At 58.9% G+C, this 57,671-nt stretch carries 43 protein-coding genes, 2 pseudogenes and 1 riboswitch; of the genes and pseudogenes, 24 read left to right on the top strand and 21 right to left on the bottom strand.

Features of this window, described 5'->3' with window-relative positions; genetic code table 11:
* Positions 1-68: 68 nt before the first annotated feature.
* The gene (locus ABLV04_RS17400) at positions 69-983 is read left to right on the top strand and encodes a LysR family transcriptional regulator (protein ID WP_023290413.1); all 915 of its coding nucleotides are present in this window, start codon (positions 69-71) and stop codon (positions 981-983) included.
* Here ABLV04_RS17400 and ABLV04_RS17395 read toward each other — a convergent pair.
* On the bottom strand, positions 980-1,402 hold the full coding sequence (locus ABLV04_RS17395) for a universal stress protein (protein ID WP_023290412.1): 423 nt from the start codon (positions 1,400-1,402) through the stop codon (positions 980-982). The two genes, ABLV04_RS17400 and ABLV04_RS17395, sit on opposite strands and share 4 nt — an antisense overlap.
* A gap of 140 nt (positions 1,403-1,542) precedes the next feature.
* Complete coding sequence (locus ABLV04_RS17390; protein ID WP_348815985.1) at positions 1,543-3,519, bottom strand: alkyl sulfatase dimerization domain-containing protein; 1,977 nt, start codon at positions 3,517-3,519, stop codon at positions 1,543-1,545.
* A 201-nt stretch (positions 3,520-3,720) separates the two neighbouring features.
* Here ABLV04_RS17390 and ABLV04_RS17385 point away from each other — a divergent pair, with 201 nt between their 5' ends.
* On the top strand, positions 3,721-4,356 hold the full coding sequence (locus tag ABLV04_RS17385) for a helix-turn-helix domain-containing protein (protein ID WP_087827396.1): 636 nt from the start codon (positions 3,721-3,723) through the stop codon (positions 4,354-4,356).
* A gap of 65 nt (positions 4,357-4,421) precedes the next feature.
* On the opposite strand, the gene ABLV04_RS17380 is transcribed toward ABLV04_RS17385, so the two are convergent.
* Positions 4,422-6,398, bottom strand: coding sequence for an alkyl sulfatase dimerization domain-containing protein (locus tag ABLV04_RS17380; protein WP_348815976.1), 1,977 nt, complete (start codon positions 6,396-6,398; stop codon positions 4,422-4,424).
* Between the two features lie 166 nt (positions 6,399-6,564).
* Here ABLV04_RS17380 and ABLV04_RS17375 point away from each other — a divergent pair.
* A pseudogene (locus ABLV04_RS17375) lies at positions 6,565-7,328 on the top strand (IS3 family transposase); the annotation flags it as partial.
* 208 nt (positions 7,329-7,536) lie between these two features.
* On the opposite strand, the gene ABLV04_RS17370 reads toward ABLV04_RS17375, so the two are convergent.
* A complete protein-coding gene (locus ABLV04_RS17370; protein WP_348815974.1) occupies positions 7,537-8,472 on the bottom strand; it encodes an alginate lyase family protein in 936 nt (311 codons plus the stop codon).
* A gap of 1,021 nt (positions 8,473-9,493) precedes the next feature.
* Positions 9,494-9,591, top strand: a riboswitch (TPP riboswitch).
* 34 nt (positions 9,592-9,625) lie between these two features.
* Between ABLV04_RS17370 and thiM the strand changes: the two genes are divergently transcribed.
* The 3 genes from thiM to fbaB all read left to right on the top strand — a co-directional run bounded on the left by thiM (position 9,626) and on the right by fbaB (position 12,396).
* A complete protein-coding gene (gene thiM, locus ABLV04_RS17365) occupies positions 9,626-10,399 on the top strand; it encodes a hydroxyethylthiazole kinase (protein WP_023290408.1) in 774 nt (257 codons plus the stop codon).
* The gene (thiD, locus tag ABLV04_RS17360) at positions 10,396-11,196 is read left to right on the top strand and encodes a bifunctional hydroxymethylpyrimidine kinase/phosphomethylpyrimidine kinase (protein WP_009307429.1); all 801 of its coding nucleotides are present in this window, start codon (positions 10,396-10,398) and stop codon (positions 11,194-11,196) included. Before thiM ends, thiD begins: the two co-directional genes overlap by 4 nt.
* Positions 11,197-11,343: 147 nt before the next feature.
* On the top strand, positions 11,344-12,396 hold the full coding sequence (gene fbaB, locus ABLV04_RS17355; RefSeq protein WP_004201578.1) for a class I fructose-bisphosphate aldolase: 1,053 nt from the start codon (positions 11,344-11,346) through the stop codon (positions 12,394-12,396).
* Between the two features lie 60 nt (positions 12,397-12,456).
* Here the strand turns inward: fbaB and ABLV04_RS17350 are convergent, their stop codons facing one another.
* The 3 genes from ABLV04_RS17350 to ABLV04_RS17340 all read right to left on the bottom strand — a co-directional run bounded on the left by ABLV04_RS17350 (position 12,457) and on the right by ABLV04_RS17340 (position 16,206).
* On the bottom strand, positions 12,457-13,740 hold the full coding sequence (locus tag ABLV04_RS17350) for an RbtT/DalT/CsbX family MFS transporter (protein WP_147733353.1): 1,284 nt from the start codon (positions 13,738-13,740) through the stop codon (positions 12,457-12,459).
* Between the two features lie 81 nt (positions 13,741-13,821).
* Positions 13,822-15,429: an FGGY-family carbohydrate kinase gene (locus ABLV04_RS17345; RefSeq protein ID WP_348815972.1), complete on the bottom strand. Its 1,608-nt coding sequence runs from the start codon at positions 15,427-15,429 to the stop codon at positions 13,822-13,824.
* 27 nt (positions 15,430-15,456) lie between these two features.
* Entirely contained in the window at positions 15,457-16,206 is a 750-nt protein-coding gene (locus ABLV04_RS17340; protein WP_004180592.1) for an SDR family oxidoreductase, read from the bottom strand.
* Between the two features lie 255 nt (positions 16,207-16,461).
* On the opposite strand from ABLV04_RS17340, the gene ABLV04_RS17335 reads away from it, so the two are divergent.
* Complete coding sequence (locus ABLV04_RS17335) at positions 16,462-17,463, top strand: LacI family DNA-binding transcriptional regulator (protein ID WP_032453485.1); 1,002 nt, start codon at positions 16,462-16,464, stop codon at positions 17,461-17,463.
* A gap of 21 nt (positions 17,464-17,484) precedes the next feature.
* Here the strand turns inward: ABLV04_RS17335 and ABLV04_RS17330 are convergent, their stop codons facing one another.
* Entirely contained in the window at positions 17,485-18,426 is a 942-nt protein-coding gene (locus ABLV04_RS17330; protein ID WP_032453484.1) for a sugar-binding domain-containing protein, read from the bottom strand.
* A gap of 206 nt (positions 18,427-18,632) precedes the next feature.
* Between ABLV04_RS17330 and dalD the strand changes: the two genes are divergently transcribed.
* The 12 genes and pseudogenes from dalD to ABLV04_RS17270 all read left to right on the top strand — a co-directional run bounded on the left by dalD (position 18,633) and on the right by ABLV04_RS17270 (position 31,968).
* Positions 18,633-20,000 carry a D-arabinitol 4-dehydrogenase gene (gene dalD / locus ABLV04_RS17325; protein ID WP_348815971.1) on the top strand — a complete coding sequence of 456 codons (1,368 nt, stop codon included), beginning with the start codon at positions 18,633-18,635 and terminating at the stop codon, positions 19,998-20,000.
* Between the two features lie 9 nt (positions 20,001-20,009).
* A complete protein-coding gene (xylB, locus tag ABLV04_RS17320) occupies positions 20,010-21,473 on the top strand; it encodes a xylulokinase (RefSeq protein WP_348815969.1) in 1,464 nt (487 codons plus the stop codon).
* Between the two features lie 69 nt (positions 21,474-21,542).
* Positions 21,543-22,820, top strand: coding sequence for a D-arabinitol transporter (gene dalT / locus ABLV04_RS17315; RefSeq protein ID WP_348815967.1), 1,278 nt, complete (start codon positions 21,543-21,545; stop codon positions 22,818-22,820).
* 48 nt (positions 22,821-22,868) lie between these two features.
* Entirely contained in the window at positions 22,869-23,531 is a 663-nt protein-coding gene (locus ABLV04_RS17310) for an HAD-IA family hydrolase (protein WP_348815983.1), read from the top strand.
* Positions 23,532-23,828: 297 nt separating this feature from the next.
* The gene (locus tag ABLV04_RS17305; RefSeq protein WP_004175129.1) at positions 23,829-24,983 is read left to right on the top strand and encodes a mandelate racemase family protein; all 1,155 of its coding nucleotides are present in this window, start codon (positions 23,829-23,831) and stop codon (positions 24,981-24,983) included.
* Positions 24,984-25,102: 119 nt separating this feature from the next.
* Positions 25,103-26,725: an ABC transporter substrate-binding protein gene (locus tag ABLV04_RS17300; RefSeq protein ID WP_348815965.1), complete on the top strand. Its 1,623-nt coding sequence runs from the start codon at positions 25,103-25,105 to the stop codon at positions 26,723-26,725.
* On the top strand, positions 26,722-27,759 hold the full coding sequence (locus ABLV04_RS17295; RefSeq protein ID WP_049592941.1) for an ABC transporter permease: 1,038 nt from the start codon (positions 26,722-26,724) through the stop codon (positions 27,757-27,759). The genes ABLV04_RS17300 and ABLV04_RS17295 overlap by 4 nt, the downstream gene beginning before the upstream one ends.
* Positions 27,756-28,661, top strand: coding sequence for an ABC transporter permease (locus tag ABLV04_RS17290; RefSeq protein WP_004103766.1), 906 nt, complete (start codon positions 27,756-27,758; stop codon positions 28,659-28,661). The genes ABLV04_RS17295 and ABLV04_RS17290 overlap by 4 nt, the downstream gene beginning before the upstream one ends.
* Complete coding sequence (locus ABLV04_RS17285) at positions 28,633-29,496, top strand: ABC transporter ATP-binding protein (protein ID WP_214632608.1); 864 nt, start codon at positions 28,633-28,635, stop codon at positions 29,494-29,496. The genes ABLV04_RS17290 and ABLV04_RS17285 overlap by 29 nt, the downstream gene beginning before the upstream one ends.
* 10 nt (positions 29,497-29,506) lie before the next feature.
* Complete coding sequence (locus ABLV04_RS17280; protein ID WP_348815963.1) at positions 29,507-30,280, top strand: ABC transporter ATP-binding protein; 774 nt, start codon at positions 29,507-29,509, stop codon at positions 30,278-30,280.
* A gap of 421 nt (positions 30,281-30,701) precedes the next feature.
* A pseudogene (locus ABLV04_RS17275) lies at positions 30,702-31,511 on the top strand (winged helix-turn-helix domain-containing protein).
* Complete coding sequence (locus tag ABLV04_RS17270) at positions 31,498-31,968, top strand: hypothetical protein (protein ID WP_004103758.1); 471 nt, start codon at positions 31,498-31,500, stop codon at positions 31,966-31,968. The pseudogene ABLV04_RS17275 and the gene ABLV04_RS17270 overlap by 14 nt, the downstream one beginning before the upstream one ends.
* On the opposite strand, the gene yegS is transcribed toward ABLV04_RS17270, so the two are convergent.
* The 8 genes from yegS to ABLV04_RS17230 all read right to left on the bottom strand — a co-directional run bounded on the left by yegS (position 31,969) and on the right by ABLV04_RS17230 (position 45,857).
* Entirely contained in the window at positions 31,969-32,865 is an 897-nt protein-coding gene (yegS, locus tag ABLV04_RS17265; RefSeq protein ID WP_023290399.1) for a lipid kinase YegS, read from the bottom strand.
* Between the two features lie 242 nt (positions 32,866-33,107).
* A complete protein-coding gene (gene yegQ, locus ABLV04_RS17260; RefSeq protein ID WP_130952845.1) occupies positions 33,108-34,469 on the bottom strand; it encodes a tRNA 5-hydroxyuridine modification protein YegQ in 1,362 nt (453 codons plus the stop codon).
* A 320-nt stretch (positions 34,470-34,789) separates the two neighbouring features.
* Positions 34,790-35,512: a two-component system response regulator BaeR gene (gene baeR, locus ABLV04_RS17255; protein ID WP_023290397.1), complete on the bottom strand. Its 723-nt coding sequence runs from the start codon at positions 35,510-35,512 to the stop codon at positions 34,790-34,792.
* On the bottom strand, positions 35,509-37,005 hold the full coding sequence (gene baeS / locus ABLV04_RS17250) for a two-component system sensor histidine kinase BaeS (protein ID WP_348815961.1): 1,497 nt from the start codon (positions 37,003-37,005) through the stop codon (positions 35,509-35,511). The genes baeR and baeS overlap by 4 nt, the downstream gene beginning before the upstream one ends.
* On the bottom strand, positions 37,002-38,417 hold the full coding sequence (locus ABLV04_RS17245; protein WP_023290395.1) for an MFS transporter: 1,416 nt from the start codon (positions 38,415-38,417) through the stop codon (positions 37,002-37,004). The genes baeS and ABLV04_RS17245 overlap by 4 nt, the downstream gene beginning before the upstream one ends.
* Position 38,418: 1 nt before the next feature.
* Positions 38,419-41,496: a multidrug efflux RND transporter permease subunit MdtC gene (mdtC, locus tag ABLV04_RS17240; protein ID WP_032453476.1), complete on the bottom strand. Its 3,078-nt coding sequence runs from the start codon at positions 41,494-41,496 to the stop codon at positions 38,419-38,421.
* Positions 41,497-44,619, bottom strand: coding sequence for an MdtB/MuxB family multidrug efflux RND transporter permease subunit (locus tag ABLV04_RS17235; protein WP_348815958.1), 3,123 nt, complete (start codon positions 44,617-44,619; stop codon positions 41,497-41,499). It abuts the gene before it with no gap.
* Entirely contained in the window at positions 44,619-45,857 is a 1,239-nt protein-coding gene (locus tag ABLV04_RS17230; RefSeq protein WP_023290392.1) for an MdtA/MuxA family multidrug efflux RND transporter periplasmic adaptor subunit, read from the bottom strand. The genes ABLV04_RS17235 and ABLV04_RS17230 overlap by 1 nt, the downstream gene beginning before the upstream one ends.
* Positions 45,858-46,157: 300 nt before the next feature.
* Between ABLV04_RS17230 and ABLV04_RS17225 the strand changes: the two genes are divergently transcribed.
* A complete protein-coding gene (locus ABLV04_RS17225; RefSeq protein ID WP_080820419.1) occupies positions 46,158-47,432 on the top strand; it encodes a dicarboxylate/amino acid:cation symporter in 1,275 nt (424 codons plus the stop codon).
* A 274-nt stretch (positions 47,433-47,706) separates the two neighbouring features.
* On the opposite strand, the gene ABLV04_RS17220 is transcribed toward ABLV04_RS17225, so the two are convergent.
* From ABLV04_RS17220 to yegD, 5 genes are all read right to left on the bottom strand, one after another.
* Positions 47,707-48,318, bottom strand: a complete 612-nt coding sequence (locus tag ABLV04_RS17220) for a transcriptional regulator (RefSeq protein WP_023290390.1) — start codon at positions 48,316-48,318, stop codon at positions 47,707-47,709.
* A 116-nt stretch (positions 48,319-48,434) separates the two neighbouring features.
* On the bottom strand, positions 48,435-48,575 hold the full coding sequence (locus ABLV04_RS17215) for a small membrane protein (protein ID WP_004146563.1): 141 nt from the start codon (positions 48,573-48,575) through the stop codon (positions 48,435-48,437).
* A 237-nt stretch (positions 48,576-48,812) separates the two neighbouring features.
* Positions 48,813-49,517 carry a response regulator transcription factor gene (locus ABLV04_RS17210; protein WP_109547121.1) on the bottom strand — a complete coding sequence of 235 codons (705 nt, stop codon included), beginning with the start codon at positions 49,515-49,517 and terminating at the stop codon, positions 48,813-48,815.
* Between the two features lie 14 nt (positions 49,518-49,531).
* On the bottom strand, positions 49,532-51,388 hold the full coding sequence (locus ABLV04_RS17205; RefSeq protein ID WP_032453473.1) for a sensor histidine kinase: 1,857 nt from the start codon (positions 51,386-51,388) through the stop codon (positions 49,532-49,534).
* A gap of 289 nt (positions 51,389-51,677) precedes the next feature.
* Positions 51,678-53,030, bottom strand: coding sequence for a molecular chaperone (gene yegD / locus ABLV04_RS17200; RefSeq protein ID WP_023290387.1), 1,353 nt, complete (start codon positions 53,028-53,030; stop codon positions 51,678-51,680).
* A 137-nt stretch (positions 53,031-53,167) separates the two neighbouring features.
* On the opposite strand from yegD, the gene alkA reads away from it, so the two are divergent.
* The 4 genes from alkA to asmA all read left to right on the top strand — a co-directional run bounded on the left by alkA (position 53,168) and on the right by asmA (position 57,322).
* Entirely contained in the window at positions 53,168-54,016 is an 849-nt protein-coding gene (gene alkA, locus ABLV04_RS17195; protein WP_101862010.1) for a DNA-3-methyladenine glycosylase 2, read from the top strand.
* A 114-nt stretch (positions 54,017-54,130) separates the two neighbouring features.
* Complete coding sequence (udk, locus tag ABLV04_RS17190; RefSeq protein WP_002912442.1) at positions 54,131-54,772, top strand: uridine kinase; 642 nt, start codon at positions 54,131-54,133, stop codon at positions 54,770-54,772.
* Between the two features lie 90 nt (positions 54,773-54,862).
* Positions 54,863-55,444, top strand: a complete 582-nt coding sequence (gene dcd, locus ABLV04_RS17185) for a dCTP deaminase (RefSeq protein WP_004151145.1) — start codon at positions 54,863-54,865, stop codon at positions 55,442-55,444.
* Between the two features lie 30 nt (positions 55,445-55,474).
* Positions 55,475-57,322 carry an outer membrane assembly protein AsmA gene (gene asmA / locus ABLV04_RS17180; RefSeq protein ID WP_348815956.1) on the top strand — a complete coding sequence of 616 codons (1,848 nt, stop codon included), beginning with the start codon at positions 55,475-55,477 and terminating at the stop codon, positions 57,320-57,322.
* The last annotated feature ends 349 nt before the right edge of the window (positions 57,323-57,671 follow it).

Below are 57,671 nucleotides of genomic sequence, written 5' to 3'. Positions count from 1 at the left end.
TGCCCAGATGAATAAATTTATCACCCGATAAGCTCGGGTTATTGTGCAGGACCACCGTAGCGAACCCGATGATGAACGAACCCTGGCAGCGGCTGCCCGCGCTCTCTCTTAAACAGCTTCAGTATTTCGTCACCCTGGCCCAGCTGCGCCATTTTACCGATACCGCCAGTCGGCTGGCGATTAGCCAGCCGGCGCTGAGCAGCGCTCTGCGGCAGATTGAAACGGTGCTCGGCGGCAAGCTGGTCAACCGCACCGCTTCGGCGGTCACCCTGACTGAACTGGGGGCGGCGATTTTACCCCACGCCCAGCGGATCCTCAGCGTGGCGCAGGCGGCCTTTTTCGATATGCAGCAGATCGTCGAGGCGGGCGGCGACGGGACGGTGCGCATCGGCCTGGTGCCGTCGGTCAGTTCGCTGCTGTTTCCGCTGCTGCCGCAGACCCTGGCCCAGGCCTTTCCCCGCCTGCGTATTGAATTTCACGATCAGACCAACGATGCGCTCATCCAGGCGCTGCTGCGCGGCGAGATTGATTTCGGCATCGGGGCGATCGACAGCTCACTGCCCGCAGAACTGCTGGTCTATCCGCTGCGCGACGATCCCTTCGTGGCGGTGCTGCACCGCGACGATCCGCTGGCCGCGCAGGCGCATCTGCCGTGGAAACAGCTGGTGGGGCGGGACATTGCCGTCTTCTCGAAGGGCAATATTCAGCGGCTGGTGGCGGCATTAGTGGAGAGCCATCGCCTGACGCTGACCACCCGCTACCAGGTGGACTATATCGAAACCCTGTATGGCCTGGTGCGCTCGCGCTTAGCGGTGGCGATACTGCCGGAGCTGTACACCACCCATCTGCAGGACCCGGCGCTCAAGGTCGCCCAGCTGCAGCAGCCGGCGTTGACCCGCACGGTGGCCCTGATGCGCGGGCCGCAGGCGCTGCCGCCGCTTATCGAAGCCTGTTTTTCCCTGCTGCAGGCCGCCTTGCGCTAGGGCAGGTGCTTGATCAGCACGTCTATGGTCAAGTGGTTGATGTACTCCAGCGAGTGTGAGGAGAGGACGCCCAGCAGCCGGTTATGGTGCCCGGCAATAATTAAATCGATCTGCCGCTGTCGAACGCAGGTTTCGACATCTTCAAAGCGGCGGGTGGTCACCAGCGAGAGGGTATCCACCGGCAGGGAGACGGTGCAGGCCAGCTCGTTGAGCAGGGCTTTGGCCTGGATCACCTCCTGCGAGACCTGATCGTCGCGCAGGCTGTCGGAAACATAGTTCAGCGCCCGGTAGTCGGTGCTGATGTGGGCGATAGTGATGCGCATGCCGTTCTCTTCCGCCATTCTGGCGGCATGCTCGAGCAGCGGGACGCCGTCCTGACTGCTGTTAATCAGTACCAGCGCATGGTGATAAAGCGCCATAAATACCTCCGCGCAAAAAAGTTGTCCTCAGCGTATTTTGAGCCGCGGGCGGGGGGATGGCAAACCCTCGGCGCGTTTGCCTGAAGATAAAGTTCCCCCGCGGCCTGACGGGCGGCGGGGGAGCGTGGGGCGCGTGGCGCTTATGGGGTGACGATGTTGAACCAGAAGGCAAAGGTGTCCATATAGCTCAGCATTTCGTCGAGCTTAGCGCCATTGCCGCGAATGTTAACCTCGCCGTTAGCCTGAGCTTGCTTCAGCGTCTCCTGTTTCAGGATGATCTTATTCAGGGTATCGCGGCTGAGCGAGATGCTGGCGTCTGCGTTGTCGGCTACCGCATTGGCGGTATGGTTAAGCACGCCGTTTTCCAGCTCCAGTTTGTACTTGCCGCCGTCTTTACCGAGGTCGATGTTAAAGACCGCTTTAGCCGCCCCGGCTTTTTCGCCGTTGATATGCACCCCGAGATAATCGAAGAACATTTCCGGCGTCATCGCCCGCACGGTATCCGGGCTGGCGGTGTTCGGCGTCGGCAGTTTCTGCACGCCGTTACGCAGTTCCTGAGCGCCGGTGAGGTAGAAGTTGCGCCAGGTCCCGGCTTCCGCCTGATACCCGAGCTGCTCCAGGGCGTCGGCTTCCAGATGACGCGCCTGCTGATTGTTCGGATCGGCGAAGACGATTTTGCTGGTCACCTGCGCCACCCAGCGGTAGTTCCCCTGCTGGTAGTCGGCTTTGGCTTTCTGCATGATGGCATCGGCGCCGCCCATATATTCCACGAACTTCTTCGCCGCCTGATCTGGCGGCAGCTCGTCGAGGGTGGCCGGGTTGCCGTCGAACCAGCCGAGGTAAAAGACGTAGGTCGCTTTCACATCGTGGCTGACGGAACCGTAGTAGCCGCGGCTGGACCACTGTTTCTCAAGGGACTCCGGCAGCTTGAAGTTGGCGGCGATCTCATCGCGGGTCATGCCCAAATTCGCCATCCGCAGAGTCTGGTCGTTGATATAGCGATACATATCGCGCTGACCTTTCATCAGCTTAACGATATTGTCGTTGCCCCAGGTCGGCCAGTGGTGCTGCGCGATAATCACTTCCGCATCGTTGCCCCAGCGGTCGATGGCGGCGTTGATGTATTTCGACCACGCCAGCGGATCGCGGATTTTGGCGCCGCGCAGCGAGTAGGTGTTGTGCAGGGTATGGGTGACATCCTCTGCCGCCTCGATCATTTTCTTCTCTTTGACATACCACAGCATCTCAGACGGCGCTTCCGAGCCCGGCGCCATCATAAAGTCATAGGTCAGGCCGTCAATCACTTCCTGCTGACCGGTATGGGTAATGTAGTTGGTCGGCGGGATCAGCGTGACGGTACCCGCCGAGGTGGTGGTGCCGAGACCGGCGCCAACCTGACCTTTGGCGTCCGGCTTCAGCAGATTGCCATACATATAGCTGGCGCGGCGGCTCATCGCGGTACCGGCCATGATATTTTCGGAAACCGCTTCTTTCATAAAGCCGTCCGGGGCGTAAATCTTCACTTTTCCGGCTTTGACATCGGCTTCATCCACCACCCCGCGGATACCGCCGTAGTGGTCCACATGGCTGTGGGTAAACAGCACCGCCACCACCGGTTTTTTCGGCCGGTGGGCAAAATAGAGCGCCAGAGCCTCTTTAGCCGGTTCGGCGCTTAGCAGCGGGTCGATGATGGTGATCCCGGTTTTGCCTTCAATAATGGTCATATTGGAAAGATCGAGATTACGGATCTGGTAAACGCCGTCGGTGACTTTGAACAGACCGCCGATATTAAGCAGCTGCGACTGTCGCCACAGGCTGGGATTGACGGTGTCCGGCGCCTTTTCGCCCTCTTTGACGAAATTATATTTGGCCGGATCCCAGATAATATTTCCCTGGTCACCTTTGAGCATCGCCGGCGGCAGGGGCGCGATAAATCCCTGATGGGCGTTGTTAAAGTCGGTTTTATCCGCAAACGGCAGTTTACGGTATAGCGCCTGGTTCGCCTCCCGCGTGGCCGGTGTGGCATCCTGTTGTTGCGCGGCGGCAAAGGCGGTTACCGACAAAGACGATAACATTCCGGCCAGCGCCAGATTTTTGGCTATCTGATTTAATTTCATCACTACCTCTCAGGTAATTTATTATGCGGAAATAAAAAATATCTCCCGCTTAAAAAGTGAATGGCTTGTCGTTTATTCTAAAGACTAATATTCCGCTGAATAGTCCCATATGGGACTGGCGCGGCGCCGCTAAAGGATCTCCTCGTCTTTAGCCGGCGAGGACTGCTATACTGTCGCTAACGGCGCAGGCGAGGGCAGAGAATGAATTTCCAGGAAATACATAGTTATTATAAGACGTTAGCCATAGCCGACTTTTTTGCCGATATCCTCGTGGAAGGTGAAGAGGTTATTCTCGCCGCCAATAAAAAATGGTGCCCGCAACCGGGGTATATTTATTTTTGCACCGAGGGTTCGCTATCCATATTAATGCCGGATGATGGGTTGAATATCGGTAATACTATTGAGCATATGCCGATTGGCCTGATGGAGCGGTATTGCCCGCTGGCGAAATTTGAATATACCGGAAGCGCAACCGTGACGCTGCGTAAAATTTCCTACGCCACTTTTGATCGCCTTTTTATTGCTACCCACCCGCAGCGCGTTGAGGCGCTGGCGAAGGTGTTGGTGTTCATGAGTATCTTTACCATCGACCTGCACAATGAACGTCGCCAGGTCACCAGCTACCAGACGATTCGTCCGATGCTGTATCGCTATTTGTATCGGCAGCATACGCATGAGGGTGAAAACGAGGGGCTGGCGTTATTTATCATCCGGCGTACGAATCTTTCGCGCACTCATGTGTTTCGCGTGCTGGCGGACTTAAAGGCGGGGGGATATATCACGATGAAACGTGGCAAACTGATCTCTATCGATCGACCGCTGCCTGCGGAGTACTGACCGGGCAGGAGAGGGTAACAAGGCGGGATCACCGCCTTGATACCAGGATAGCCGTCAGCGAATCATTACGGCGTCACGATGTTAAACCAGAAGTCAAACGGGTCCATATAGCCCAACATTTCATCGAGTTTAGCCCCGTTACCGCTGATTTTAACTTCCCCCTTATCTTCCGCCTGCTTCAGGGTCTCTTCTTTGAGAATGATTTTATTCAGGGTAGCGCGATCCAGCGTCAGGGTGGCATCCGCCTCATTGGCTTGCGCATTGGCGGTGTGGTTCAGCACGCCGTTTTCCAGTTCCAGTTTATATTTACCGCCGTCATTGCCCAGATCGATATTGAAGACCGACTTCGCATTGCCCGCTTTTTCGCCATTGATATGGACCGCCAGATAATCAAAGAACATTTCCGGGGTCATGGCGCGGACGGTGTCCGGGCTGGCGGTGTTCGGGGTCGGACCTTTCACCACGCCGTTGCGCAGTTCCTGGGCGCCGGTAAGGTAGAAATTACGCCACGGGCCGGACTCCGCCTGATAGCCTAATTGCTCCAGGGCATCGGCTTCCAGATGACGCGCCTGCTGGTTGTTAGGGTCGGCGAAGACGACTTTGCTCACCACCTGGGCAACCCAGCGGTAGTTACCCTGGTCGTAATCCTCTTTCGCTTTCTTCAGGATGGCATCCGCGCCGCCCATGTACTCGACGAACTTCTTCGCCGCTTCTTCCGGCGGCAGTTCGTCAAGGGTGGCCGGGTTGCCGTCGAACCAGCCGAGATACAGCACGTAGGTGGCCTTCACATCGTGGCTGACCGAGCCGTAGTAGCCGCGGTTAGCCCAGGTATTGGCGAGGCCGTCCGGCAGCTTAAAGTTAGCGGCGATTTCATCGCGGGTCAGGCCTTCGTTAGCCATCCGCAGGGTCTGGTCGTTGATGTAACGATACAGGTCACGCTGACTCTTCAGCAGGTTAACCACGTTCTCGTTGCCCCAGGTCGGCCAGTGGTGCTGGGCCATTATGATCTCAGCCTTATCGCCCCAGCGAACGATCGCCTGGTTGATATATTTCGACCACGGCAGCGGCTCACGGATCTTCGCCCCGCGCAGCGAGTAGGTGTTATGCAGGGTGTGGGTGACATCCTCTGCGGATTCGATCAATTTCTTCTCTTCGATATACCACAGCATTTCTGACGGCGCTTCGGAGCCTGGCGCCAGCATGAAGTCATAGGTCAGGCCGTCGATCACCTCTTTCTGGCCATCCTTATCAATGATGTTGGTTGGCGCAATCAGGGTGACGGTGCCTGCCGAGGTGGTAGTCCCGAGGCCCGCGCCCACCTGGCCTTTAGCGTCCGGCTTCAGCAGGTTGCCGTACATATAGCTGGCGCGGCGGCTCATGACGTTCCCGGCCATGATATTTTCCGCCACCGCCGCTTCCATAAAGCCGGACGGCGCGTAGATTTTTACTTTACCCGCTTTGACGTCGGCTTCATCCACCACGCCGCGCACGCCGCCGTAGTGGTCAACGTGGCTGTGGGTGTAGATCACCGCGACGACCGGTTTTTTACCCCGGTTTTTATAGTAGAGATCCATGCCGACTTTGGCGGTTTCAGCTGAGACCAGCGGGTCTACGACGGTGACCCCCTCTTTGCCCTCAATGATTGTCATATTGGAGAGATCGAGGTTGCGGATCTGGTAGACCCCGTCGGTGACTTCAAACAGGCCGCTGATGTTGATCAGCTGCGACTGACGCCACAGGCTCGGGTTTACGGTTTCTGGCGCTTTTTCCCCTTCTTTAATGAAGGCGTACTGGCCCGGATCCCAGATGACATTGCCCTGTTCGCCTTTGATGACCTCTGGCGGCAGGGCGGCAATAAAGCCTTTATGCGCATTGGTGAAATCGGTGTTATCGGAGAAGGGGAGTTGGTTGTAGAGGGCATCGTTCGCTTTTTTGGTCGCTTCGGTTGCCTCTTTGGCTGACGTATCTGCCCAGGCGGCGAAAGCGAGACTACTTAACATGCCCGCTAACGCTAACCCTTTCACTATCGGGGTTAATTTCATTGCAATCCTCATTTATTGCATGGTTCGTTCGGTTTTACCGATTTAACGCAGGTGACTGTTTGTTACAGATTTTTTAAATATAACCACACATTTACATTCATCCAGTTTTGCTTGCAAAAAACACATTTTTAATCAGAAATTACGCCTTTTGTATTAGCTGGCGAACGGGGGAAAGCTGAGGCAGAGCAGAATGGTCGAGCACTGGCAGAGCCGGCCGGATGATCGGGCGATAACCCTGCGTATCAGGGAAATAGCGGAAAGCCGGATCCGCTACGGTTGCCCGCGTATTCATATTCAGCTGCGGCGGGAAGGCTGGCCTGTTCACCACAAGAAAACACACCGGATTTACTGTCTGGAAGGCCTCAACCTGCGCAAAAAGCGCCCCCGCAGGCATGTCAGTGCAGCACATCGTCAGCAACGTCCGGTCCTGACCGGTGTCGATCAGTGCTGGAGTGTGGATTTCGTGTCGGATAACCTGTTTAACGGACGATGTTTCCGGGCACTGACTGTAGTGGATAATTTTAGTCGGGAGTGTGTGGCGTTCCATGCCGGAAAGTCGCTGAAAGGTGAGGATGTGGTCGGTGTGATGGAAAGGTTGCGGGGGTTGGGCAAGCGCCTGCCTGTACGTATTCAGACAGATAACGGCAGCGAGTTTATTTCGAAAAGTCTGGATAATGGGTGTATGAGCACGGTGTCACAATGGACTTCTCCCGCCCCGGAAAACCAACGGATAACCCGTTTATTGAATCATTTAACGGCAGTCTGCGGGATGAATGCCTGAACATTCACTGGTTCCTGTCGCTGGAAGATGCGCAGGACAAACTCGACAACTGGCGCAGGGAATATAATCATGAGAGAACGCATTCATCATTAAATGACATGACTCCGGCTGAATTCATCCGAAGTCTCCGGAAAGACGAAGCTCTCTGATTTAGCACTGCACTGAATTTTGGACAGGATTACAGGGAAAGACGAGAAACTTTGATTTCCCACTGCATTGCTTTTGGGCCATTGCCACGGGTTATCAAATGTTGATGTGACAATCTATTTAACTAAATGAGACTTAGTCCTGTGAAAAGATGCATTCTTAACCAGAATGCATCATATTATAAATTAGATGACTATGAATGAAATGAAATTAATTGCACCAATCCATAATTAAAGGAGGTTTAGCGAGGAGCTTCAAAGCTAGTGGTTCATATGATGCATTGAATGCAGATGCTAACCAGTAAACTGATTTAGCTTCCTCAGGCCGAAATATACCATTGAAATTTTTTAGACCGCGCTGTTTTCTTATGGCGTCAAGTTTTATTTTTGAATTTATAAATTCATTATGTGTTTTTTCTCCTGTGACATAGGGGGTCAGCCAATTTACTCCTTTTTCAAGTGATGCATTATTTGGGGCAATCCAATGATACCAATCTTCACCGCGTGACATTGCGGCAAGTGCAGCCTGTAGTAGTGGTTGGAGGTCGTATACAACATAGTGAATAGCATCTCGTTGTTTGAAGTCAACAACTTCCCCCTCACTATTCATGTTTTCTTCAATTTGCTTTTGAAATAATCTTCTTGATTCGTTAAAAAGGTGATCGTTATCTGTTGCAACAGCTATTAATGTAATGAGTTTAATTCTGTGGCTTTGCCAGTTACTATACCAAGATATTCCTTTTGGTGCATTATTAATTCGAGTTATGTATCCATTTGCCCAATTATATAAATATTTGTTTATATCGCTGCGCTCTTGGGGGGATAGATTTGACTTAATAATTGCGTACGTTTGAATTAATTGATCGAAAACAGTTTCATTAATGGGGTGATATTCCGGCTCATAAGTTTTAATCCAAGCTAGAAGATATTCTTTTGATGCTTCAAGCCACACATTTCCCATTCCATTTTTCCATGCGATAGCACTTACTAACATTAGGCGCAGATCTTTTTCCGACTTAATGCTTTGAATATAAATATCTTGCCCAGCTAACATGCTTTCCGTATGAACCTGCTGCATCGGTGATGGGGGACGAAGATTGCCTGTATCATCTTTAATTCTTGACATTGGAGGCTTGACGTATTTCATGTCTACATTGATGGCACATGTCATCCGTGCTGATACGGATGATTGGCATACTGCTAGGATTGAGGCAATGGCTAGGAGAGTAGTAGCTATTTTTCGCATAATTCTGATTGACCTATTGATAGTTAGTTTAATTCCCGTTGGATCCTGGAGGAAGCAATGTCATGCCATTACTCACAATTGATCCAAATTATAAGCCATTTGATATAGGATCGAGAAAATTATGAATTCATAACTCCCTTGAGCTAGCTTTAAGTTAAAGTATAGAAAATGTAAATAACTAACATTGTAACGAAAAGAATCAAAACATAACACATTGATTTTATTGTTTTTTAATATTCATCCTGTGTAGTATAAACCGTTAGTTGAGAAATGTCGCTTTTTAGTACCTATGGACTCAAAACAAGAGGTGTTCCTAATCCTTGGTCACGAGTTGAATCATTTATATGAACCATTAGTAAACAAGAAACAGACTGGATGAGGTTTAGAAGAGTTTGGAGGACCATCGCACAACTTGTATGCTGGTACTATGTATTTCTGCTATCTGGCCTTTTGTCGTTGCTATAACTTCCGCTTTTGGACCTTTGAGCATGCTTTTAACACAGAACTGCTTACGTTAACCTTACAGAGAACATGGTTTATAAAAATTTACTAAAGTAATTGCCTTTTTCGCTCCAAAAAATAAATAACCTTTCAAATTTAGTCACTTAGGAACCGAAAGCTCCTTATATCAACAGCAGAGAATAACATCGCAAATCAGCAACTTATAGTGTGGTCCCTTGTCATAAGCCCGCCTTCCCCTTCATTAGGGATGCTGACTTTTTTCTAGTTGGTTAAAATCTTTATGTCGATATATTTCTCTTGCTGTTAGTTGTTACATAACTAAATTTGTGGCGTATACCTAACGAAAGACTAGTGCTCGCTGATCAGGTTCACTTTCATTGTAAGGACTCTATAGCCTGTAAGGCAGGCTTGCCTCAATGGGCAACTTCCCCTAAGCTGCCAAAAAGTAAGTTAATTCTTACTAAATGACTCGGGGTGCCCTTCTTCGTTGAAGGCTGAGAAATACCCGTACCACCTGATCTGGATAATGCCAGCGTAGGGAAGTCAGAGACCGCAGGGTCATTGCTTCTACCTCGTCTGGCGGGAGCAAACCATGCCTGAGCTGTTGAATCCCGCGCCTGTCGCGCACCTGCGCCATCTGCTGCGCGCCCATTCCCCCCTTGTGCACTGCATGACCAATGACGTGGTGCAGACCTTTACCGCCAATGTTCTGCTGGCCGTCGGCGCCTCGCCGGCGATGGTGATCGATCCCCGCGAAGCGGCGCAGTTCGCCGCCATCGCCGATGCGCTGTTAATCAACGTCGGCACCCTGACCGAAGATCGCGCAGTGGCCATGCGTGCCGCAGTGGAGCAGGCCCGCCAGGCCGGCAAGCCCTGGACGCTGGATCCGGTGGCGGTCGGCGCCCTGACCGTGCGCACGGCCTTTTGTCACGCGCTGCTGGCCTTCCAGCCGGCGGCCATTCGCGGGAATGCCTCCGAAATTCTGGCGCTGGCCGGGATGAGCGCCGGCGGGCGCGGGGTGGATACCACCGATACGGCCGCCGCGGCGCTGCCGGCGGCCCAGGCGCTGGCTCGTCAGTTGACCACCGTCGTGGCGGTCACCGGTGAGGTGGATTACGTCACCGACGGCGAGCGGGTGCTCAGCGTGGCGGGCGGCAGTGCGCTGATGACCCGGGTGGTGGGCACCGGCTGCGCGCTGTCGGCGGTGGTGGCGGCGAGCGCGGCGCTGCCGGGAGACCGGCTGGAAAACGTGGCCGCCGCCTGCGGGCTCATGAAGCAGGCCGGGGAAATCGCTGCCCGTCACGGGGGGCCCGGGAGCTTTGTTCCGGCGTTTCTTGACGCGCTGTATCAGGAGGTGCGCGCATGAAACGCATCAATGCTCTGACCATCGCCGGCACCGATCCCAGCGGCGGGGCCGGTATCCAGGCCGATCTGAAAACCTTCTCCGCGCTGGGGGCCTACGGCTGCTCGGCGATCACCGCCCTGGTGGCGCAGAACACCCGCGGCGTGCAGTCGGTCTATCGTATTGAACCGGACTTTGTGGCGGCGCAGCTCGATTCGGTGTTCAGCGATGTGCGCATCGATACCACCAAAATCGGCATGCTGGCGGAAACCGATATTGTGGAAGCCGTGGCCGAGCGGCTGGCGCGCTACCGGGTGGCCAACGTGGTGCTGGATACCGTCATGCTGGCGAAAAGCGGCGATCCGCTGCTGTCGGCCTCGGCGGTGGAGACCCTGCGTCAACGATTGTTGCCGCAGGTGTCGCTGATCACCCCGAACCTGCCGGAAGCGGCCGCCCTGCTTGATGCACCCCATGCGCGCAACGAGCGCGAAATGCTGGAGCAGGGGCGGGCGCTGCTGGCGCTGGGCTGCGGCGCGGTATTGATGAAGGGCGGCCATCTCGACGATGCCGAGAGCCCGGACTGGCTCTTTACCCGCGAAGGGGAACAGCGATTTACCGCGCCGCGAGTACAGACCAAAAACACGCACGGCACCGGCTGCACGCTCTCGGCGGCGCTGGCGGCGCTGCGTCCGCGTCACGCCGACTGGGCGGCCACCGTTACCGAGGCCAAGGCCTGGCTGTCGGCGGCCCTGGCGCAGGCCGACTCCCTGGAGGTGGGCCACGGCATCGGGCCGGTGCACCATTTCCATGCCTGGTGGTAAATGGCAGCGTAACGGGACAGCAGAATCTCCTGAAAAAATGCCCTCCCGGCTGGAAAATAGGCTAAGTCGGTACCAGGCTTAACCTGCCCAAAATAATTGGGTTGGGATAATGCATGCCGGCTCCGGCCGGCCTTACGGGAGATTGCTATGACTGATATTACGCAGTTGCTGGGCAAAGATGCCGAGAGCCTTTTGCAGCACCGTTGTATAACCATTCCGGCCGACCAGCTGTATCTGCCTGGCGCAGATTATGTTGATCGGGTGATGGTGGATAACAACCGGCCGCCGGCGGTGCTACGCAATATGCAAACCCTGTACAACACCGGACGACTGGGGGGGACCGGCTACCTGTCCATTCTGCCGGTCGACCAGGGCGTGGAGCACTCGGCGGGGGCCTCCTTCGCCGCCAACCCGCTGTACTTTGACCCGAAGAATATCGTCGAGCTGGCGATCGAAGCCGGCTGTAACTGTGTGGCGTCGACCTACGGCGTGCTGGCCTCGGTGTCGCGCCGTTACGCGCATCGCATTCCTTTCCTGGTGAAGCTCAACCATAACGAAACGCTGAGCTACCCCACCGAGTACGACCAGACCCTCTACGCCAGCGTTGAGCAGGCGTTCAATATGGGGGCGGTGGCCGTGGGCGCGACGATCTATTTCGGCTCGGAACAATCGCGTCGTCAGATAGAAGAGATCTCTGCGGCCTTTGAGCGGGCCCATGAGCTGGGCCTGGTCACCGTGCTGTGGGCCTATCTGCGCAATTCGGCATTCAAGAAAGACGGTGTCGACTACCATGTTTCCGCTGACCTGACCGGTCAGGCCAACCACCTGGCGGCCACCATCGGCGCCGATATCGTCAAGCAAAAGATGGCGGAGAATAACGGCGGCTACAAAGCGGTTAACTTCGGCTATACCGATGACCGGGTGTACAGCAAACTGACCAGCGATAACCCCATCGATCTGGTGCGCTACCAGCTGGCCAACTGCTACATGGGCCGCGCCGGGCTGATTAACTCCGGCGGCGCGGCGGGCGGGGAGACCGACCTTGCCGACGCGGTGCGCACGGCGGTGATCAATAAACGCGCCGGCGGCATGGGGCTGATCCTTGGCCGCAAAGCGTTTAAGAAATCGATGGCCGACGGCGTGAAGCTGATCAATGCCGTGCAGGATGTCTATCTGGACGGCAAAGTGACTATCGCCTAAGGCGAAAATCCGGGCGTCACCGCCCGGATTGCTCGTTGTTCATAGCAGATGTCGGGTTTATTAAGACTCCGCCGCGTTGGCGGTAAATGGTTTCGTACTCTGAGCGCGGGTAATGCCAGGCTGTTCAACGCGGATTAACGGGCACAGGAAGAAGGCCAGAATATATAAGGCGGTATAGGCAATCACCACCCCGATGGTGCTGAAATAGGGCAGCAGCACCACCGCGATCGCCGGCGCCAGAAAGTTCGACAGCCCGGCAGACAGGTTATAGACCGAAATCGCCGCGCCTTTATGGTTCGGCTCCAGCGCCGGGAACACCGCCGCCATCGGCACGAACGCGGCGACGAAAATACCCAGGGCAATAGCCGGCACCAGCGCCATCGCAAAGCTGTGGCCAAAGTGCTGAGGGATGTAGTAAAACGCCAGGCTGGAAAGCGCCATCCCGATGCAGCCGAACCAGCGAATCACCTTCATCCAGCCCATTTTCTCCGCCACGATCCCCCAGAAAACGTTCGAAAAGATGGTGGTAAAGAAGAAGGCCGCCCACACCTGGAGCCACTCCGAGGTGGTAAAGCCCAGCTCATCAACGAACATCATCGGCATAATCACCGCAAAACCAAACAGCGACAGGGTGTTAATAATGCGCACGATGCTGGAGAACAGGATGCTGCGGTTGGTATAGATCAGCGTCGCGGCGCGCCCCAGTTCGCCGAGTTTTTCGCGAGTGGTCAGGTTCTGCATATGGCGCGGCGTTTCGGTATGACGCATCGACACCAGCGCAATGATGCCGCCGGCGGCACAGAAGACCAGCGCCAGCCACAGGGTGCCCATTTCGCCAATGTGGGGAATGGTGAAGCTCGGAATATAGCTGCCGAACACGCCGATACCCACGGAGTAGACCGCCCAGAACCAGCCCAGCGCAGAGCTGGAACTGTCGCTGCGAACGTTGTGGATAATGGCGACGATAAATGAGTAGAGGAACAGCGGGTAGGCCAGGCCGCGAATGCCATAAAACAGCAGGATCAGCGCATAGTTGGCGCGACCGAGGCCGAAGACGAGGAACAGCACGTGGAATACACACCACAGCACGAAGCCGATCATCATGGCCTTGCGCGGGGTGATGATTTCCGCCACCACGCCGGAAATCCACGCCGAGAGGGCGGCGGCCAGACCGTAAAGCGTAAAGGCAAAGGAAGCCTGCGCCGGGGTGAATCCGAGTGTTTTGATGTAGTGCGACAGAAAAGCCAGCTCAAAGCCGTCGCCGGTCATAAACACGGCGATGGCGACATATCCCCAGATGAGGTTGAGCGGTAGACCATACCACTGTTTGTTATTTACGGACATGTTGACCTCGATTTCAGAGTGCAGATGAGTGTCTCCGCTGCACAGCAGCGGAGCATTATTGTTATTAAAAAAAGAGGGATGTTATTCGCGAATCAGCCTGCCGGCCTGTTGTAGCGCCTTATAGGCCTCATATCTGCGCTGATGTAACGAGCTAAACGCAGTCTCGCTGTGATAGGTGGCATCCACCTGAGTGAATTGCTTCATGGCCTCCGGCAGCGAAGCCGCGACTCTGCCCGCCACCGCGCCGAGGATGGCGGAGCCTAACAGCACTGGCTCGCTGCTGACGGTGCTCACGACGCTAACGCCGCAGGCGTCGGCCAGCAGCTGACGCACCAGCGGATGCTGTCCGGCCCCGCCGCTGATGACGATATTTTCACTCTCAATCCCGCAGGCGCGCTGGGCGTCGAGGATCTGTCGCAGGCCATAGCCAATCCCGCATAATCCGGCAACGTACAGCGCGGTCAGGTTATCCAGGTCCCGCTCCATCCCCAGCCCGGCAATCAGCGCTTTCGCGTGTGGGTCGGCAAGCGGCGCGCGGTTACCGAGAAATTCGGGCACCACGTGCAGACCGGCGGCCAGCGTTACCGCCTCAGAAGGCGAAGCCGTCTGCGCCAGTACGCGATCCGCCAGCCAGACCGGCAGAGGGACGCCCGCCGCTTTCGCTTGCTCGTGAGCCTCCGCCGCCGCCGGATGGAAGCTCAGCAGCTGGTCGATAGCCGCGCCGGCGGCGCTTTGTCCGCCTTCAATCAGCCAGTAGCCAGGCACCATCGCCGAATAGTATGGGCCCCAGACGCCGGGGACGAACACCGCTTCCTCAGTGGTGGTCATGGTGCAGGAGGAGGTGCCGAAGACGTAGGCCATATTGTTGACCGCGCCGTTAAGTACCCCGACGGTGCCGATGCCGCCCGCGTGGGCGTCAATCATCCCCACCGCCACCGGCGTACCGATCGGCAGGCCCATCTCCTCCGCCGCCGTGGCGCAAAGACCGTCGCCGCAGGGGGTTCCAGGTTCGACAATCCGTTGGCCGATGCGGACAAAATCTTCATCCGCCAGCTCTTCGAGGCCAATCTGGCGGAAGTAGCCGGCATCCCAGCGTTGTTCATGCGCCAGGTAGGTCCATTTACAGGTCACAGTGCAGACCGAGCGGGCTTCATCGCCGGTTGAGCGCCAGGTAAGGTAATCAGCGAGGTCGAAGAAGTGGCGCGCCTGCTGATAGATGTGCGGGCGATTCTCCTTCAACCACAGAATTTTCGGCGTTTCCATCTCCGGCGAAATTTTGCCGCCAACGTACTGCAGCACCGGGTGGCCCGTCGCGTTGATCTTTTCCGCCTGCCCGGTGGCGCGATGATCCATCCAGACGATAATATTGCGGTCCGGATCGTCCGAAGGCCCGACCGCCAGCGGCACGTCGTTATCGCCAATCACCACCAGCGAACAGGTGGCATCGAAGCCGATCCCGGCGATCGATGACGGCGGGACGCCGGCGCTGGCCACGGCGGTTTTAATGCAGTAGCACACCGCCTGCCAGATCTCACGGCTCGACTGCTCCACCCTGTTTCCGGCGCTGCGAAAGAGGGTAATTTCCCGGGTCGCGTGGGCGAGAAGCTCGCCACGCAGATTGAATACCCCGGCGCGCACACTGCCCGAACCGACATCCACACCAATAATGTTTTGCGTATCGTTTTGCATCACATCCTCTCACAGGCTGGTTACGGATCAGAGATCCACGCTGTTCGGCAGGATCACAATGTCGCGTACGGTGACGTTTTTCGAACGCGTCACCATAAACAGCACTGACTCCGCCACTTCAATCGGCTGCATCAAACTGCCGTTGGCCAGCGCTTCATCCATTTTGGCTTTTGGCCAGTCGTCCAGCAGAGCGGTCACCACCGGGCCCGGTAGTACGGCGCCGACGCGCACGCCATACTGCGCCACCTGGCGACGAGTCGTATGTACAAACGCCTGCACGGCGAATTTCGACGCGGTATAGACAGGCTCCCAGATCACCGGCACCACGCCCGCGATGGAGCTGGTGAAAATAATATCCCCGGATTTTTGCGCGATCAGATGCGGCAGGACGCTGCGCACGCAGCGGAAGGCGGCGTTGATGTTGAGGTGCAGCACGCGGTCCCAGACGTCCGGGTCGCCCTCGGCCACCGGCCCGCCGATATAGGCCCCGGCGTTGGCGTGGAAGATATCGAGACGCCCGGTGAGCTGCAAAATGCCCTGCAGAAGGTTATCGACCTGGTCCGCCTGCATCAGATCCACCTGCAGAGCGAAGGCGTTTTCGCCAAGTTCGGCGACCAGTTTGTTGAGCTTTTCGCCTTCGCGGTCGATAAGCACCACTTTTGCGCCAGCTCCCAGCAGGGTCCTCGCGCACTCGAGGCCGATACCGGACGCCGCGCCGGTGATCGCGGCGACTTTACCGCTGAGGGAAGTATTCATAGAGGAGACAGAGTGGTTCATTTTATAATCCTTTGCCGTGTCTGGTTGCAACTATCGAACCCGAGGGCATCGCGTTCGAGGTGATGGACAAAAACATGGTAACCTATTGAATATCAGCATCATTATTCAGGCTTGCTGGCATGTTAAGGCGGTATGCGCGCGTACTTCCTGGCGTGAAATGGATGCTCAATCGATGAAGCTATGTTGCTCTCGCTTCATCGATTGAGCAAGTGGGGAAATTAACAGCGACATGATTTTGTGACGCAAGTTGGAAAAATGAAGAAGATAACGATTTACGACCTGGCGGAGCTTTCCGGCGTTTCGGCGAGCGCGGTGAGCGCAATCCTCAACGGCAACTGGAAAAAACGCCGCATCAGCGCAAAGCTTGCCGAAAAGGTGACACGGATTGCTGAGGAGCAGGGCTATGCGATTAACCGCCAGGCCAGCATGCTGCGCAGTAAAAAATCACACGTCATTGGCATGATTATCCCCAAATACGATAACCGCTACTTCGGCTCCGTCGCCGAACGCTTTGAGGAGATGGCCCGCGAGCGTGGCCTGCTGCCGATTATCACCTGTACGCGCCGAAGCCCGGATCTGGAGCTCGAAGCGGTAAAAGCGATGCTCTCCTGGCAGGTTGACTGGGTGATCGCGACCGGGGCGACCAATCCGGATAAAATTTCCGCTCTGTGCCAGCAGGCGGGCGTGCCCACGATCAATCTCGACCTGCCGGGGTCTCTCTCTCCGTCGGTGATTTCAGATAACTACGGCGGCGCGAAAGCGCTGACCCACAAGATCCTCGCTAATAGCGCCCGCCGTCGGGGAGAGCTGGCGCCGCTGACCTTCATCGGCGGGCGCAGCAACGACCATAACACCAGCGAGCGCTTACGCGGCTTTCACGATGCGCATCACGAGCAGGGGCTGCGCGTGCCGCAGGCGAATATTCTGGCTCCCGGCTATTCGAAAGGTCACGTTGAGGCCTGCCTGCAGGAGCGGTTTGGCAGCGCGAAGACGCTATTGCAGGGGATATTTGTTAACTCGACGATATCCCTCGAAGGGGTTGTGCGCTGGCTGTCGCAGGTAGGGCTGACCGGCAGCGAGCAGCCGCCGATGGGCTGCTTCGACTGGGATCCGTTTGTCTATCTGCTGGGGCACGATATCGACATGGTGCAGCAGGACGTACCGGCGATGCTGGACGCTGTTTTTTCGATTATTGACGCCGGCGAAGCCAGCCAGCAGCGGATTGAAATTCCGCCGCGATTGATGAGCAGTAGCTGAGTCGCCGTCTGCTGATTGCCGTTAGCGCGTCAGCAGCCAGCGCGCGGTATGTTCATCGGTCACCAGACCGTTGATCCAGCCGCCTTTAAGGGCGGCCAGGATCGCCGGTCGTTTGTATTCTCCACAGGCCGCGGCAATCCGCGGGCAGTGGTTCTGGCGGATATCATAGCTGGTGATCATGCGGTTGATCTCGCTGTCTACCACCTCGCCTTCTGCATCGATAAACCGCCCGAGGATCTCCCCGATGCCGCCGCGGGCGGTCAGCTCATCCATCTGCGCCTGATTGATAAAGCCGTCTTTAAAGATGGGACTTTGCGTGCCCAGCGGACCAATGCCGACAAAAATGACGTCCGCCTCCCGGGCGACGCCAGAGACGCTGCGGAATAAGCGATTGGTGCACCACATCTCATACTCATCCGCGGTCTGGGCGTAGCGCGGCGCAGGCCACTGATAGTACTTGGCCTTAATTTTGCGGGTGAGCAGCAGGGGCACGTCATCGTAATAGTTGCACTGCCCGTCGGCGTCCATGGCGCTGATCAGCGCCACGCAGCGGGTATTCAGGCTGTCGAAATCGATGCGCTGCAGCGCTTTTTTCAGGGTCAGGCCCGAGCCCAGGCCGATGATTTTCTCTTTATCATCCTGCAGATAGCGAGCCATCAGCTGATAGCAGCCAAACGATACGCTGTCGAGGGTACTCTCTTCGCTAAAGGCGGGGACCACATTGCATTCGATAAGCCGGTACTTTTCCTGCAACAACTGCGCATAATCGAGGCAGTTCGCCACCGGATGGTGCAGATTAATCGACACAATCCCTTCTTCTTTCGCGGCGGCGATCAGCCGTTGCACCACCGGTCTGGAGGTGCCCAACTGGCTGGCGATCTCGCTCTGATTCTGGCCGGCGATGTAGTACATCCATGCGGCACGCACCTTCTGATCCAACCGGATATCGTCTTCTTTACTCATGGTTTCCCGCCCTAAGTTGCTGGCCAGGGCACGCAATTGGCCCGGCGAATATCCGCATTCTCGCCGTGGTTGCCATAACTGGCAAGCTTTTGCTCTTTATTGGTCATTTGTAATTTAAATGGGTAATTGATCTTTTGTGATCCGTGGCTCTTATTTTGGTCAAATGATCAATTGCAGTGGCGCCATCCACTCAAGGAGAGCAGAACATGAACAATCAATTCACATGGCTTCATATCGGTCTAGGTTCTTTTCATCGCGCGCATCAGGCGTGGTATCTGCATCGTCTGATCGCTTCCGGCGATAAGCGCTGGCGCATCGCGGCGGGCAATATTCGCAACGACGCCGAGCAGGTGGTGCAGGCGCTGGCGGCGCAGGGCGGACGTTACGTCCTGGAGACCGTCAGCCCGGAAGGGGCGCGTGAATATGAAGAGATCACCTCAATTCAGAAACTGCTGCCGTGGCAGGCCGGGCTGCAGCCGCTGATTAATGAAGGGGCCAACCCGCAAACCAAAGTTATCGCCTTTACCGTGACGGAAGGGGGGTACTACCTGAATACCCGCCATCAGCTGGAAACCAGCAACCCCGATCTGCAGGCTGACCTGAAAGGCGAATGCAAAACCATTTACGGCACCCTCGCGCGAATTCTGGAAAAGCGCATGGCGGACAACGCCGGGCCGCTGACCCTGCTCAACTGCGACAACGTGCGTCATAACGGCGAGCGCTTCCACGACGGGATGGTGGAGTTCCTGCAACTTACCGGCAAACAGGCGGTGATTGACTGGATGGCGGCCAATACCACCTGTCCGAACACCATGGTGGACCGCATCACCCCGCGTCCGGCGGCCGATCTGCCGGCCCGTATCAAAGCGCAAACCGGCATTGACGATAAGGCGCCGGTCATGGGCGAGACCTTTATCCAGTGGGTGGTGGAGAACAACTTCCGCGATGCCCGCCCGAACCTGGAAGCGGTCGGCGTGGAGATGGTCGAGTCGGTTATCCCGTATGAAGAGGCGAAAATCCGCATCCTGAACGCGTCGCACAGCTGCATTGCGTGGGCGGGGACCTTAATCGGCCAGCAGTATATTCACGAAAGCACGCTCACCGATGTTATCTACGCCATTGCCGACCGCTACATCACGGAAGATGTGATCCCATGCCTGGGCGATAACGGTATTGATTTGCCGACCTACCGCGATGTGGTGCTCAAGCGCTTTACCAACCCGCATATCCAGGACACCAACCAGCGCGTCGCCGCCGACGGCTTCTCGAAAATTCCGGCGATGATCGCCCCAACCCTGCAGGAATGCTATCAGCGCGGCGTCCGCCCGGAAGCGACCGCCATGCTGCCGGCGCTGTTCTTCGTCTTTATGGAGCAGTGGCATAAGGGAACCCTGCCGTATCAGTACCAGGACGGCATCCTGGATGAGCAGGCGGTGCATGAGATGTATGAGGCTCAGGATCCGCTGGCTGTCTTCGCCCGCGATAAAGCCCTGTTTGGTGACCTGGCCGACAACGCGGATTTCCTGGCGCTGATGCGCGAGAAAGTCGCCGCCGTTTACACGCTGATTAAATAAGAGGTGGCTATGTATCTGGGTATCGATCTTGGCACATCGGAAGTCAAAGCGCTGGTCATTGATGAGAACAATCAGGTTATCGCCAGCCATAGCGCGCCGCTGAGCATTCAGCGGCCTCATCCGCACTGGTCAGAACAATCACCGGAGTTATGGTGGGAGGCGACGGAGTATCTGATGGCCACGCTGCGGGAAAAATGCGCCCAGCACTGGCCGGCCGTCAAGGCGATTGGCCTCTCCGGACAGATGCACGGCGCGGTGTTGCTGGATGAAAAGGGGGAGACGATCCGTCCGGCCATTCTGTGGAACGACACCCGCTGCGCCGCAGAGTGCGCTGAGCTGGAGGAGATGGCGCCGGAGCTGCATCAGGTGGCGGGCAACCTGGCGATGCCCGGCTTTACCGCGCCGAAGCTGCTGTGGGTGCGTCGTCACGAGCCGCAAAACTTTCAGCACACCGCCACGGTGCTGCTGCCGAAGGATTATCTGCGCTACCGGATGACCGGGAAGAAAGTCTCCGATATGTCGGACGCCGCCGGGACGCTGTGGCTGGACGTGGCGAAGCGCGACTGGTCCGATGCGCTGCTGGACAAGTGCGGTCTGTCGCGCAGCCAGATGCCGACGCTGGTGGAAGGCTGCGAGGTTTCCGCCACCCTTGATCCGAAAGTGGCCGAACGCTGGGGGCTGAACGCCTCGGTGGTGGTGGCCGGGGGCGGCGGCGATAACGCGGTCAGCGCCATTGGCGTCGGCGCGGTCTCGCCGGGGGACGCGTTTATTTCGCTCGGCACCTCAGGGGTGCTGTTTGTGGTGACCGACGCCTATCGTCCGGCGCCGCAGTCGGCGGTCCATGCGTTTTGTCACGTTCTGCCGAACCTGTGGCATCAGATGAGCGTGATGCTCAGCGCCGCCAGCTGTTTGCAGTGGTTCTGCCGCCTGACCGGCACCACGGAGGTGGCGCTGCTGGCGGAGATTGCCGAGCTAAGCGAGGAGGAGAAAGCCAACGCGCCGTTCTTCCTGCCCTATCTCTCCGGGGAACGTACCCCGCATAACGATCCTGACGCTCGCGGCATGTTCTGGGGTATGACCCACTCCAGCCTGCGCGCCCAGCTCGGCTACGCGGTGCTGGAGGGGGTGAGCTTTGGCATCAACGACGGCCTGCAGGTATTGAAAGAGAGCGGGACGCCGATCGCGCAGTGCTCGCTGGTGGGCGGGGGCGCCCGCAGTCCGTTCTGGGCCCAGCTGCTGGCCGATATTCTCGCTATGCCGGTGGTGACCCACAAAGGCGGAGAGACCGGCGGCGCGCTGGGCGCGGCGCGGCTGGCCTGCCTGGCGGCGGGCAAACCGGTTGCCGCGGTATGTGAAAAACCGGAAGTCTGGCAGACCTGGCGTGCGGATCCCGTTCGCCACCACACCCTGATGCAACGCTACGCGCAGTTTAAGGCCCTGTATTTAAACGATCTGCATTATCGGCAGCATTAATTTTTATCACCATAACCGCTCCGGTGAACTGACCGGAGCGGCCTCCTGTACCCTGAAAACGAGGTCATTATGTCTATCAATAATAAACAGTGGCTCGGTTTACCCCTGAACCTGCTCTGGGGATACATCGCCATTGCCGTATTTATGACCGGCGACGGTTTTGAATTAGCCTTTCTCTCGCACTATATCAAAGCGCTCGGATTCTCCCCGGCGGAGGCCTCCTTTGCCTTTACCCTCTATGGCCTGGCCGCCGCGCTGTCGGCGTGGATTTCCGGCGTGGTGGCGGAAATTATTACGCCGCTGAAAACCATGATGATTGGCTTCGTGCTGTGGTGCGTATTCCACGTGCTGTTCCTCGTTTTCGGCCTCGGTCACGCCAACTATGCGCTGATCCTGGTTTTCTACGGCATTCGCGGCTTCGCGTATCCGCTATTCCTTTACTCGTTTATCGTGGCGATTGTCCATAACGTCAAAAGCGACAACGCCAGCTCGGCCATCGGCTGGTTCTGGGCGGTCTATTCCATCGGCATCGGCGTCTTCGGCAGCTATATTCCGAGTTTCACCATTCCGCACATTGGCGAAATGGGCACCCTGTGGCTGGCGCTGGCCTTCTGCGTTACCGGGGGCGTGATTGCTCTGGCTTCCCTGCGCCATATTAAAACGCCGCAGCATATGCAGAACCTGACCACCTGCGAGAAGTTTGCCGAGCTGGGCCGCGCCGCGACGCTGCTCTATACCAACCGCAATATTCTGCTGTCGAGCATGGTCAGGATCATCAATACCCTCTCGCTGTTCGGCTTTGCGGTGATAATGCCGATGATGTTCGTCGATGAGCTGGGCTTTAGCACCTCGGAATGGCTCCAGGTGTGGGCGGTCTTCTTCTTCACCACCATTTTCTCTAACGTGCTGTGGGGCATTCTGGGCGAAAAACTGGGCTGGATGAAGGTGGTGCGCTGGTTCGGCTGCATCGGGATGGCGCTCTCCAGCCTGGCGTTTTACTACATCCCTCAGCACTTTGGCCACAGCTTTGCGATGGCGCTGATCCCGGCCATCGCCCTGGGGATCTTTGTCGCCGCCTTCGTGCCGCTGGCCGCCGTGTTCCCGGCGCTGGAGCCGAAGCACAAAGGCGCAGCGATTTCGGTGTATAACCTGTCGGCGGGGATGTCGAACTTTCTCGCCCCGGCGATCGCCGTGGTGCTGCTGCCGTTCTTCAGCACCATTGGGGTCGTCATCGCCTATACCGCATTGTACGTGGTGGCCTTTTTCCTCTGTGCGTTTATCCGCGTCGAGCAGCCGGGATTTTCCCACAAGGAAGCGCCGGCCAGCGAGCAGGTGGAGTTCTCTTAAGGTGATGCGGCTGGCGTGCCAGGCATGCCAGCCTTAATGAGGTGAATGATGAGTATTCAGGCAGTGATTTTTGACATGGATGGCGTGATTATTGATTCCGAAAGCCTGTGGCGGCAGGCGCAAATCGACGCCCTCGCGCAGTGGGGGGCAACGGCGAGCGTCGAGGAGTGCGAAACCCTGACCAAAGGCAAGCGCCTCGATGAGATCGCCGGCACCTGGTGCCGCTATTTTCAGCTTAACGTTGCCCCGTCGCTGCTGGAAGACGCCATATTGCAGCGCATTACCGGCCTGATCGCCGCCGAAGGCGAGCCGATGCGCGGGGTGCATGAGGCGTTACGCTATTTTCGCCATGCCGGTTATAAAATTGCGCTCGCGACCTCCTCGTCCCGGCAGGTTATCGCCGCCGTGCTGAACAAGCTCTCGCTGTGGCACTATTTTGACGTGATCTCCAGCGCGGATGATGAAGCACAGGGCAAGCCGCATCCGGCGGTTTATCTGACGACGTTGGATAAGCTTAATCTCGACGCCAGCCGGTGCCTGGTGATCGAAGACAGCTTCAACGGCTTTTGCGCGGCTCAGGCCGCGGGTATTCCTACGGTGGTGATTGCCGAAGATAGCCAGCACGCGCGTTTTCAGGCCGCCGCTGGCCGCTACCGGGCGCTGCCTGAACTGGTGGAAGCCCTCACCGCCGAGCCAGAGGCGGTCGCATAACTCACGCTTTCGTGAGCGCAGAAAATCCCGGGATGTACACGGTCGGTCACTCTCTTTTCTGCGCTCACGCCCTTTTTTCTCCATGCCGATCCGCCTCACATTTCACTCATCTTTTGTGAAAACAGTCACGTCTTGTTGTGCCAATGCCCAAATTTATTGCCTTGCTTAGCGGTGTTTGTCCGAGGCACTGCTACGTAATTGTGCTTAGATTAGATATTGAAACGTATTTTCAATAATGTGAAACCACTTTGCCGATTTGCTTCTATCGATCGGATTTGGCCGTGATAAGGATTGAGCATGAAAATTGAATCTGTGAATGTCACCGTTTTCCAGTATCCCACACGTCGGGTTTCCGACAGCGCCGGTCACTCCCATCCGGGGGCTGAAAGCATGGCCAAAATGGCGATGCTGACCATCACCGCTGATGATGGGGCGCAGGGTTTTTCGTTTGCGCCTCCGGAAGTCGTGCGCCCGTTCGTGGTGAATACTTTTTTCCGCAAAGTGCTGGTGGGGCAGGACCCGTTTAACCGCGAGCGTATCTGGCAGGATCTTAACCACTGGCAGCGCGGTAGTGCACATCAGCTAACGGAGCGCGCGCTGTCGTTTGTTGAACAGGCGCTGTGGGATCTGATAGGCCGCAGCCTTAAGATGCCGGTTTACAAGCTGCTCGGCGGCTATCGCGACACCGTCCCGGCTTACGGCAGCACGATGTGCGGCGACGATCTGCCGGGTGGTCTGTCGACCCCGGAGGAGTATGCCGCCTTTGCCGAAAAGCTGGTCGCCCGCGGCTACAAGGCCATCAAGCTGCACACCTGGATGCCGCCAATCTCTTTTGCGCCCAATCCCAAAATGGATATTAAAGCCTGCGCGGCGGTGCGCGAAGCGGTAGGGCCGGATATTGACCTGATGATTGACGGCTATCACTGGTACAGCCGCGCCGAGGCGCTGTGGATCGGCAAAGAGCTGGAAAAACTCAATTTCGCCTGGTTTGAAGAACCGATGGAGGAGGATTCGATGTCCTCCTACGCATGGCTGGCGGAAAACCTGTCGATCCCCATCGTCGGGCCGGAGAGCTTCGGCGGCAAGCACCACATGCGCGCCGAATGGGTGAAAGCCGGAGCCTGCGACATTCTGCGCGCCGGCGCTAACGGCGTGGGCGGTATTACCCCGACCATGAAGGTCGCGGCGCTGGCGGAATCTTTCGGCATGGATTGCGAAGTCCACGGCAACGGCGCGGCAAGCCTGGCGGTGGTCGGCGCGATCCGCAACTGCCGCTGGTACGAGCGCGGCCTGCTGCATCCGTTCCTCGACTACGATGAACCGGCGGCTTATCTCAATAGCATCGTTGACCCGATGGATGACCAGGGATTTGTGCATTTGTCACAACGTCCGGGCCTCGGCGAAGACATTAATTTTGCGTATATCGAAGCCAATACCGTTAGCCACGACTGATTCAAAAAAATAAATGCCCGATGGCGCTGCGCTTATCGGGTCTGCGGCCCGGTAGGCCGGATAAGGCGAAAATGCCGCCATCCGGCAACATGTACCCTACAGTACAGGCAAACAGAGATATGAAAAAAACCTCCCTACTGGCAGCGTGCTTATTCACGCTCGCCGTGTCGATGGGAAGCGGGGCGGCGGTGGCGAAAACGCCGCCCGATCAGCTCATCATCGGCATGAATATGAATAACTTGCTCACCCTTGACCCGGCGGCGATGACCGGTAACGAAGTGGTGGGTATCGTGGTCAACCTCTACGACTCGCTGGTGGAGCTTGACCCTGAACAGCTCACCGACGTTAGGCCCGCGCTGGCGAAATCCTGGGATATCAGCCCCGACGGCAAAACCCTGACCTTTCATCTGCGCGACGACGTTAAGTTTCACTCCGGCAACCCGCTGACCGCCGCTGACGTGGTGTGGTCAATGCGGCGCATCCTGCACCTCAACCTGGCTCAGGCCTCGGTATGGAAATCCTATGGCTTCAGTAAGAAAAATATCGACAGCCAGGTCAGCGCGCCGGACCGCTTCACGGTGCAAATCGAGTTACCCAAAGATAACGATCCGCAGCTGGTGATTTACTCGCTGGCGGCGCTGGGCAACCTCGGGGTGCTGGACAGTAAAACGGTGCAAAGCCACCAGCAGGATGACGACTGGGGTAACCGCTGGCTGACCACCCATGAAGCCGGTTCCGGGCCGTTTACGCTGGAAACCTGGCAGGCAAAAGATGTGCTGCGCATGAAGCGCAATCCTGACTACTGGCGCGGCGAGGCGAAAATGAGCCGCGTGGTGCTGCGCCATTTCCAGGAGTCGCAAACCCTGCGTCTGATGATCGAAAAAGGCGACCTCGATATTGCCAACAATATGGCGGTTTCCGATATTAACGCCCTGCGCAGCGACCCGCAGCTGACCGTCGATGCGGTGCAGCGCGGCACCATGTACTACGTGGCGATGAGCATGAAAGAGGCGCACTTCGCCCAACCGAAAGTGCGCGAAGCGGTGCGCTATCTGATTGATTACCAGGGTATCAATAAAGCGCTGATGCCGGGCTACGGCGTGCTGCACCAGCGACCGATTAAGGCGGGTATGCCGTCTACGCTGCCTGACCCTGGCTATAAGCTGGACGTGGCGCGGGCGAAAAAGCTGCTGGCGGAAGCGGGTTATCCCAACGGCTTTGATACCACGCTGCGGGTCCTCTCCGATCAGCCATTTCTTAACATCGCTATCGCCGTGCAGTCGACGCTGATGCAGGCGGGGATTAACGCCAAAATCATCAACGGCACCGGTAACCAGATCTACGGCGCGATGCGCGAGCGTAAATTTGACCTGCTGGTGGGACGCGGCGGCAGCGGAATGGAGCCGCATCCGCACTCCAGCCTGCGCGCGCTGGTCTATAACCCGGATAACAGCGATGAGGCGCGTCTGACCAACTTTCAGGGCTGGCGTACCGGTTTTTACGACCCGCAGCTCAATACGATGATTGACCAGGCCCTGCTGGAACGCGATCCGCAAAAACAGGTGGCTGACTACCAGGCCATCCAGGCGCGCTACGACCAGCTGGTTCCGGCTTTAATTCCGCTTTCGCAGATGGTCGATTCCGTGGTGGTGCGCAACGAGGTACGAGAGTATCAGCCGCACCCCTCCGCCACCACTTTTCTGCGTGACGTCTATAAAGTCCGCGAAGGAGAGAAAGGATGAGTACCGCAATCCTTGCACCCGGCTCACGCGGCCGGCGCTTATCCAAACGGCTGCTGCAGGTGGTGATTACGCTGTTCGGCCTGCTGCTGCTGACCTTTACCATTGGCCGCGTCATGCCTATCGACCCGGTGCTGGCGATCGTCGGTCCGGATGCTGACCAGAGTACCTATCAGCAGGTTTACCAGCAGCTGGGGTTTGATAAATCGCTGGCCACCCAGTTTGGCATCTATTTCGTCAACCTGCTGCACGGCGATCTGGGCAATGCGCTGCTGACCGGGAAACCGGTAGTGGACGATATTATCCGCGTCTTCCCGGCCACCATGGAGCTGGCGACGATGGCGATTCTCGTCGGCGCGGGTCTCGGAATTCCGCTGGGCGTGCTGGCGGCGGCGCGACGCAATAGCTTCTCCGATTATGTGGTACGCATTATCAGCCTGGCGGGCTACTCGACGCCGATTTTCTGGGTCGGAATGATGGGGCTGCTGGTTTTCTATGCCTGGCTCGGCTGGGTGGGCGGCGCCGGGCGGGTAGACCTCGGTCTGGACGGCATTGTGCCGCGCCGTACCGGCCTGATGACCGTTGATGCGCTGCTGGCAGGAAACGGACAGGTGTTCTGGAACGCCATTAATCATCTGATTCTTCCCGCCTCGCTGCTGGGTTTTCACTCGCTGGCTTATATCAGCCGTATGACCCGCAGCTTTATGCTGGCCCAGCTGTCGCAGGAGTTCATTATTACCGCGAGGGTGAAAGGGCTGACCGAGCGTCAGGTTATCTGGAACCATGCGTTTCGTAACATCCTCGTGCAGCTGCTGACGGTGGTGGCGCTGGCCTACGGCGCGCTGCTGGAAGGCGCGGTGCTGATTGAAACCGTCTTCTCATGGCCGGGTTTCGGCTCCTATCTTACCGGTAGCCTGCTGCTGGGCGATATGAATGCGGTGATGGGCTGCGTGCTGCTGGTGGGAGTGATCTTCGTGATGCTCAACCTGCTCTCCGACATGCTGTATCAATTCTTTGACCCGAGGACAAAATCATGACCGTTTCTCTGGATTCGCCGCTTTCGGGCGGTGCGGGCGAAGGCCGTCAGCGGCTGCAACGCGCGGCGGCGCGGGCCGTCGGGTTTATCGGCAAAATGGCGCGCAACCCGCTGACGGCCATCGGCGGAGGAATTATCTTTCTGCTGCTGGTGGTGGCGATTTTCGCGCCGCTGATTGCGCCTTATAACCCGCTGGTGCAGGACCTGAACAGCGCGCTGGTCGCGCCGAATGCGCAGCACTGGTTCGGCACCGATGAGTTTGGCCGGGATATCTTTAGTCGCCTGGTGTACGGCTCGCGCATCACGCTCTATATCGTGCTGCTGGTCTCGGTGACCGTCGGTCCGCTCGGGCTGCTGCTGGGCGTCAGCGCCGGCTATTTCGGCGGTAAAGTCGATATGGTGCTGATGCGCGTCACCGATATTTTCATCTCCTTCCCGAGTCTGGTTCTGGCGCTGGCGTTTGTCGCCGCCTTAGGGCCGGGGCTGGAGCATGTGGTTATCGCCATCACGCTTACCGCCTGGCCGCCGATAGCCCGTCTGGCGCGCGCCGAAACGCTCTCTCTGCGCCAGGCCGATTTTATCTCCGCCGTGCGTCTGCAGGGCGCTTCATCGTCCCGCGTCCTCTGGCGCCATATCGTGCCGCTGTGTCTGCCCTCGGTCATTATCCGTATCACCATGAATATGGCCGGGATCATTCTGACCGCGGCCGGTCTCGGCTTTCTCGGGCTCGGCGCGCAGCCGCCGGAGCCGGAGTGGGGAGCGATGATCTCCAGCGGGCGCACTTATATGATGGAGTGCTGGTGGGTCGTAACAATTCCGGGGCTGGCGATTCTGATCAACAGCTTAGCGTTCAACTTCTTAGGAGATGGCCTACGTGACATCCTCGATCCCCGCAGTGAATAATGCTCCGCTGCTCGACGTGCGCGATCTGTGCGTCGACTTTGTTAACGGCAGCGCGGTGACCCATGCCGTGCGCGGCGTCTCCTTCCAGCTGGGGCGCGAAAAGCTGGCGATTGTCGGCGAGTCCGGTTCGGGTAAGTCCACCGTTGGGCGCGCGCTGCTGCAGCTGCATCCGAAAAAGGCCCGCATCAGCGCCAGCCGGATGCAGTTTGCCGACCTCGATCTGCAGCATCTTAGCGAAGCGCAAATGCGCGGCGTACGCGGCAAACGTATCTCTATGATTATGCAGGACCCGAAATATTCGCTTAATCCGGTGGTCTGCGTGGGTAAGCAAATCGCCGAGGCCTGGCTTACTCATCATCCCGGGCGCAAAGATGAGGCGAAAGCCAGGGCGCTGGAGGTGCTGGAGGTGGTGCGTATTCGCCAGCCGGAGCGCGTTTATCAGCTTTATCCGCATGAAATATCCGGCGGACAGGGGCAGCGCATCATGATCGCCATGATGCTGATTACCGACCCGGAGCTGATCATTGCCGATGAGCCGACCTCCGCGCTGGATGTGTCGGTGCGCCTGCAGGTGCTTGGCCTGCTGGATGACCTGGTTCAGTCGCGCGGGCTAGGGCTGATTTTTATCAGCCACGATATCAACCTGGTGCGCAGTTTCTGCGACCGCGTACTGGTGATGTACGCCGGACGGGTAGTGGAGTCCATCGCTGCTAAAGATCTCGATAACGCCCGTCATCCCTATACTCAGGGATTGATTAACTCGCTGCCGGATATGCAGCATCGTCGCCCGATACTGCCGGTGCTGCAGCGTCAGGCCAGCTGGTTAACGGAATAAGGAGCGGATGATGATTGAAGTTCAACATCTCAACCTCGCGTTTGGCGAGGGGGAGAAGCGTAACCAGGTGCTGTATGACGTCAGTTTCCACGTTAAGCCCGGCGAGATCTACGGTCTGGTAGGCGAGTCCGGCTCCGGTAAAACGACGGTGCTCAAGTGCCTGGCGGGGCTGTTTACCCACTGGCAGGGGGCGCTGGCCATCGATGGTCAGCGCTTAGGGCATGAAATTAGCCGCAGGCGCTGCCGTCAGGTGCAAATGGTATTTCAGGACCCCTACGGATCGCTGCATCCTCGTCACACCATTGGCGATATCCTCGAAGAGCCGCTGCAGATCCATCGTATCAACGACCGCGACCGGCGGATCAATGCGCTGCTGGACAAAGTTGGCCTCAACCGTGCCTTTCGCGAGCGCTATCCGCATCAGCTCTCCGGCGGGCAGCGGCAGCGCGTGGCGATAGCCAGAGCGCTGATTCTTGAGCCTCAGGTACTGCTGCTGGATGAGCCGACGTCGGCGCTGGATGTGTCGGTGCAGGCGGAGATCCTCAATCTGCTGGCAGAATTGCAGCAGGAGGCTAAGCTCACTTACCTGATGGTTACTCACGATCTCGGGATTATTGCCCATTTATGCCAGACCGTGGCGGTGATGCAGTACGGGAAGATCCTTGAAACCCTGACGGTCGATGCGCTGGTCAGCGGCGAGGCGCGGACGGCCTATACGCAGATGCTGGTCAACGCCTGTCGGCAATATACGCGCGAAATGGCGCGCGAGGTGGCGGCATACTAAGCTTTATGGCGCATTTGTCACGCGGGAAATGCGCCCATTTTATAGATAAAACTTTGAAACGATATGTAGTTATAGTTATAAATATCGTCTATTAATGTAAATGTGGTATTTAGATCTAAAATGAAAGTATCTGTTGTGTGAGTGCATCTTTTACGAATTATAACTTGTATTTATTATTTTTTTTTTTGAAATAAATAGCCAATTTCAATTCGAAGTACAAAATATTCCGTTCTGTAAATTCATTTAAACTTTACTAATAACAAGGAAAAACTGCGTATTACGCCTCCAGATCTGCTGAGTAATAGAGTAAACTCGCCTGCGAATAATCTTAAGATGTCATCAACGTCATGGCGGATTACCCTATTTATAGTAGGGTACCCCCTGCCGCTCATCCACGTGATTACTATTCTCAGAGAACGGGATGGAAAAAATATATACGATTAATGGAAGAATTGCCTTTTTTCCTCAGCGTAGCGCTCTAATACTTATTGCTGACGAGACGAAAACGGTTTCCTTAAATATGCCGGCCAGCCGCTGTTTATTACTGCTTATTCAGCATGATGGCAATACTGTTGCCCGCGAAACCTTTTTTGAGAAAGTGTGGATAAAGCATGGCGCCCAGGTAACCAGCAACGGTTTTTACCAGAATATTTCCCTGTTACGTCGGGCATTTAAGGAGCTGGGGGTAGACGAGGATATTATTATTACGGTGCCGAGGGTAGGCGTCAGGCTGGATGCAACATTAACGGTTACGGAATCTCAGCCGCGCGATGTAGAGAAGGCACCGACGGCGGAGGAGCCACAAGCGCCCGTTGACGAGCCTGTTCATAAGGAGGTCGCAGCTGCGAGTTTGCCCGAAAAAAAGCGGTTAAGGCCGCGACGCTCTCTTTTGTGGGGGCTTGCGGCGCTGCTGAGTTGTCTGGTTTGTGGATTTGTTGCGTGGCAAACAGAATTCGAATCTTATTTGCAAAGTTATTCGCCCATAATTGCTAAATTTTCGCAATAATGTCACTTCTTTGCCAATAATGACGTAGTTGACCATGTTCGTCATGTCAATTTTATCAAGCGCAGTAAATTTGAATGCGAAGAATATCCATGGATTTATTTGACGCTTTATCCCGGGCAAGCGCGGGTGTCGGTGATTCGCTGCCGTCAGCCATTTAGTCAATGGCGTGATAATCAATGCCTCACCAAATATTACATTAAGGAGGTAGTCAATGCGCCGGCGTGAAATTAAATGGTTAATCGCTATCGTATTTATCGGAGTATTAAGCGGTATGACGATAAAATCCTGGCAATACTGGCAGCGCAATCATTTCCAGTGCAGCGGTGAGATGCGGCTATTAAACTCAGGTTATCAGGGCGATATTTCATTACGCTTCGTATTTGATAGCACCCGTGGGCTGGTGATTGTCCGGGGAGAGATTACGCCGCCGCAGGGTGAATCGTTTACCATCAACCAGAACATCTGGTTTAGCTTTACCCGCGACGGCCAGCACTACTTCCTGCGATCGGAAACCGTCTCTGCTAGCATCGGCGAAACCGAGCAGGAGAAGCATATTAACAACATCCTGCCCAAGTTTTTCCTGCAGCCGCAGGTACCGTTTTACCTTAATATTCAGCGGCTCAATCAACGAACCCGGCTGCTGTATACCAGCCGGGCGCCGTCTTTGCTTTGCGAAACCTGATCAACGTAGCAGCGGGCAGTCGGGCGGCAGCCGGCAGCGCAGGGCCGCCGGTAAAAGCTCCATGCGGAAAGTTTTGCCGGTCAGCGGTTCGCCGTCGAGGTTAAACGTCATCTCATGAGGGGCGGTGATCTCAAACCACGAGGAGACGCCGTCGACAATATTCGGCGAGTTTTCCGGATTCGCCAGGGTGCTGAAGAGGGCAGGGATCAGCTCTTCGCCGGTGAAAATGCGCAGATGCAGCAGGCCGTCGTTAATCAACGCCTCCGGACACAGCTGCTGGCCGCCGCCCGCCTGGCGGCCGTTGCCGATGCCGATGACCAGCGCATCGCCCTGCCAGTGAAAGTTCTCCCCGCGGATCTCGCAGCGGTCCGGCTTCAGGGTATCCATGCGCATCAGGCCGTGGATTAAATAAGAGACACCGCCGAGCGCGGCTTTGAGTTTTTCCGGCGTTTCGGTGGTGATCCGGGTGCCGAACCCGCCGGTCGCCATATTAATAAAGCCGGTCTTATCATTAACCCGGGCGATATCTATCGGCACATCGCGGCCGACGATCGCCAGCTTCAGGGCGCTGGCCAGATCCTGCGGAATACCGACGCTGGTGGCGAAGTCGTTGGCCGTGCCCAGCGGTAAAATCCCCAGCGCCATCCTGCTGCCGCGCTCCACCAGCGCCGTCGCCACTTCATTAATGGTGCCGTCGCCGCCGCCGGCGATCACCGTTTCAACGTTCAGCTGCAGGGCTTCATCGATAAACCGTACGGCATCGCCCTTTTCCCAGGTGACGCGGACGTGAATATCGATCCCTTCGTCACGCAACAGGTTAACCGCCTCGCGTAGCTGCGGTTCATTGGCACCTTTGCCGTTAAGGATCAGTAAGCTGGCAGTAAACGTAGACATCATCAAGGGAACCTTTATTGCTCAATGTTGCATAAAGTGTACCGCATGACGCCAGCGAAGGCCGGAGGAGAGACAAAAAAATAAGCCCGCGTAAGGGAGATTACGCAGGCTAAGGAGGTGGTTCCTGGTACAACTAGCATTTATGGGTTATGTTTTTCAGCGAAATGGATGATACCTGTTTCGATCGAAACGGTATGTGATCCGATTCTAATATCCTTACATCGTGAAAAAATAACGCAAATTAACTAGTTACCGTGCGGATTTCTGGTTGTCTGACCAGTAAAGTTGCGCATCAGCAGCGCATACTGCAGGGGCAGGTCATCCGGCACAGGCAACCATACGGTATAGCCGTCGCCCGGGGCCACCGGCATGGCTTCGCCTTTGCCATTTTCCATATGCTCGAGGGTGAAGTTGACGTTACCCTGCGGGGTCATCAGTTCGAGACTGTCGCCAACGCTGAATTTATTTTTGACCGCCACTGCCGCCAACGGGCCGTTACGCTCCCCGGTAAATTCGCCGACAAACTGCTGGCGCTCGGAGAGGGAGTAGCCGTACTCGTAGTTCTGATAATCGTCATGGGTATGGCGGCGCAGGAAGCCTTCGGTGTACCCGCGATGGGCCAGTCCTTCCAGCGTTTCCAGCAGGCTGGTATCGAACGGTTTGCCGGCGGCAGCGTCGTCGATCGCCTTGCGGTAAACCTGAGCGGTGCGCGCGCAGTAATAGAAGGATTTAGTGCGGCCTTCGATCTTCAGCGAGTGAACGCCCATCTGGGTCAGGCGCTCAACGTGGGCGATAGCCCGCAGATCTTTCGAGTTCATGATGTAGGTGCCGTGCTCGTCCTCGAAGGCGGTCATGTACTCGCCCGGGCGTTTGGCTTCCTCGATCATAAAGACTTTATCGGTCGGCGCGCCGATGCCGAGGGTTGGCTCCACGGTCTGCACCGGGATCGGCTCATATTTGTGGACGATGTTGCCGACGTCGTCCTCTTTGCCTTCCGCCACGTTATATTCCCAGCGGCAGGCGTTGGTGCAGGTTCCCTGGTTCGGGTCGCGTTTGTTGATATACCCGGAGAGCAGGCAGCGGCCGGAGTAGGCCATGCACAGCGCGCCGTGGACGAAAATCTCAATTTCCATCTCCGGCACCTGGCGGCGAATTTCTTCGATTTCATCCAGCGACAGTTCACGCGACAGGATCACGCGGGTCAGCCCCATCTGCTGCCAGAATTTGACCGTCGCCCAGTTGACGGCGTTGGCCTGCACCGAAAGATGGATCGGCATAGCCGGAAAGTTTTCCCGCACCAGCATGATTAAACCCGGGTCGGACATGATCAGCGCGTCCGGACCCATCTCCACCACCGGCTTCAGATCGCGAATAAACGTTTTCAGCTTGGCGTTATGCGGGGCGATGTTGACCACCACATAGAATTTTTTACCCAGCGCGTGGGCTTCATTGATGCCGAGCTGCAGATTTTCGTGATTGAATTCGTTGTTACGCACGCGCAGCGAGTAGCGCGGCTGGCCGGCATAAACGGCATCGGCGCCATAGGCGAATGCGTAACGCATATTCTTCAGCGTTCCCGCCGGGGAAAGGAGTTCTGGTTTAAACATGGTGTTCTCGTTCTGATGACAGGTCAGATTCGCCGCACCCGGTGCGGCGAGTTGGGGGAGTGTCCCCACATTAAGGGCGGGCATTGTAGCGCCGCGGCGAAGGGGAGTAAATATCAGTTGGGTATCTTTCAGCATGGCTAATTTGTTTGCCATTTTGAACCTGGGCAGTGCTCATACTGACAGCACTAATAACGCCTGGTGGGATAGGCTCTATGGAATTCCCCCGGGTTGCGGCGTAAACGCCTTACCCGGGCTACGGATTGCAGAGGGCGGTGAACGTGTAGCCCGGCTAAGCGCAGCGCGAGCCGGGACAAGGCTAACTACGCCAGCCGGCAGGCGTCCGCTTCCCAGCGGTAGCCAACCCCGTATACGGCGCGGATAAACGACTGTTCGGCGTCCAGCGCCTCCAGCTTGCGCCGCAGGTTCTTGATGTGGCTGTCGATGGTGCGGTCGGTCACTACCCGATAGTCATCATACAGATGGTTGAGCAACTGTTCGCGGGAGAAGACTTTCCCTGGCTCCTGGGAGAGGGTTTTCAGCAGCCGGAACTCGGCGGGGGTGAGGTCCAGCAGCTTGTCCCGCCATGAGGCCTGAAAACGCCCCTCGTCGACAATCAGCGGGCTCTGGGCGTCCAGCGCCTGCAGGTCGCGCTGCGGCTTGCAGCGGCGGAGAATGGTTTTCACCCGGGCGACCACTTCCCGCGGGCTGTAGGGCTTGCAGATATAGTCGTCGGCGCCGATCTCCAGCCCCAGCAGGCGGTCGATCTCTTCGATTTTCGCCGTCACCATCACCACCGGAACGTCGGAGAAGCGGCGGATTTCCCGGCACAGCGTCAGGCCGTCGGTGCCGGGCAGCATCAGATCCAGCAGGATTAGATCCGGCGGGGTCTGCCGAACGTAGGGCAGGACCTTGTCGCCATGGTTAATCAGCGTAGGCGCATAGCCGGCGGCCTGCAGATAATCAATCAGCAGCTGGCCGAGCTTGGGTTCATCTTCCACGATCAGAATGCGCGGGGTGTTTTCATCTACAGGCAATTCAGTCATACGTCTCTCGGTAAATCATGTTCCAGAGGTAACTCAACTTTAATGCTAACCCCGCCAAAAGGCGAATGGTCGGCGCGCAGGGTGCCGCCGTGGGCCGCTACGATATTGAGGCAAATCGCCAGCCCGAGGCCGGAGCCGCCGCTGGCGCGGTTGCGCGATCCTTCCGCCCGATAAAAGCGTTCGCACAGGCGGGCCAGCTGCTCATCGCTGACCCCGGGGGCGCTGTCGGCGAAGTCGATCACCAGCATCCGTCCGCTGCGGCGGGCGGTAATGTGCAGGCAGCCGCCGCTGTCGGTATAGCGCAGGCTGTTCTCCAGCAGATTGTTGAAGAGCTGCATCAGGCGGTCGCGGTCGCCGAAGATCATCGCCTGCTCCGGGAGCGACACCTGAATGCTCAGCTGCCGGCCGGCGAAGCGCTCGCGAAACGCGCCTGCGGCCACCTCCAGCAGGGTGATGATATCCAGCGAGGTTTTCTGGTAGGCCAGCGCGCCCTCATCGGACATCGACAGCTGGTGAAGGTCGTCCACCAGCTTGGTGAGGGTGGCGACCTCGGCCTGCAGGGAGGGAATGGACTCAGGAGTGAAGCGCCGGACCCCGTCCTGAATTGCCTCCAGTTCGCCGCGCAGCACCGCCAGCGGGGTACGCAGTTCATGGGAGATGTCGGCCATCAGATCGCGACGCATCTGCTGGTTGCGCTCCAGGGTGCTGGCGAGCTGGTTAAAATCCTGCGCCAGGCGGCCGAGCTCATCGCCGCCGGTCACCGTCACGCGGGTGGAAAAGTCGCCCGCCGCCAGCTTATGGGTGCCTTCCACCAGCCGCTTCACCGGCGCCAGCAGGCCGCGGGCCAGCGGGAAGGTGGCCAGCGCGGCAAGCAGGGTGGCAAGGGCAACGATCAGCCAGCTGGTGCGCTTCTGCTGCCGGTCGAAGTTAATGTCGGTATTGCGGGTTAGCCTTTCCACCGGCGAGGCGATCACTCTCCCTACCTCCACGCCGTTGACCACAATGCTGCGCTGGCTGCCGTCCTCCGGCACGCGCTCGCGGGGGCCCACCAGCACGCGGCCAGACTGATCGACCACCCAGAACATGGTGCGCCAGCCGTGGGGCGGCATTTCCGGCCTCGGGCGCGGGCCGTCAGGGGGGCCATCCGGCGGCGGCCCGTCCGGACCGGCGTCCGGCGCGTCCATCGCCCCCGGCTTCATGGCGTGCCCCGGCGGCGAGCGGTCGTCATTATCCCGTTCGAAGGTGCGCAGCAGCTGGAAGATAAAGCGGTCATTATTGCGCAGAAACGCCCAGCTGCCATGCTGGGCATACTGCTCGCTCAGCGCGTCGCTGAGCATGGTTAACCGCTGCTCATTGCCGCGCTTGATGTAATCGATAAACCCGCGTTCGAAACTGATGCGCACCGCCCAGTGCATGCTGATCAGCAGCACGATGCAGGTGGCGAAAATAGCGAGGAACAGCTTGCCGGTAATGCCCGGGCGCCAAAATTTCACGATCCACTCCTGTTGCGTCGACGAATGACGGTATTACTGCCGACGTCATCCGGTACCCGGGAAAAGATGAGCGCTGGCAGGGCGATGATCGCCGCCATGCTCAGATAGGTATAGAGAAAGACCTGATGGGTGCCGGCGGCGTCGAGGCTCAGATGCTGCTGGCCATACAGCCCCAGCAGCAGCCCGGCGATGGTCACGCCAATACTCATCGACAACTGCATCACCATCGACAGCAGACTGTTGCCGCTGCTGGCCAGATCGTCGGGGAGATCTTTCAGGGTCAGGGTATTCATCGAGGAGAAGCGGCTGGCGTTGATCATCCCCTGCAGAAACAGGATCAGCGGCAGCACGTAATACCAGCCCGCCAGGGCGCTAAACATAAACAGCAGGCTGACCGCCGCCAGGCCCAGAGTGCTGGCGACCAGCACCCGACGATAGCCGAAGCGGTTGACCACCTGGACCACGATCCGCTTCATCCCCATGCTGCCGAGCACCATCGGGATCATCATTAGCCCGGCGTGGAAGGGGCTAAAGCCGAGGCCGATCTGCAGAAACACCGGGGTCATAAACGGCAGCATGCCGCTGCCGATGCGCCCGGCGAAGCTGCCGCCGAGGCCAAGGGAGAAGGTGCGGTTGCGAAACAGGTTAAGGCTGAACAGCGCCCGGGCGTTACCGCGGGCATGCCAAAGGTACAGCAGCAGGGCGGCGAGGCCGATGGCCACCAGTCCCGCCAGCCAGCGTGTCGATATGCCGAGCCCTTTCTGGCCGTCCAGGGCCAGGGTCAGGGTCGCCATCCCGGCCGCCAGCAGCACAAAGCCGGCGAGATCGAAGCGCCGGGTCTGCATGGTGTAGTTGGGCATCAGGCAGAGGGTGGCGATGGCCCCGACGATCCCTACCGGGATGTTAATAAGGAAGATCCAGTGCCAGGAGGCGTACTCCACCAGCACCCCGCCCAGCGCCGGGCCGAGCAGGGGGCCGACCTGCCCCGGCAGAGTAACGAAGGTCATCGCCGCCATGTACTGATCGCGCGGGACGATCTTCATCACCGTCAGGCGGCCGACCGGCACCATCATTGCGCCGCCGACCCCCTGCAGCACCCGGGCCATCACCAGCTGGTCGAGGGTGCTGGCCTGGGCGCAAAACAGCGATCCGGCGGTAAACAGCACGATGGCGGTAAAGAAAATATTGCGCACCCCGACCCGGTCGGCCAGCCAGCCGCTGGCCGGGAGCATCACCGCCACCGTCAGGACATAGGAGACGATGATCATATGCATATGCAGCGGACTCTCCCCGAGGCTTTTGGCCATCGAGGGGAGGGCGGTATTGACGATGGTGGTGTCCAGCGACTGCATAAAGAAGCCGAACGCCACTATCCATAGCTGCCAGCGCACGCTGGCCGGGAGGTCTGTCATCTTATTCGCTTACCGGTTGAGTGGAATGACGCGAAAAACGCAGCCGCAAACGGTCAAAGAAAAGATAGACCACCGGCGTGGTGTAGAGCGTTAACAGCTGGCTCATCACCAGACCGCCGACGATGGTGATCCCCAGCGGCTGGCGCAGCTCGGAGCCGTCGCCGCCGGAGAGCACCAGCGGCAGGGCGCCGAACAGCGCGGCGAGGGTGGTCATCATAATCGGCCGGAAACGCAGCAGGCAGGCCTGGAAAATCGCCTCTTCCGGCGTCAGGTTGCCGGTGCGCTGCGCCTCAAGGGCAAAATCAACCATCATGATGGCGTTTTTCTTCACGATGCCAATTAATAACATGATCCCGATAAGGGCGATGAGGCTGAACGGGGCATCGAATATCTCCAGCGCCAGCAGCGCGCCCACCCCGGCGGAGGGCAGCGTCGAAAGGATGGTCAACGGATGCACATAGCTCTCGTAGAGCATCCCCAGCACGATATAGACCGTGGCGATGGCCGCGAGGATCAGGATCACCTGCGCGTTCATGGTCTGCTGAAACACCTGAGCGGTACCGGCAAAGGAGCCGCGTACGGTGGACGGCACCCCGAGCTGGGTCATCGCGCGGTTAATCGCCTCGCTGGCTTCCGACAGCGAGCGGCCGGTGGGCAGGTTAAAGGAGATAGTGGACGCCGCCGACAGCCCCTGGTGGTTCACCGACAGCGGGGCGTTGGCCGGCTGCCATTTGGCGAAGTAGGCCAGCGGGATCGGCTTGCCCTCGCTGTTGATGACAAACATCTTATCCAGGGCGCTGACGTCCTGGGTATAGGCCGGGTCGACCTGCATCACCACTTTATACTGGTTCAGCGGCTGGTAGATGGTGGAGATCTGCCGCTGGCCGAAGGCGTTGTTCAGCAGGTTGTTGGCGTCCTGAACGCTGATGCCAAGGCGCGACATGGTATCCCGGTCATAGACCAGGTCCATTTCGGCGCCATTATCCTGCTGATCCGAGTTGACGTCCGCCAGCTCAGGCAGCGCCGCCAGCGCTTTGCGGATCTTCGGCTCCCATTCGCGCAGCGCCGACAGGTCATCGGACAGCAGGGTGTACTGATAGCTGGCGTTCGACTGCCGGCCGCCGACGCGGATATCCTGCACCGCCATCAGGAACAGATTGGCCCCGGGCTCGTTGGCCAGCTTTTTGCGCAGCCGGTCGATCACCTGCTGCGCCGTCTCGTGGCGCTGGTCGCGCGGTTTGAGGGTGATAAACATCATCCCGCTGTTGACCCGCGAGCCGCCGGTAAACCCGGTGACGTTATCCACCGCCGGATCTTCGCGAATGATCTGCATAAAGTCCTGCAGCTTGCCGCGCATCGCCTGGAAGGAGATGCTCTGGTCGGCCTGAATGCCGCCCATCAGCACCCCGGTGTCCTGCTCCGGGAAGAAGGTTTTCGGGATCGAGATATAGAGCCAGACGCTGAGGGCGATGGTGCCCAGCACCACCAGGCCGGTCAGGCGGCTGTGCTTCAGCACCCATTTTAACGACTTACCATAGCCACCCTGCATGGCCACCAGCAGGCGGCCAAAGCCGCGGTTGCGCGTCGGCTGGTGGGGTTTGCCGCTTTTCAGCAGCCAGCCGCACATCATCGGCGTCAGGGTGAGGGAGACCGCCAGCGAGATGCCGATCGCCACCGACAGGGTGACGGCGAACTCGCGCAGCAGGCGGCCGGGCAGGCCGCCCATCAGCAGCAGCGGCAAAAACACCGCCACCAGCGACAGGCTCATCGACAGGACGGTAAAGCCGACCTCGCGGCTCCCCTGCAGCGCCGCCTGCAGCGGTTTCATCCCCGCCTCCAGATGGCGGGAGATATTCTCCAGCACCACGATGGCGTCATCCACCACGAAGCCGGTGGCGATGGTCAGCGCCATCAGCGACAGGTTGTTAAGGCTGAAGCCGCACAGGTACATGGCGGCGAAGGTACCGATCAGCGAAACCGGAACCGCCACCGCCGGGATCAGCGTCGCGCGCCCGGATCGCAGGAAGAGGAACACCACCAGGATCACCAGCGCCACCGAAATCACCAGCGTCTGCTCCACCTCCTCCAGCGAGGCGCGAATAGTCGGCGAGCGGTCCTGGGCGATCTGCAGATCGATGGCCGCCGGAATGGTCTGCTGCAGCTCCGGCAGGCGGGCGCGGATGCTGTCCACCGTCTGGATGATATTGGCTTCCGGCAGTTTGCGGATCATCAGCAGGATCGCTGGTTTGGCGTTGGTCATCCCGGCGTTGCGCACATCCTGCACCGAATCCGAGACGGTGGCGACATCCCCCAGCCGCACCGCGGCGCCGTTCTGGTAGTGGACGATCAGCGGCTGATAGTCGGCGGCGGTCTTCAGCTCATCGTTGGTCTGCACCTGCCAGCGGTGGGCGCTGTCCTCCAGCGCCCCCTGCGGTTTGCGCACGTTAGCGTCGCTGATGGCGGTGCGCACCGCGTCCAGCGACACGCCCTGGTTAAACAGCGCCTGCGGGTTGAGATCGACGCGCACCGCCGGCAGAGAGCTGCCGCCGACGTCGACATCGCCGACGCCGTCGATCTGCGCGATGGTCTGCGCCAGCTGGGTGGAGGCGAAATCATACAGCTCACCCTGGGAGTAGGTGTCCGAGGTCAGCGTCAGGATCATGATCGGCGCATCCGACGGGTTGGCTTTGCGGTAGGTCGGACGGCTCGGCATCCCGCTCGGCAGCAGGCTTTGCGCGGCGTTGATCGCCGCCTGCACGTCGCGCGCCGCGCCGTTGATATCGCGGTCGAAGTTAAACTCGAGAATGATGCGGGTGCTGCCGAGCGAGCTGGAGGAGGTCATCTCATTGACCCCGGCAATCCGCCCCAGGGAGCGCTCCAGCGGGGTGGCCACCGACGAAGCCATGGTCTCCGGCGAGGCCCCCGGCAGCGAGGCACTGACCATGATCACCGGGAAATCCACCTGCGGCAGCGGGGCCACCGGCAGCAGCCGGAAGCCGAGAATGCCGCACAGGGTGATGGCCAGCGAGATGAGGATCGTCGCCACCGGGCGGTAAATGAAGAGGGCGAAAAACTTCACTTACGCCTCCTCTTCCTGACGCGGGAAGCGGCGCTTCAGATGCAGCGACAGGCGGTCGAACAGCAGGTAGATCACCGGGGTGGTGAACAGGGTCAGCACCTGGCTGAGCATCAGACCGCCGACCATGCCGATCCCCAGCGGACGCCGCAGCTCGGCGCCGACGCCGGTGCTCAGCATCAGCGGCAGGGCGCCGAGCAGGGCGGCGAGGGTGGTCATCAGGATCGGGCGAAAACGCAGCAGACAGGCCTGATAGATCGCCTCCCGCGGCGGCATACCCTGCTCGCGCTCGGCGGCCAGCGCGAAGTCGATCATCATGATGGCGTTCTTCTTCACGATGCCGATCAGCAGAATAATGCCGATGATGGCGATCACGTCCAGCTCGCTGCCCGCCAGCCACAGCGCCAGCAGCGCCCCGACCCCGGCGGTGGGCAGGGTGGAGAGAATGGTGATCGGATGGATGAAGCTCTCATACAGCACCCCCAGCACGATATACATCGCCACTACCGCGGCCACGACCAGCCAGACGGTGCTGCCCAGCGCCGACTGGAAGGCCAGCGAGCTGCCCTGGAACTGGGTGCGGATATCGGTCGGGAAATCCAGCGACTGTTCGGCGGCGAGGATCGCCTCCACCGCTTCGCCGAGCGAATAGTTGTCCGGCACGTTAAACGAGATGGTGGTCACCGGGAACTGATCGAGGTGGTTCACCGACAGCGGGGTAAAGCGCTGCTCCACCGTGGCGATGGCGGTCAGCGGCACAATGCCGCCGTCGCTGCTGGTCAGGCGGATATTATCCAGCGCCGCCAGGCCCGGCGTCGCTTCGGTATCCTGCTCAAGCACCACGCGATACTGATTCGCCTGGGTGTAAATGGTGGAGATCAGCCGCTGGCCGAAGGCGTTGTACAGCGCGTTATCGACGTCCGCCATCGAGATGCCGAGGCGGCTGGCGCTGTCCCGGTCCACTTTGATGTAGGCGGCCAGGCCTTTGTCCTGCCAGTCGCTACTGACGTCGGCCAGCTGCGGCTGAGCCTGCAGGCGGCTGAGCAGCGGTGGCACCCAGGTGCTCAGCGCCTCGAGGGAGTTCGCCTGCAGTGTGAACTGGTACTGGGTGCGGCTCACCGTGGTGTCGATGGTCAGATCCTGGGTCGGCTGCAGATAGAGCGCCACGCCGGGGACGCCGGCCACCGCCTGCTGCAGACGGCTAATCACCGTCTGAACGCGGTCGTCGCGTTGATCCAGCGGCTTGAGGTTGATCTGCAGGCGGGCGCTGTTCAGCGCCGGGTTGGTGCCGTCGACGCCGACAAACGAGGTCAGGCTCTCCACCGCCGGATCCTTGAGGATAATGTCGGAAACCTGCTGCTGGCGCTGGGCCATGCTGGCGAAGGAGACCGACTGCGGCGCCTGGAGGGTACCCTGGATAATGCCGTTATCCTGAATCGGGAAGAAGCCTTTGGGAATAAAGATCCACAGGAGGATCGACAGCGCCAGGGTGCTCAGGGCGACGCCGAGCGTCAGCCACGGATGGTTCAGCACCCGGCTCAGCCAGCGGCCATAGACGGCGATCACCCGGTCGAAGAAGCGCTCGCTGGCCCGCGAGAAGCGGTTCTGCTTGCGCAGCGATTCGTGGCTTAACATGCGGGCGCACATCATCGGCGTCAGGGTCAGGGAGACCACCGCCGAGATAAGAATAGCGACGGCGAGGGTGACGGCGAATTCGCGGAACAGGCGGCCGACGATATCGCCCATAAACAGCAGCGGGATCAGCACCGCGATCAGCGAGAAGGTGAGGGAGATAATGGTGAAGCCAATTTCCCCTGCGCCTTTCAGCGCGGCGGCCAGCGGTTTCTCGCCTTTTTCGATATAGCGCGAGATATTCTCGATCACCACGATGGCGTCATCCACCACAAAGCCGGTGGCGATGGTGAGGGCCATCAGCGTCAGGTTGTTGATGGAGAAGTCGAGGAACACCATCACCGCGAAGGTGCCCACCAGCGACAGCGGCACCGCGACGCCGGGAATAATGGTCGCCGGGACGTTGCGCAGGAACAGATAGATGATCATCACCACCAGGGCGATGGCCAGCATCAGCTCAAACTGCGTGTCGCGCACCGAGGCGCGAATGTTGGTGGTCCGGTCGGAAAGAACCTGCACCTTCACCGATTTTGGCAGGCTCTCGGTGAGCTGCGGCAGCATCTGGCGAATGCTGTCGGCGGTGTCGATAATGTTGGCCCCCGGCTGACGCTGGACGTTCATCACGATGGCCCGCTGCTGGTTGGCCCACGCCCCCAGCCAGCTGTTCTCAGCGCCTTGTTCGACGCTGGCGACGTCGCCAAGGCGGATCGGCGCCCCGTTCTGATAAGCGATAATCAGCCGGCGGTAATCCTCAGCGGACTGCATCTGATCGTTAGCGGAAAGCGTCACCGCGCGGGCCGGGCCGTCGAGGCTGCCTTTCGCCGAGTTAACGTTGGCGCTGGTGATGGCGGTGCGCACGGTTTCGCTGGTCAGGCCGAGGGCGGCGATGGCCTGGGCGTTCAGCTTGACCCGCACCGCCGGGCGTTGGCCGCCGGCGAGGGTCACCAGACCGACGCCGGAAACCTGAGAAATCTTCTGCGCCACCCGGGTCTCCACCATATCCTCCACCTGGGTCATCGGAATGGCCGAGGAGGTGACGGCGAGGGTCATGATCGGCGGATCCGCCGGGTTGACCTTGCTGTAGACCGGCGGGTTGGGCAGATCGCTCGGCAGCAGGTTGGTGGCGGCGTTAATGGCCGCCTGCACTTCCTGCTCGGCGACGTCCAGCGGCAGGGTCAGCTGGAACTGGAGCGTGACGACCGAGGCGCCGCCGGAGCTTTGGGAGGACATCTGCTTAAGGCCGGACATCTGGCCGAACTGGCGCTCCAGCGGGGCGGTGATGGCGGAGGTCACCACGTCCGGGCTGGCGCCCGGATAGAGGGTGACCACCTGGATGGTCGGGTAATCGACCTCCGGCAGGGCGGAGACCGGCAGAAAACGGTAGCCGATAATCCCGGCCAGCAGGATCGCCACCATCAGCAGCGTGGTGGCCACCGGACGCATAATAAATAGCCGGGACGGGCCGCCGGTGCGGCCTGGGGGTAACACCTGCATCAGGAACGCGCTCCGTGTTTACCGCTCTGGCGCGGGGCGGGCTGCGCCTGCTCGCCGCTGCTGGCGGTGACAACTTCCACTTTCGCCCCTTCGGTCAGGCGGTCAATCCCGTCGGTGACCACGCGATCCCCGGCGGAAAGCCCGGCGCTGATCACCACTTTCTGGCTGTCCTGAATCCCCGGAGTGACGCTGTGTTTGCTGACCTTATTCTCATCGTTCAGGACCCATACAAAATGCCCTTCGTTGCCCATCTGCAGGGCGGCGGCAGGGATCACCACAGCGTTCTGCTGGGTATCCACCAGCAGGCGGGCGTTAACGAACTGGTTGGGGAACAGGGCGTCGTCCAGATTGCTAAAGCGCGCCTTCAGCTTGATGGTCCCGGTGGTCGCATCGATCTGGTTGTCGAGGCTCAGCAGCTCCCCGACGCTGATTTTCTGTTTATTGGTGCGGTCCCAGGCTTCGACGCTGAGCGCTTTGCCCGCTTTCTGCGCCTGCACCACCGTGGCGATGGTGCTTTCCGGCAGGGTAAAGACCACGTCGATCGGGTGCGTCTGGGTGAGAACCACAATCCCGGTGGTATCCCCGCTGGAAATCTGGTTGCCGATATCCACCTGCTTTAAGCCGACGCGGCCGTCAATCGGCGCGGTGATGCGCGTCCAGTCGAGCTGCAGCTGGGCGCTGGCGACGGCCGCTTCATCGGCCTTCACGGTGCCGGCGGATTCCACCACCAGCGACTGCTGGGTGTCGAGCTCCTGGCGGGAGACGAGGTTGGTTTTCACCAGCTGCTGGTAACGGGCCAGATCGCGGCGGGCGTTGGCCAGGGTGGCGTTATCTTTCGCCAGCTGACCCTGCGCCTGGGCAAGGGCCACCTTAAACTGGCTGGGGTCGATCTGCGCCAGCAGATCGCCGGCTTTGACCTGCTGCCCCTCCTGGAAGTGAAGGCTCAGCAGCTGGCCGTCGACCCGGCTGCGGACGGTGACGGTATTGGCCGCCGTCACGGTACCCAGCCCGGTAAGATAGCGCGGCACCGCTTGTTCGGTCGCGGTGGCGGCCTGCACCGGCGCCAGCGCGCCGCCAAAGCGACCATGGCGCGCGCCGCCCGGCCCCTGCGGACCCTGCCCGGCGGCGGGCGTCCCGCTGCCGCTCGTTCCACGATCGTGCCAGAACCAGTAGGCGGTCCCGGCGATAATCACTACCGCCAGCGCGGCGCCCCAACGACGTATGTTACTGCCTTTCATTAGTTTACGGTCTCATCCTGAAGCGTTTCGCTGAATGATACTAGTTTAGTGAGGGAAGGGGCCGTAAAAATGGAGGAATTATGAAAAGAAGGTTGAGAAATGTCTGGATAACGGCGGCGATGGCGGGCGGTCTCGCCGCCGATTTCCGGGGTGATATCAACTTTTAGTTTAAAAAAGTAAAAAATAGTTGTATCCGCAAGGGCTTTAATTAGATTTATGCGGTGAATAAATCAGTGCATTTCCATAATAATAAAATATGCACTTATAAATCAACGTCTTGAATAATCAGGGGTCATTGCTGTGGCAAACGCAAACAAACTCACGCTCTTCATCGTCATTTTTATGCTGATGGGGATCCTCTCCGGCGCGGCTATCCATGCCTACGCGACGCCGACCACCATCTCCGCATGGGCAGACAACATCACGCTGCTGACCGATCTGTTTCTGCGCTTAATCAAAATGGTCATCGCGCCGTTGGTGTTCAGCACCCTGACGGTCGGTATTATGCGCCTCGGCGAGACGGCGACCATTGGCCGGGTGGGCGGTAAGGCGATGGTGTGGTTTATCACCTCGTCGGTATTGTCCATTCTCGTCGGGCTGGTGATCGTCACCTTCCAGCACCCGGGCGCCGGGCTAAACCTGACGGTGCCGAAAGAGGCGGTGGATACCGGCCTGGCGGTCAGCGGCATGACCCTGAAAGGGTTCCTGTCGCATACCATTCCCACCAGCATCACCGAGGCGATGGCCAACAACGAGATCCTGCAGATCGTGGTGTTCTCGATGTTCTTTGGCATCGCCGGTGCGTCGCTGGGGGAGAAGTTTAATGCGCCGCTGGTGGCGGCCCTTAACGTGGTGTCGCACATTATGCTGAAGGTGACGGGCTATGTGATGTACGTTGCGCCGCTGGCCATCTTCGCCGCCATCTCGTCGGTGATTGCCTCGCAGGGGCTGGGAATTTTGCTCAACTACGCTTCGTTCATTGGCGGTTATTACCTGGCGGTGCTGCTGACCAGCGCGGTGCTGATTGCCGTCGGCTATATGGTGCTCAAGAAAGAGGTCTTCCGCCTGCTGAACATGCTGAAAGATCCGGTGCTGGTGGCTTTTACCACCAGCAGCTCGGAAGCGGCCTATCCGAAGACCCTCGAGCGGCTGGTGAAGTTTGGCTGTTCGCGCAATATCGTCTCGTTCGTCCTGCCGATTGGCTACTCATTCAACCTCGTCGGCTCGATGGTCTACTGCTCCTTCGCCGCGATGTTTATCGCTCAGGCCTATAACGTGTCGCTGAGCTTCAGCGAGATTACGGTCATGATGCTGACCCTGATGCTGGCCTCAAAAGGCATCGCCGGGGTGCCGCGCTCGGCGCTGGTGGTGCTGGCGGCCACCATTCCCAGCTTCCATATTCCGGTTGCCGGGATCCTGCTGCTGATGGGCATCGACCACTTCCTCGATATGGGGCGCTCCGCCATCAACGTGCTGGGCAACGGCATCGCCACCGCCATGCTGTCGAAAAATGAAGGTCTGCTCACCGACGAGGAAGCGCAGCCGGACTGGGAAGCGGAGAAAGTGGAAGCCTGATCCAGCCGCGCCCTCGCGCAGAGGGCGCCATTCCACATGGAAAAAAAGACCCCTGACAGGCACGTCAGGGGCAATGTGACGAAGTATCAGTTTTCCTCGTAAATAGTCTTTTTTCTTATATAAAGGCGCGCGGTAACGTCTTTATACCGAGGAAGCGTCAGAGTTTAACGTTATGTCTGGCAGCGCTGGCGCTTTTTTAGCATTCAGCGGCTATTTTCAGATTTCCGACAATATAGCCAGGTGAAAATCTTATTTTCTTCTGCACGCTATTTGCCTACCAGCGCTCACGTAACAGATTCATAAACTGGAAAAAGTCGTGGTTATTATTCAGGCTGTATTTTTCCATAATCTTATTCTTATGATAAGCGGCGGTGCGGGGGCTGACGCGCTGCAGGGCGGCGATTTTACTCATATCGAGACCTTCGAGAATACCGTGCACCACGGCGGTCTGGGAGCGCGACAGCACGCGATGCGGGCAGCTGGCGCAGCTGAGCTCCCGGCCTGCGTCGTCGGTGGCCGAAGGCGCCATACAATGCTGGAGCTCGCTTTTAATAATCGTCAGCAGTTGCGGAATACTGGCCGTCTTGAGCGAGACAAAAATGACCCCTTTCAGGCAGTTAATCATGAAATCCTCTTCCGGCAGCTGGTCGTAGCTGTGGAGGATAATCAGCGAACTGCCTTTTTTCCTGTTTTTAATCAGCGTATTGCACAGGTAGATTTCGCCGGGGATCACTTCGCAAATGATGATGTCTTCCCCTGACAGGTCATTATTCCGCCAGGAAAAGCGTGCCCGCTGATCGCCCCGGGTGAGGTCATTGACCATGGCGACCAGCGATTCACGGACAAAGGTGTTACGGGTATTGATGGTGACATTAATGTTTCTCATGGCGTTATTTCCTTACGCAAAAACATAACGCCATGCTGTGACACATCCTCCGGGCGTATGCGGTGTGTTAACTGTATTAAAGTGCCTACAATATGTTTTTATTATTCTACAGTGAATTATTTACGACGCATTGAACGCTTATCGTTGAAGGTAAATTTCTGCCGTCTCCTGTCTTTCAGATAGGAAATAAAACTGTATACAGAGATGCTGAAGAAAAAAATGCATAGCAATAAAACTAACCACGTTTGCATGGCCATTGTTTATACCTTGGTTGTGTTGCATGGTGTCAGAATTTGCCGCGAACGGCTAATACGTTTTGTTATATGCTTTTCTGTCCAATGAAAATCATACGACATCATCCTTATGTAGTAGCACTATAAGAAAGTTCTTAAGGTCATCGTCAGTCTCATTCCTCTCATTTCTCTCAGAAAATGAGAAAAATTAACACTTGCGAGTCATTCATATCCAGCACGGCCGCCGACATACCCCGTCTATCAGGAGATAAAGGCCAGCCCCTTACCAAAGATGGCGCGTACGGGCAGGTGGATCCCCTGCTGGCGAGCCTTGTGGCGCAGGCGGCTAACCACCACGTCGATGCGGTGCAGGTCAGGCTCGCTTTCATGGGCGAACAGGCAGGCATGGAGATCCAGCTTGCTGCACACTTCGTTGCGATTGCGCATTAAGAGTTCCACCAGGCGATATTCCTGCTGGGTTAACTCCAGCGTCCGGGCGTCGGGTGAGATCAGTTTATCTTCGTGCAGACGCCAGAGCCCGGTGGCGGGGGGAGAGACGGCGCTGGCCGTCTCCGGCGGCGGGGAGGCCGCCGGGCGATCCTGCCGCAGGCGGGCGCCGAGGGCGGTCAGGGTCTCCGCGAGGTGGGCGAAGTTAACCGGCTTGATAAGGTAAGCATCCGCCCCGAGGCTCAGCGCCTGCAGTTTATCCTGCTGCTGGCCGCGGGCGCTGACCACCACCAGGCCGTAGTGGCCCAGCTCATGCAGGTAGCTCAGGACGCTGAAGCCATCCTCGCCGGGCAGACCGATATCTATCAGCACGATGTCCACCGGATGGCTGTGCAGCTGCCGCCAGAAGGCTTCGGCGCTGCACGTCCCCCAGACCTCGAAGCCGCGATAGCCCAGCCAGGCCAGCAGTTCATCCAGCAGATCGGGGTTATCTTCAATTATCGCCAGCCGTAAAGCCATGCGTCGTTCTCCTCTTAAGCAACCGTGGGGAGGGTGAGAATAAAGGTGCAGCCGTCCGGGCCATGCTCGGCCAGCCACAGTTTGCCATCATGAGCCTGCACGATCTGGCGCGCAACATACAGTCCGAGACCGGTGCCGCCCGGCACTGGCGACGTATGTTCCCCGCGTCGGTAGCGCTCAAAGATCAGTTCCGCCTGCCCGGCGGGGAGGCCAGGACCGTAGTCGCGAATGCGCAGCTCTGTTTGCCCGGCATCGGCGTGAATATCGATGGTGATTTCGCCCGGCGGCGAATACTTGACCGCGTTATCCAGCAGGTTGGCGATGGCGATGCACAGCAGGCCGGCGTCGGCCTGTAGCTGCGGGCTTTCCACCGCGCCGTGATGGCGAATGTTCAGGTAATGGTCATGGGAGATAGCCACTACCGAGGCCGCCATAGTGATCACCGTCAGCAGGGCGGTCTGCTGGCGGTCGACGTGCAGATCGTGGGAAGCGAGCCGGGCGTCGGCGAGGCAGTTATCGGTGAGCTGCACCAGACGGGTGGCGGCGCGGCCGATGCGATCGAAGCGCGCCTCCTGGCTGGCCGACGCCGCCGAGAGGCGGAGATTCTCCAGCGCAGCCTGGATCACCGCCAGCGGGGTGCGGAATTCATGCGCCACCATGCCCATAAACTGCCGCTGGTGGAAGCTGGCCTCGCGCTCGATCTGCAGCTCGCGCGCCAGGCGCTGCTTCTGCTCCAGCTGACGGTTTTCAGCCCGCACCCGCAGGATGGCAATGATCAGCACCGTAATGATGTGGACGATCAGCGCATACTGCCAGAGGGAATAGATCGCCATATGAAACGGGATAATACCGTGGATCGACAGCTGCACCAGCACCGCGGCGGCGACATAGAACGGCGGCAGGAGCCCCAGCAGGAGGGTGTTGCGGTCGATAGCTTTTTTGCGCCACAGCCACCAGGAGGTGAACAGCAGCACCGGAGTGATAATGATAAAGATCACCCCTTCAATCTGCATGGCGAGGCCGTAAAACCCCAGCGGAATGCTGACCTGCAGCAGCAGGTTGAGCGCCACGGCGGCGATCAGCAGCCGGTAAAGCCGCGGCATATTTTTCTTCAAATCAAATATCTCGCTGTGCAGCCACAGGGCGGTGGCATAGCTGAACAGGGAGAGGCTGCTGATCATAAAGTCCTGGAAGGGCAGCGCGGCGTGGCCGAAGAACCACTCCGGGAAGCCGTGCAGGGCGCCCACCAGCGGATAATTGAGCGAGAAGAAGCAGATGCCCCACAGCAGACGCCGGCGCAGGGCCAGGGCCAGCCACAGCGCCACGCCGCTGGCGACCGCCGCGAGGCCAAAATAGAAGCTCCAGAAGGCGGTGTCGGCGGTGGCCCGCTGCAGATAGGCCTGCGGAGAAGAGAGGGAGGCCAGCAGGATCAGGGTGCTGGTGCTCTGCAGGCGAAAGACCATCTCATAGCCGGCGGCGGTGGGCGGCGGAGGGAGGATCAGCACGCTTTCCCGATAGTGGAGATCGCTCTCCCGGGCCAGGTCACGGTCGCCAAAGGTCCGCGCGGTCCACGGCGCGTCGCTGCCCAGTGGCCGGTAATAGAGAGTCAGGTGGTCGACGAAAGAGGGACCAATCTGCAGCCAGCGCGACTCGCCGGCAAACCAATCACCCGGCAGCTCGCTGCGCAGCCACAGGGTTTTGCGTGAATAGCCGAAGGAGGGGATTTGCCGGGTGGTGGCGAGCTGGTCCACGGGCAGGTCGGCAAAGCGATCGATGGTCATCTGGCCGCTGTCGTCCGCGTACCATTCGACGGGGATATCTGTTCCCAGTTGTCGGGGCGCCGACTGCGCCTGCGGGGCGATCAGCAGCAAGAGCAATCCGCAGCTGACCAGCCAGCCTGCCAGGAACCGCGGCCGGCAACGCCGGACCGCTGCGAAGATCGCAGACACCCTTTTCAATCACGCCCCCTTGCGGCATGCAAAGATTACTGACCGCAGACGACTGGCTACGGTATGGATAATACGCCCCCGGAAGCGGAGGAAAGTGGACAGGCCTGTCCGGACGAACAGGCCATTTTGCGTGGGAGACCAGGAATATTCCAGCGTAATCTGCAACGCCGCGATCAGGACAGACCTGCTGCGCGGCAGCGCCGGGCAAGGGCTAGCGGAAAACCACCTGCGCCCAGCGGGCCAGCCCGGCGGTTACTGAGCCAAAATCATCCCCACCGGCCAGCGGAATACCCGGGAGCTTGGCCGCCAGCGCCTTTTTGATCAGCGGTGAGCGGGCGCTACCGCCGGTCAGATAGATCACGTCCGGGGTGGTCTGGCTGCTGTCGAGGGCAAGCTGCACCTGTTCCATAATGCGGCTCAGCGGCTGATCCAGCGCCGCTTCCAGCCCCTGCCGGGCGATGGCGGTGGCCAGCTCGTCCTGAATAAACGGCAGCGCGGTCTCGACGCTGTCCGCGCTGGAGAGGGCGATTTTGCTCTCTTCGGCGCTGCGCACCAGGCGATAGCTCAGGCGCTGACGCCAGACCTTCAGTAGCAGGGCCACTTTATCGGCATCCCGGGCGCTGCGCAGCAGGTCGTTAAGCAGACGGCCATTGGCGGTGCTGTAGAAGTCGCTCTGCGCCGGGACGTCGTTGATCGCCACCGCGTTCCACCACGGAAGGATCGGCAGCGCGGTGCCTTTCTCCGTTTCGCCGCCCATGCCGAGCAGGGGCATCAGGCATTTGAAGGCCAGGGCAATATCGAGGTCGTTACCGCCGATGCGGCAGCCGCTGTGGCCGAGCAGGCTCTGCTGGCGGTCGGCGCGCTCCCGCCACTGCGGGCCCATCAGCAGCAGGGAGCAGTCGGTGGTCCCGCCGCCGATATCGACGACCAGCACCCGCTTCTCTTCACTGAGGGTGGCTTCGAAATCCAGCCCGGCGGCCACCGGTTCAAACTGGAACACCACATCGCGGAAACCGGCGCGGAGGGCGGCCCGCTCAAGGATCCCCTGCGCCTGGGCGTTGGCCTCGTCGCCGCCGAGGCCCTGGAAGTTGATCGGCCGGCCTATCACCGCCTGGTCGATCTGCTCGGGCAGCTGGCTTTCCGCCTGCAGCTTGATGTGCAACATCATGGCGCAGACCAGGTCTTCAAACAGGGCCACCTGCTGCGGCTTGAGGCCGCTGGCGCCGAGGAAGGACTTTGGCGATTTGACGAAGTAGACCTCTTCCGGATCTTCAACATACTGATGCAGGGAGGCGAGGCCGAACTGCACGCTGTTGCGCAGCACCTCAATGTCTTCGTCGCGGTTGGCGGCGATGGCCCGGCGCAGTAGCGCCTGGTTTTCGTCGCTGTGGGTCGGCACCTCATGATGGCGATAGAGCCACTCGCTGACCGCTTCGCGCGTCGGCGCGCAGAGCATGGAGGGCAGCAGCGCGCTGCCGTTTTCCAGCGTCAACAGCTGGGGCTTGTTTTCCCGCATCACGGCCACCGAACAGTTGGCGGTGCCGTAGTCAAAACCAATAAACATCGTCTGCAAAATCCCCATGCCGGTGAAGAAGGGGGGCGACTTTAGCGGATCGCCGTCATGCCGACAACCGGAATTTAAAAGCAAGGCGCTGACGGTGAAGGGCGACTATCATTGAAACGCTATATAAAGGAGAGCTTATGGTGCTGTTACCCTGGACCCCGCCCTACGACTGGGGGTGGATGGTTGGTTTTCTGCAGGCGCGCGCAGTCGCCGGCGTCGAGCGTTTTCATGACGGAGGCTACAGCCGCAGCTTTCGCGTAGCAGGCCACGGCGGGCTGATTCATCTGGCGCCGGACGAGGAGGCGCAGGGCCTGCGGGTGACGCTCTCCCCGGGGCTGCAGCCGGTGGCGGAGATCTGCTATGCGCGAATTGGCCAGCTGTTTGATCTGGCCTGCGACCCGCAGCAGGTCGCTCGCACGCTGGGCGACCTGGCGCAGGCGCGGCCGGGGCTGCGCCTGCCCGGGGCGCTGGACGCTTTCGAACAGGCGGTGCGCGCGGTGCTCGGCCAGCTGGTGAGCGTGGCGATGGCCGCCCGGCTCACCGCCAAAGTGGCGGCCGGCTGGGGCGAACCGCTGGCGGATGCCCCCGGCTATGTTTTATTCCCCACGCCGGAGGCGCTTTCCCGGGCCGATCCGCAGGCGCTGAAGGCGCTGGGGATGCCGCTTCGCCGCGCGGAGGCGCTGATCCACCTTGCCCGGGCGGCGCTCAGCGGCGAGCTGCCCCTGACCGCGCCGGCGGATATCGACGCCGGGCTGCGTGAATTGCAGACTTTGCCCGGGATTGGCCGCTGGACGGCCAGTTATTTTGCCCTGCGCGGCTGGCAGGCGAAGGATATCTTTTTGCCGGATGACTACCTGATTAAACAGCGCTTTCCGGGAATGACCCCGGCCGCCATCGCCCGCTATGCTCGCCGCTGGCAGCCGATGCGATCTTATGCGCTGTTGCATATCTGGTATACCGATGACTGGGCGCCGGCGGCGGAATAGCCGTCCGGGGCGCATACCACTGGTATCGGGGCGCTGAAATCCCTATAATTGCCGCGTTTGGCGGTCCGCCGCCACCCTCCATCTCTATCCAGGTTAATCAGGTCGCAAAAATTTATGACTGATATGTCCCATCAGTGCGTCATTGTAGGCATCGCCGGCGCATCGGCTTCTGGCAAAAGTCTTATTGCCAGTACTCTCTATCGCGAATTGCGTGAACAAGTTGGCGACGAACATATTGGCGTCATTCCGGAAGACAGCTATTACAAAGATCAAAGTCATCTGTCGATGGAAGAGCGCGTCAAAACTAACTATGACCACCCGAGCTCAATGGACCACAGTCTGTTGTTCCAGCACCTGCAGATGCTGAAAAGCGGCCAGCCGATTGAACTGCCGGTCTACAGCTACGTCGAGCATACCCGCACGCCGAACACCATTCACGTCGAGCCGAAGAAGGTGATTATTCTCGAAGGGATCCTGCTGCTGACCGATGCGCGCCTGCGTAACGAGCTCAACTTCTCTATTTTCGTCGACACCCCGCTCGATATTTGCCTGATGCGCCGCATTAAGCGCGACGTTAACGAGCGCGGCCGCTCCATGGACTCGGTGATGGCCCAGTATCAGAAGACCGTGCGCCCGATGTTCCTGCAGTTTATTGAGCCGTCGAAGCAGTATGCCGACATCATCGTGCCGCGCGGCGGCAAAAACCGCATCGCGATTGATATTCTGAAGGCCAAAATCAGTCAGTTCTTTGAATAACCTGGCCGAATTGTGTAACGTGCAAAGAGTAGCCCTGTTGCCCTCTCCGCCGCGAAGCGTGCGGGAAGCAGCCTTATAAGGAGAAAGCCCATGCGTCTGTGTGACCGAGATATCGAAGCCTGGTTGGATGAAGGGCGACTGGCCATCAATCCGCGCCCGCCCGTTGAGCGTATTAATGGCGCGACGGTTGATGTACGGCTGGGTAATAAATTCCGCACCTTCCGCGGCCACACGGCGCCGTTTATCGATTTAAGCGGCCCGAAGGCCGAGGTGAGCGCCGCGCTGGACCGCGTGATGAGCGAAGAGATCGTTCTGCCGGAAGGGGAGGCCTTTTTCCTGCATCCGGGCGAACTGGCGCTGGCGGTGACCTATGAGTCGGTCACCCTGCCTGCCGACCTGGTGGGCTGGCTCGACGGACGCTCCTCGCTGGCGCGCCTGGGGCTGATGGTGCACGTGACCGCGCACCGCATCGACCCGGGCTGGTCCGGCTGCATCGTGCTGGAATTCTACAACTCCGGCAAGCTGCCGCTGGCGCTGCGCCCGGGGATGCCCATCGGCGCGCTGAGCTTTGAACCATTATCGGGCCCGGCGGCCCGGCCATATAACCGCCGTGAAGACGCCAAATATCGCGACCAGCAGGGCGCGGTGGCGAGCCGAATCGACAAGGATTGATAACGTCAACGGGGTGTTGCTGAGGGTGCCATGAGACGAATACTGACAACGCTGATGATCCTGCTGGCGGTCATTGTCGCCGGGCTTACCTCGTTGGTATTGCTGGTCAATCCCAACGATTTTCGCGCCTATATGGTGCATGAGGTGGCAGAGCGCAGCGGTTATCAGCTTGAACTCGATGGCCCGCTGCGCTGGCACGTCTGGCCGCAGCTCAGCATTCTCAGCGGGCGCATGACGCTGACCGCCAGAGGCGCTGAAGAGCCGGTGATCCGCGCCGACAACATGCGCCTCGACGTGGCGCTGCTGCCGCTGCTTTCGCATCAGCTGCAGGTGAAGCAGGTGATGCTCAAGGGGGCGGTGATCCAGCTGACCCCGAAAACCGAGGCGGTTCGCGACAGCGCCGCGCCAGTGGTGCCGCATGACAATACTCTGCCGCTGGCCCCGGAGGACCGCGGATGGTCCTACGACGTGCGACAGCTGCAGGTGGCCGACAGCGTGCTCTTCTTCCAGCATGAAAACGGCGAGCAGGTGACCGTGCGCGATATCCGCCTGCAGATGGAGCAGGATGAGAACCACCGGGCCACCGTCGATTTCTCCGGCCGCGTCAACCGCGACCAGCGCGACCTGGCGCTGAACTTCTCCGCCACCGTACAGGGTGGCGACTATCCGCATTCGTTAAAAGCCGACTTTAGCCAGCTCAGCTGGCAGCTGCGCGGCGCCGAGCTGCCCCCCGACGGCATCAATGGTCAGGGGAGTCTGCAGGCCAGCTGGCAGGAAGATAGCAAGACCCTGCGCTTTGATAATCTGAACCTGATGGCCAGCGGCAGCACCCTCACCGGCAACGGCAGCGTGGTGCTGGGAGAGCGCCCGGACTGGTCATTGGATCTGCACGCCACCACCCTGAATCTCGACAGTCTGCTGGCGTCCTCTTCGCCGGCGACCGACAGCAGCGCCAGCCAGCAGGGCCAGAGCCAGACGCGCCCGCTGCGTCCGGTGATCGCCGACAGCGATGAGCGCGAAGATTACCAGAGCCTGCGCGGCTTTACCGGCCGGATGGCCCTGAGCGCCGACCAGCTGCAGTGGCGCGGCCTGAACTTCACCCAGGTGCAGAGCGAGATCAGCAATAAGCAGGGGCTGCTGACGGTCAGCAAAATGCAGGGCAGCCTCGACGGCGGCCAGCTTTCCCTCCCCGGCACCCTTGATGCCCGCGGCGACACGCCGCAGGCGACGTTCCAGCCGGCGCTGCAGAACGTGGAGATCGGTTCGCTGATCAAAGCCTTCAACTATTCCTTAAGCCTGACCGGCAAGCTGTCGCTGACCGGCGAGTTTTCCGGAACGCGCATTGACGCGGATGATTTCCGCCGTCACTGGCAGGGCCAGGCGCAGCTCCAGATGACCGATACCCGAACCGAAGGACTTAACTTCCAGCAGCTGGTGCAGCAGGCCGTTGAGCGCAGCACCAACGTGCGGGCGCAGGAAAACTATGACAATGCCACCCGCCTGGATGCCGTGAGCAGCCAGCTCACGCTGGATAACGGGCTGGTGACGCTGAACCGCCTGCAGGGGCAGTCCGATGTGATGGCGATGACCGGCGAAGGTCAGCTCGATCTGCAGAAAGAGAACTGCGATATGCGCTTTAACGTGCGCGTGCTCGGCGGCTGGAAAGGCGAGGGCAAACTTATCGACCGCCTGAAGCAGACCGCCATCCCGCTGCGCATCTACGGCGACTGGCAGTCGCTGAGCTACAGCCTGCAGGTGGACCAGATCCTGCGTAAACAGCTGCAGGATGAAGCGAAGCAGCGCCTCAACGACTGGGTCGAACGTAATAAAGGCAGCAAAGAGAGCAAAGACGCCAAAAAGCTGCTCGATAAGCTGTAATCGTCCAGACCAGCAGCCCGGGACTACCGGGCAGTGAGCATGTCGTCAAAGTGGGATGTCACATTGATGCCGGGCGGCGGCTACGTCTGACCCCGCCTGGGTTGTGCGGCGGGGGGGCATCCCCCGGTTTGTGTCGCTATCCCGTAGGCCTGATAAGCGAAGCGCCATCAGGCAGTGTGCGGCGGTAGAGTATCAATTCCCTGTGATCTGAGAATGTCGTCCAGGTGTGATGTCACGTGGGTGCCGGGCGGCTGCTACGCCTGACCCCGCCTGGGTTGTGCGGCGGGGGGGGGCATCCCCCGGTTTGTGTCGCCATCCCGTAGGCCTGATAAGCGAAGCGCCATCAGGC

This window comes from Klebsiella sp. JN_Kp127 (genome assembly GCF_040062505.1).
GTDB classification, from domain to species: domain Bacteria; phylum Pseudomonadota; class Gammaproteobacteria; order Enterobacterales; family Enterobacteriaceae; genus Klebsiella; species Klebsiella quasipneumoniae.
Note: the sequence above shows the minus strand (reverse complement) of the source record. Positions and strands in the feature narration are given on the sequence as shown.

What these genes read in the sequence shown, in the direction of transcription:
- ABLV04_RS17335 (WP_032453485.1), top strand. Translation starts at nt 16,462, where the DNA reads ATGAAGAAGATAACGATTTACGACCTGGCGGAGCTTTCCGGCGTTTCG.
- ABLV04_RS17295 (WP_049592941.1), top strand. Translation starts at nt 26,722, where the DNA reads ATGAGTACCGCAATCCTTGCACCCGGCTCACGCGGCCGGCGCTTATCC.
- asmA (WP_348815956.1), top strand. Translation starts at nt 55,475, where the DNA reads ATGAGACGAATACTGACAACGCTGATGATCCTGCTGGCGGTCATTGTC.
- ABLV04_RS17340 (WP_004180592.1), bottom strand. Translation starts at nt 16,206, where the DNA reads ATGAACCACTCTGTCTCCTCTATGAATACTTCCCTCAGCGGTAAAGTC.
- ABLV04_RS17310 (WP_348815983.1), top strand. Translation starts at nt 22,869, where the DNA reads ATGAGTATTCAGGCAGTGATTTTTGACATGGATGGCGTGATTATTGAT.
- ABLV04_RS17400 (WP_023290413.1), top strand. Translation starts at nt 69, where the DNA reads ATGATGAACGAACCCTGGCAGCGGCTGCCCGCGCTCTCTCTTAAACAG.
- ABLV04_RS17290 (WP_004103766.1), top strand. Translation starts at nt 27,756, where the DNA reads ATGACCGTTTCTCTGGATTCGCCGCTTTCGGGCGGTGCGGGCGAAGGC.
- ABLV04_RS17390 (WP_348815985.1), bottom strand. Translation starts at nt 3,519, where the DNA reads ATGAAATTAAATCAGATAGCCAAAAATCTGGCGCTGGCCGGAATGTTA.
- ABLV04_RS17215 (WP_004146563.1), bottom strand. Translation starts at nt 48,575, where the DNA reads ATGGCCATGCAAACGTGGTTAGTTTTATTGCTATGCATTTTTTTCTTC.
- dalD (WP_348815971.1), top strand. Translation starts at nt 18,633, where the DNA reads ATGAACAATCAATTCACATGGCTTCATATCGGTCTAGGTTCTTTTCAT.
- yegS (WP_023290399.1), bottom strand. Translation starts at nt 32,865, where the DNA reads ATGATGTCTACGTTTACTGCCAGCTTACTGATCCTTAACGGCAAAGGT.
- ABLV04_RS17370 (WP_348815974.1), bottom strand. Translation starts at nt 8,472, where the DNA reads ATGAAATACGTCAAGCCTCCAATGTCAAGAATTAAAGATGATACAGGC.
- baeR (WP_023290397.1), bottom strand. Translation starts at nt 35,512, where the DNA reads ATGACTGAATTGCCTGTAGATGAAAACACCCCGCGCATTCTGATCGTG.
- ABLV04_RS17380 (WP_348815976.1), bottom strand. Translation starts at nt 6,398, where the DNA reads ATGAAATTAACCCCGATAGTGAAAGGGTTAGCGTTAGCGGGCATGTTA.
- ABLV04_RS17385 (WP_087827396.1), top strand. Translation starts at nt 3,721, where the DNA reads ATGAATTTCCAGGAAATACATAGTTATTATAAGACGTTAGCCATAGCC.
- ABLV04_RS17220 (WP_023290390.1), bottom strand. Translation starts at nt 48,318, where the DNA reads ATGAGAAACATTAATGTCACCATCAATACCCGTAACACCTTTGTCCGT.
- thiD (WP_009307429.1), top strand. Translation starts at nt 10,396, where the DNA reads ATGAAACGCATCAATGCTCTGACCATCGCCGGCACCGATCCCAGCGGC.
- ABLV04_RS17330 (WP_032453484.1), bottom strand. Translation starts at nt 18,426, where the DNA reads ATGAGTAAAGAAGACGATATCCGGTTGGATCAGAAGGTGCGTGCCGCA.
- xylB (WP_348815969.1), top strand. Translation starts at nt 20,010, where the DNA reads ATGTATCTGGGTATCGATCTTGGCACATCGGAAGTCAAAGCGCTGGTC.
- ABLV04_RS17350 (WP_147733353.1), bottom strand. Translation starts at nt 13,740, where the DNA reads ATGTCCGTAAATAACAAACAGTGGTATGGTCTACCGCTCAACCTCATC.
- alkA (WP_101862010.1), top strand. Translation starts at nt 53,168, where the DNA reads ATGGTGCTGTTACCCTGGACCCCGCCCTACGACTGGGGGTGGATGGTT.
- ABLV04_RS17210 (WP_109547121.1), bottom strand. Translation starts at nt 49,517, where the DNA reads ATGGCTTTACGGCTGGCGATAATTGAAGATAACCCCGATCTGCTGGAT.
- ABLV04_RS17345 (WP_348815972.1), bottom strand. Translation starts at nt 15,429, where the DNA reads ATGCAAAACGATACGCAAAACATTATTGGTGTGGATGTCGGTTCGGGC.
- ABLV04_RS17395 (WP_023290412.1), bottom strand. Translation starts at nt 1,402, where the DNA reads ATGGCGCTTTATCACCATGCGCTGGTACTGATTAACAGCAGTCAGGAC.
- thiM (WP_023290408.1), top strand. Translation starts at nt 9,626, where the DNA reads ATGCCTGAGCTGTTGAATCCCGCGCCTGTCGCGCACCTGCGCCATCTG.
- udk (WP_002912442.1), top strand. Translation starts at nt 54,131, where the DNA reads ATGACTGATATGTCCCATCAGTGCGTCATTGTAGGCATCGCCGGCGCA.
- ABLV04_RS17300 (WP_348815965.1), top strand. Translation starts at nt 25,103, where the DNA reads ATGAAAAAAACCTCCCTACTGGCAGCGTGCTTATTCACGCTCGCCGTG.
- ABLV04_RS17280 (WP_348815963.1), top strand. Translation starts at nt 29,507, where the DNA reads ATGATTGAAGTTCAACATCTCAACCTCGCGTTTGGCGAGGGGGAGAAG.
- ABLV04_RS17305 (WP_004175129.1), top strand. Translation starts at nt 23,829, where the DNA reads ATGAAAATTGAATCTGTGAATGTCACCGTTTTCCAGTATCCCACACGT.
- ABLV04_RS17245 (WP_023290395.1), bottom strand. Translation starts at nt 38,417, where the DNA reads ATGACAGACCTCCCGGCCAGCGTGCGCTGGCAGCTATGGATAGTGGCG.
- fbaB (WP_004201578.1), top strand. Translation starts at nt 11,344, where the DNA reads ATGACTGATATTACGCAGTTGCTGGGCAAAGATGCCGAGAGCCTTTTG.
- ABLV04_RS17230 (WP_023290392.1), bottom strand. Translation starts at nt 45,857, where the DNA reads ATGAAAGGCAGTAACATACGTCGTTGGGGCGCCGCGCTGGCGGTAGTG.
- dalT (WP_348815967.1), top strand. Translation starts at nt 21,543, where the DNA reads ATGTCTATCAATAATAAACAGTGGCTCGGTTTACCCCTGAACCTGCTC.
- dcd (WP_004151145.1), top strand. Translation starts at nt 54,863, where the DNA reads ATGCGTCTGTGTGACCGAGATATCGAAGCCTGGTTGGATGAAGGGCGA.
- yegQ (WP_130952845.1), bottom strand. Translation starts at nt 34,469, where the DNA reads ATGTTTAAACCAGAACTCCTTTCCCCGGCGGGAACGCTGAAGAATATG.
- yegD (WP_023290387.1), bottom strand. Translation starts at nt 53,030, where the DNA reads ATGTTTATTGGTTTTGACTACGGCACCGCCAACTGTTCGGTGGCCGTG.
- ABLV04_RS17235 (WP_348815958.1), bottom strand. Translation starts at nt 44,619, where the DNA reads ATGCAGGTGTTACCCCCAGGCCGCACCGGCGGCCCGTCCCGGCTATTT.
- ABLV04_RS17270 (WP_004103758.1), top strand. Translation starts at nt 31,498, where the DNA reads ATGCGCCGGCGTGAAATTAAATGGTTAATCGCTATCGTATTTATCGGA.